Here is a 55,788-nt window from a genome sequence, read left to right as displayed (position 1 = left end):
TGCCAGCCCAAAAACATCCTTAGTCGCATTGTATTCGGCTAAGGCTGCCAAAACATCAATGGCGATATTTTGCCTAATTTCATCACGTTCGGCCTGCGCCGCCATTAATTCAAATTTGGCCGTTTTGCCGGAGGACAGGAATTTTCCACTCCAGTCTATTGTTTGACTAACACCGAGAACCTGGGTTTTTTCTTCGCCCTCAACATCTTCCACTTCATATTCTACTTCCGGATTATGTTGCCAGCGCGAGGCTGCTTTTTGTCCTGCCTGGGCAGCGGCGACCCTCGCCTCTGCTTCCTGTACGGAAGGGCTTGCCTGCCATATGTAGTTAATGAAATTTTCAATACCCGGCTTTTTCGAGGCTAGTTCCTGCGCTTGCGCTATGCCGAACATAAAAGGCATAACCAAAGCTGTTATAGCCAGAATTTTTAGGTGTTGTATCATTGTATTTCTCCTTGGTTTTCAGATTGAGCGGCGCTCTGATTTTGCTGTTCGCGCGCCTGCCTTTTCTCAAAGATTTCACGCCGCACTTCATGTTTGCATTCAAGGCGTTTTTTAACTGATGGATAGCGGGATTTAGGGCAGCGCTGTTGCTCGATGCTGGCAAAGCGCGGCATATCCTCAACCGCAATTGTTTCTGCGTTTTGGTCGGCCTTCGCCACTCCCGAAACCCCTAAAAGGGCTATAAAAGTAAATGTCAGTAAGCTTTTCATTGATTCGTTCCTTTCGTTTGATAAAAAAGCGACATGCAGGCAAAAGCCGGGCTTTTGCCTGAAACATACAGGAGTGTTGTGTTTGGAGATTAGATTAGACGTATTACGCCCAAGCCAAGATACACTTCACCCCTGAAATTAAATCCGGGGTGGGCGTTTTAGGCCATAAACGAAATCGGAAAGGTAGATTGATTCTGCGCCAAAACCCTGCCTGTCTTTTGTTGCGGCCTGTAAGGAAAAGCCGTCACTAAGGCCATTGGCTGCATGGTGGTGATGGTGCATACCGCAGCCACCACAAGCCATATCACAGCAGCCCGGATAAGCACTGTTATCAGGCCCGCTATCCATATCAGCAGAAATTTGGGTTTGCGTATCTAGGGAAGTGGTATGTGCATGCGCTAAGTCAGCCGTTATAGAAACGACCAAGGCAAAAACAGAGAATATCATCAAAAACTTGCGCATCGTCATTAAGCTAACATTGCCCTTCAAATTATTCAATAAGAAGGATACTAAAAAGCAAAAAAATGGAAATTTTTCTATAAAAGTGCTCCAACAACTTTCAAGGTTCTTTTCACATATCCCTTAAGCTCATTGTCATTAATAGCTTCCGTGGCGGCATTAGGATTTTCGCCGTGATGATAACGGCGCGAATACCCATTCAATTCTTCCAACTCATCACAAACATCCTTAAGGGGGAATTCGTCGTCGTATCCCCTGATTTTCCCAACAATGGTGCCAAGCGCATCGTTATCCGCAAACCTAGTGGGATACAGATTCCGGCAATATCCCTCCAAAACAGGGCGTATTTTTTGGACAACATCCCTTTGGTTGCCGTCATTGGCGCTTGTGTAATATTTGCTCAATGTATCAATGTCGGCCCGGTAACGCGCTTGTACAGCCTTTTCAATATCCCATTCGGCAATGCCGGTGTTTTTCTCCGATATGCGGAAAAGCTGAAAAGTCTTGCGTTCATCCGTAGGCAAATCGTCCCAAACAAGCTTTAAGAAATGCTGGTCATGCGATAACACAATAACTTGCGCGCATTCCCTTCCGCATTTTTTGATGCGTTGTGCCGTATGGCCTTTTCTGAAATCGTCCTGGCTGTTAAAGGGGTCGTCAAAAACCACAATCTTGTTTGCTTTATCCGGGTCATGTTCCAATTGCGCCAAGAAGAACGACAACGCAAGCGCGCTACGATCACCCGAACTAAGGGTGTTTTTGAAACTCGGCTGGTCAATTGGCGTATCCGAATTGCCAAGATCAACCGGCGTTTGATTGATAAGGATTTGATAGCTTGTGCTTGGCGCGCCGCCCCTGTAACCGTGTGACGTTTCGGTAATTTGAAAACCGGCGTTAAAGCAATCAAGATACTCATTGATCGTTTTTTCGTATTTCTTGATTATGCTTTGTGTGTATTCATCCAGCTTTTCTTTGGCCGCGGTCTTCCGGTCTTCCAAGTCTTTCTTTTCCATTAAAAGCTTGCGGTATGCGGTGCATTCCGCGTCTATTTGTTGGTCACAGCGCCTTTGGGCGGCTTTCAACTTTGCCAATTCCGTTTCCACTTGCCGCACTTCGCGGCCTTGCGCTTGCTCTTTCTTTGCGCGGATTAGGGCGTTTGCCGTATCTACAGCTTGATTGTATTGCACGATTGCCGCCTGAAACTGGCGCAGAATTTCAAAATCTGAAAGCAAGGAAGCGTCCGGATTGATTTGCTCAAGGGGTGCTTGCGCTTTTCGTTCCAAATGAGTGAGGGCGCTTTGCCGCAAGCGCGCCAAAACGACGATAAGGTCGTAGGATTCCTGCAAGGCCGGGGCGGTTATATCGCAGTATTGCGACCAAAATTCCACGGCGGCGGCGTTCTTATGCTGAACCCGGTCAATTTGAGCCAAGCCCAAATCGCCAAAACTATCCGAGATCTCATCACTAAGGGCCTTGATTTCATCTTTAAGGGCATTGTAAGCGGCGCTAAAGAACCCTTTATAGGCTTCGATAAGATCAACGCCGGTCAAGTCCTGGCCGCAAAAGGGGCAATTATCATCATGGATATAAGAGCAACCTTCCGAAAGCCATGTTTTACCGCGCGCCTGCATATTGTGAGTTTCGATATGGGCGGTTATCTGTCTTTCCGCATCGGCTTCAACGCCGTCAATGGTTTTCGTCAAAATCGGCAAAAACTCATCCGGGACGGCCGGAAGGCTCATTTGTTCCAATTCGGAGCCACGCTGCAATTGCGCGGATTGTTTGACGGCCTGTAAATCTCTTTCCTTATCCGCAACCTTGCTATCAATGGAATCGTCTTCTTTAGGCAAGGTTATAAAATAATCCGCATCCATAACGCCGTCCGGAATTCTGGATTCCAGAAAGGCTTTCTTATCTTTGATTTCACCGTTTTTGATCTTGATAGCCGCGTCAATGGCGTTGACTTCAAGGGCCAGATCAACGCCCGCCTTGCCTATGATGACATTATACAAGTTTCTTCTATGGTCTATTTCAACGCAATCGCCGGAAAAAACATTTTCGGCCACAAAGGTTGAATCGAAAATAGCAATATCGGAAACTTGCTGGTTCCATTGTCCGTTCCTGAAGACGGCATTACCGCCGTTAAGCCGGATTTGAACCTCGGGCGGGTTTTCTTCGCCACCTATGGTTTGCCGCCCCATAATATAGGCGGGCATGCCGGTTTGAAGTGAGCGCAATATAGCGCAAAGGGTTGTCTTGCCCCGGCCATTTTCGGCAAACACTAGGCTGTTTTTGCCAAAGCTTACGTCACCGGCAGCCTTACAATTTTGAAACCGGCCCACGCCCTTTATTGATATGAGCTTCTCAAGCATCCCCGCATCCTTTTAAAAATTTTCTGATTGCCATTAACAATATTATTAAAATGGACAAAAATAAAGCCGCTATGAAGCGGCTTTATTTAAAACTGGTTGCGGGGAGTGGATTTGAACCACTGACCTTTAGGTTATGAGCCTAACGAGCTACCAGACTGCTCCACCCCGCGTCAAAAAAATCAATTCATATATAACATAAAAGCGTATGACAATCCCGTATGACATTTCACTGCTACTTACTGCTACAAATAGCACTTTTTAACTTTTTACGCTCTTAAAAACTCCTATACTTTTCAACCTCTTAATCCGTCCATTTTTTCAACTCGTTAGGTTATGAGCCTGACGAGCTACCGGGCTGCTCCATCCCGCGATACAAAAAAACAAAAGACCGCAAGGCCCTTCAAAGAATGGATGGTGATATATAGCGCCCCGCCCGGTTAAAAGCAAGTCACATCAATTGACTTTTTACAAAATAAGCATAAATTGGCGAAAACACTCACCGGCGGTGCCCATAAGGAGCTGAGATTATACGCCCGGGACCTGATCCAGATTGTACTGGCGTAGGAAGCGTGAGACGAAAGATGAGCCAACAACCACAAAACATAGCCATTATCGGCGCCGGCATTACTGGACTCTGCTCCGCCTATACCATGCTTGAGGATGGCCATGGCGTAACACTCTATGACCCCGCAGGCTTCCCGGCCGATAACGCCAGCTTCATGGCTGGCGGCATGCTCGCGCCTTTGGCCGAAATCGAACATATGCCCCATGAATGGATCGAAGCGGGCTTAGGCAGCATCGCCCTGTGGGCCAAATTTGCAGAAAAGCATGGCGATGGCCTAGGTTTTGACTTTCGCCAAAACGGCAGCCTCCTGCTCGCCCATGAGGAAGATCGCTATATCTTACAGCGCTTTGCCGCCCACCTGCCCGCCGGTAAGGGTGAATATACCGCTACTAGTGAGCTCGAACCAGCACTGGCTGAAAAATTCCCGCAAGGGCTATATCTGGCTGAAGAAGCCCACATTAATCCTGCCCCGGCCATGCACGCCTTGTGTGATTATCTCAAAGCCGCAGGCGTAACCTTCATTCAGGAAAAAGCCGACCCCACGGCCATAAGCGCACAATACGACCATGTCCTTGACTGCCGCGGCATGGGCGCGGCATGGGAAGACAAAAACCTGCGCGGCGTTAAAGGCGAAATCGTCATCGTCCACAATACCGAACTGGCCTTAAACCGCCCGGTCCGCCTGATGCATCCGTGCTATCCGCTCTATATCGTCCCGCGCCCTGACCACATCTTCATGATCGGCGCCACCATCATCGAAAGTTCTGACAATACACAGGTCAGCATCCGCTCCGGCCTAGAGCTCCTCAGCGCCCTGTACAGTCTGCACCCGTCTTTCAGCGAAGCCGAAATCATTGAAGTTAAGGCCGGCATTCGCCCATCCTACCCCGACAATTTGCCGCGCATAGAAATATCAAAAAATGACAACATCATCCGCTGTAACGGCCTGTTTCGCCATGGCTTTATGCTTTCTCCAATAATAGGACGGTGCGTAGCGGATCATATTGCGGGCGGACAAAATAATTTCCTCAACCTGCTAAAGAAAGACCGCGATGAACATCATCATCAACGGGCGGCCTAAAAACTTCACCGCCCCGCTCAACCTCTATGACGTGCTCGCACAAGAAGAAGTCATCGGCATGATGATCGCCGTGGCGCGTAACGGCACCTTCGTGCCCAAAGGCGATTATGCGCACACTATCCTCAAAGATGGCGACGACATCGAAATCGTCGCCCCGATGCAGGGAGGGTAGAAATGAAGAAAATATTTTTGTTACTAGCTATTTTACTTTCTGTTTCAGCATGTCTCAAAGAAACAAGAATTGACGCTTCAAGTGAAGAAAAGCTACAAAAAAGCATTGCAGAAATTATGAAAGAACTCGAACCAGACCAACAGAAGAATTTCTCACAATCTTTGAAAATTATTATGTTTGGTGATGTTGAAAATATTATGGACTTGGCCTCTATAGGACAAAACACCGCAATTTTCAAAGGCATTTTCCAAGCAAAAGTTGATGGAAAAACTGCTCAAGAAATTGTAGAAATGGCAAACAAAATAAGTTTTTCCCGTGAAAACACAAAACCAATCGCTGAAAGAGCTGGCGTACCCATTACGGCGGATGATTTTTTAAACGCGCAAAGAGATGGACAAAAAAGAGCTGGTAACCCTATTTTAGCAGATGATTTTTTAAATACTAAAAGAGATGAATAAAAAAAAACTCGTCATTAACGAAACCATCCTCAAATCCCGCCTGTTTTTGGGCACGGCTGGTTACCCGTCACCACAGGCCTTAGGCGAAAGCATTGAGGCGGCACAGCCCGGCCTGATCACCGTGTCTTTGCGCCGCGAAAGCAAAGCCGGTAAAGGTCAGGATTTCTGGAACATCCTTAAAAATTTCGACGTACCGATCCTGCCCAATACCGCCGGATGCCACAGCCCCGAAGAAGCCATCACCACAGCCGAAATGGCCCGCGAGGTTTTTGAAACCAGCCGTATCAAACTTGAAATCATTGGCGACCAATACACCCTGCAACCCGACCCCTTCGGCCTGTTAGAAGCCACCGAAGCCCTCCTGAAAAAAGGCTTCGAAGTCTACCCCTATATGACCGACGATCTGGTTTTGGCCCAGCGCCTTGCCGATCTGGGCTGTAAAATCCTCATGCCCTGGGGCGCGCCGATCGGCTCTGGCCGCGGCCTCAACAACCCTTATGCGCTGAAACAACTGCGCGAGCGTTTTCCCAATATCACCCTCGTTGTCGATGCCGGCATCGGCGCGCCATCACATGCGGCTCAGGTCATGGAAATGGGCTATGACGCCGTTTTACTCAACACCGCTGTCGCCAAAGCCGGACACCCCGCCGAAATGGCCCGCGCCTTCGCCCAAAGTATCGAGGCTGGCCGCGCCGCCTATCTGGCGGGGATCATCGCCCCGCAGGAAAACGCCACCCCTTCAACCCCGCTGATCGATAAACCCTTCTGGCACCAACAATAGATACCCACGGGTAAACCCGTGGTTCTATGGGGCTGCGCCGCGCTTTGCGCATTACAATTCCTCGCGGAATTGACCTGAATCCCGGTGTCCTTGACTTCCTGCGCAACGGCAAGAACGCGGACGGTAGCCCGGTCTATGGGGTGCCTAACACTGGGTGCCAGTGTTCCTAATTCCCTCCTGTAAGTGCCTGATAAAAAAGATGGATATTTCGCGCGGATTCTTTATGCTTGTCCGTGATCTGTTGTACGGGCAGGTCTGGGCTTAAGAACCCAAATCCAAAGTGGCAGGTACATTTCGCGTGTCGAAAGTTGGAAAGAGGGTTATATAGCGGGCTATTTAGAAGGTGCAAAATTGCTTATTGGTACATGGCCTGAAAACAAGGAAACACTTTGTCAAAGCAGCTTAAGTGCGCTCAATTAACCCTGCACAGAAACCCGTAAGCTATCAGCCTCTTTCACACCTTCTGTTTCCAGTAAAGTATGGGTTACTTGATTTAGATTGCTGAGGCTTGGATTGCCAGAAGGGCTCAGCATGCGCATAAGGCTTTCTTTTGGTATGCCCGTGCGTTTTGACAGTTTAGGAAAGCCAATCGTCGCGTTGATATAATCTCTGATATAGGATTTACCCACTTGAACATCTTCCGCATCGCCCGCAATAAGCATAGCGATGCCGCGCATAAGCATGCCACGACGAAAACCAGCGTCGCGTTTTGCCCTCTCCATAATTGTTTCTTTAAAATCGCGTGTAATAGCCATTTTTCACCTTACCCATTTCTATTTTTATGCTAACATATATGTTATTATTTGGCAAGTCAAATGTGTTAAAACGCTTATTTTTCAGACTTATAAGCACCCCAAAGCTTTTTAGCTTTAGCAATATCCTTGTCTTGCTTACTTTTTGTGCCGCCGACCAAAAGCACAATAAGCTCTTTACCATCCATAGCGTAATAAATGCGAATAGCGGGACTACCAAAAATCCGCCGCTCCATCACGCCTTCACCGACTGATTTATGATCGCCAAAGTTCCCTAATTCCATTCGGTAAAGGGCTTCCGTAACACGGAGCGCGTGTTTTGCCGGAACTCTTGAAAGCCATTTTGAGAAATGATCTTTGTACTCGACTATTTTAGCCATTGGTCAACCGTTTATGTTGAACTCGTGCCATTCGCGCGCGACTTTCTCGAAGGTATTCTCTGCATTTTCAAGGATTTCAGCTTTCCGCTTCTTGCGTTCTAAGGAAGGATCATGGCCTTCAGCAAGGAGTTTTCTGGCCTTGTCCCGTTTCTCCCGCGCCTCAGCTAGAGATACCTCAGGATAAGCGCCAAATGCGATTCTCTTTTCTTTGCCATTGTAACGGTATTTCAAGCGCCAGAGCTTGTTTCCTGCCGTTGTGACCTCAAGGTAAAGCCCTTGGCCGTCGAACATCTTAACGGCTTTGTTGGTCGGTTTGGCATTTTTGCATGCTGTATTGGTCAGTTTCATGTGGGGGCAAGCTCATTTCTGCTTTGGGGGCATGCACCCTAGCTTGCCCCCATTTTGTCCGATTGCACGCAATCTCTTGCGAACAGAAATGATTATACATGAAAGCTGAAACCGTTGCAAACGCTAGCGTTTTCGGTCATCAGTGAACATCTATGAATGTCGGTGAAGAGTAAAATTGGCGTCCCGTACGGGAGGGGGTGCCAATTTTTTGAACCCCTTGTAAACCGCAGTTTTCCAAGTTTCGCTATTGTTAAAATTAACCAAAATGTACAAATCTCTGTACAAAAATCAACTAATTTAAGCAATTTGGTAAAAATGGAATTCGAACTGGTGTTGCATTTTTTAGCATGCAAGTTTTCAGAAGCCATAATAGTGTCCAACTTAGAAAATAGGTGCTATGAAATGGATTGTAGAGAGAAGATGAAATGGTTCCAGATTTTGAAAATAGAATATAGGCATCTTCTAAAGTACTTGATGCTGTTGCGCGATAATAAGGTTTCCCCCGATATTCGAAAAAAATCTCCGGAGCACGTTGTTCAAAAAAGTTTGAGCACCCTTCAAAATAAGGATCGGTTATTTTTCCTTCATGTTCTTGAGCATGTAAGTAGGCATGATTAATACGCTCAGCCTCATAATGCGCCCTTACTAACTCAAGGCAAAGTTGAAAGAACTCGGTTTTATTTGCCTCACTATCTATATTTTCAAATTTTAGAATTTCTTGGGCTATACTTTCCTGCTCATCATCGTAATCATGAGAGGCTTTGAGGCTATCATAATGGCTTAATAGCTTTTCGCTTTCGCCTTTCATGTGTTTGATAACACCGGGGCTAAAGCCTTCAACGGGGTCATTGCGAACCAATGATGTATGAAAATAGTACTCTTCTGATGCATCTAAAAGCCGCTTTTCGAAGTGATTGCGGACGATTTCTTTGATTTTTTCTTCTGATAAATGCATTGCCACCTGCGTAATTTGCCCAAAAAAGGATAGCGCGGCATTGCTCATTCTCCAACACTTTGAACGAGCTTGTTTGAAGTCCTCGGTTTTTAGAGACTTTTTGTATTCTCTGTAGGGAAAATACAGTGCCAGTTTTGCAGGAATAGCTATCCGGAAATAGAAGTGCTTGCCATGCTCATATAGGTAGCTTTGACCATGTACTTTTTTCAAAGGGATAATCCTTCTCTGTACAAAGCGCTGTACAAAAAAGCGATGCCCAAAAAAATACGGGTTTTTAAGTAACTGAATTATAAGGGATTAAAGGCAAAATGGCGTCCGTACGGACTTCTAAATAGCTTATCAAACAATTGATTTAAATATCAATATTTGTTCGGGTTTATGCATATACCCCTTAATATACCCCTTATTACTGTTTTTACTACGTGCTTATTCGTTCATTTTGCTTCCAATCAATAAGGGTTGTATAGCATTTTATAGTGAAATATATTAAAGTTCTATTTTCTTTAAAAACCAATAACTTGATAGAATTATGGCCTCAGATAATAGCTCTAATTTTGACCAAAGCCTGCACACCTTCCAGTCTTCTGTATTTCAGAAGGTAATTACTGATGCTATAAATTTTTTGATTTCATCACCAGTAGAGCCATTGCCTCCTAACCACTCTTTTCCTGGAGCTGGCGTTTATCTGTTGTATTATAAAGGCTCTTTTGAGCCATATTCGCCGATAGCTGAGGCTAATACTAAGAAGATGAATATGCCTATTTATGCTGGAAAGGCTGTTCCCAGTGGCTGGAGGCAATCCCGATCTGTTACAAACACGTCGCCCGCGCTTTATAATAGATTGAAAAAGCACGCCAGAAGTATACAAGCCGTAATCAACGCATCAAAAGTACTCTTACATCAACATGCTAACCTCATATTGCCTTAATCGCCTGAGTTGATGTAGTCTTTAATCTTACAACCGCCTAAAAAATTCCTAACTAAGTCTTTCAAGCTAACATGCTGCTAAGGACTTCAGAAAGAATAACAAATGAGTACAACTGATAAATCCGTAAAGTTTTTTCCCAAGCATCTCGAAGATCAACCATCTGATACAGATAAATTTGGCGGAGGTGAAAAAATCGCACAAGCGATCAAAGAAATAATAGACAACACTCCTTGTGACAATGATCTTTACAGAAGAAAACCTATCGGTCTTTTAGGGGGGTGGGGTAGTGGTAAATCCTCAGTTATTAAGAACTTAAGTAGATTATATACGCCTGAAAAAGCTCAAGCTGGTAAAGCTAAAAAATCACCAGAATTGAAAACGTATATTTTTGAATTTGATGCTTGGGTTTACGAAAATGATCCTATTCGACGCTCTTTCTTGGAAGCTTTTGTTAAATTTTTGGCTGGAGAAACAACCCCTAACGGAGATGTAATCACTACTGAAGAAGAATGGCAAGATGATCTAGATCGTGTCAAAGGCCAGAGTGAAGATCATATAACAACAAGTACACCTGTATTAACTGAAAGCGGAAAAACGCTCGGAATTTCTTTAATGCTCTTTCCTATCGGGCTAGCAATGTTGGCTAATCGTATAGATGCTGCTTGGTACTATTATTTATTATTGGCGTTCTTAGGTATCCCTTTTTGGGTTGGGTATTGGGCCAATAAATTTCATACTGATAAAGAAAACGTACTTTCTCTATTTTTTAACAAAACAACTGACAAAGTTGTAAACCATATTGTTAAAACTCCAGACCCTACAGCCATAGAGTTTCAAGATATTTTTTCAAAAATTTTGAACAAATGTCTTTCAAATGAAAACACCCGTCTAATAGTAGTAATCGATAACTTAGATCGCCTGCCAGAAGACAAGGCGCTGGCTCTTTGGGCTACCATGAGAAGCTTTTTTGTTGATAGAGAGGGAGATAGCGCTGCTTTCGATAATTTGTGGTTAATCGTACCTTTAGACCCCGTATCGCTCAAAGTTCTCTTCGATGGCGAGAACATTGATCAGCCTTCTGTGGATGCGAAAATAAAGTCTTATCTCGAAAAAACTTTTGAAATTACTTTTCGAGTTGCGCCTCCCGTTCTTTCTGACTGGGAAAAGTTTTTAATCGAAAAAGGACAAGAGGCTTTTTACGATCCATCAATAGCCTCAAAGAATGATTGGAAGACCTCTTAATTCTTCAATCAAGGCTATCGATTGCTTAGAAAGAGGCACAAGATGATCGTTTTTCATCTTCATGCGTTTTCCCGGAATAACCCATAGGGCGTGTTCCATGTCGAATTCACCCCATTCCGCTTTAATGAGCTCATTTGTGCGTACAAAGGTCAGCATCATTAACTCAAGGGCGATTTGCGATTGCCGATGCATTCGTGATCTATGCTTATCTATTGCTCTTAAAAGATCGGGTAAGTCTTTCGGGTCTATGGCGGCATATGATTTTGTAGTCGGTGTTTTTATAAACCCCTTCAAATCTTCAGCCACGTTCTTTTCTGCGTAGCCGTTAATGATGGCGTATTGAAAAATATGCTTGCTCATTTGGATTACGCGCTTTGCAAGTTCATTAGCGCCACGCTCTTGAATGGTCTTGGACAAATCAATGAGCATTTGGTGAGTGACTGATTTAATTGGTACATAACCAATCACTGGAAACACGTCTTTTTGTAGGCGACGCTTTGTTGTTGCGTAATTGGTTTCTGACCACTCCGTCTTTTTATATTCCAGCCAGTCTCTAGCTATTTTTTCAAAAGTGTTGCCCTGTTCATATTTCTTGTGCGCTGTGGCTTCCCTTTTAAGCTGAACGGGGTCTTCGCCTTCTGCAACCAATTTATGAGCCACTCGGTGTTTTTCACGCGCTTCTGCAAGAGTTATTTCCGGATATACCCCCAAAGACATGAGTTTTTCTTTGCCAAGATGGCGATATTTGTAACGCCAGTACTTGCTTCCATTCTTATGAAGCTCCAGAAACAAGCCCTTTCCATCAAAAAGCTTTGCTCCGTCTTTTTCACGAGTTGCAGTGTCTATTTTCTTGGCTGTTAGCTTCATCTCAGGGGGTATACTTTTTCATCTAAAGTTTTATACCCCTTCCTGCACCCCCAAATTTTATAGAAGTTGTCGGAAGATACCGGAAGGCTCTAGACAGATTGTACGCCGTAGGCCCTGTAAAATCAATGATTTTTGGAATTTCTCGGATGTTGTCGGAAGAAGTCATGGCGTCCCGTACGGGATTCGAACCCGTGTTGCCGCCGTGAAAGGGCGGTGTCCTAGGCCTCTAGACGAACGGGACGCACTAGAAAATCTGAATAGACTGCGTGCTTTATAATGGAGAAAAGCCATAAAAATCAAGCCTTTCTTTTCATGCAAATGAAGATTTTTAGCTATTTTTAGAAACCTGGCCGGTTTCCAAGCGCTTGGCGAAGAAATACCAGCCCCATCCACGCGGGGCTTGCGTCCCCTATCTGGCGGCAAGTGAGGCTTGATCGCTTCCCATTGGGTGTCTGAAAGATAAAAATGACGCATAGTTTGGCTCCTTTCTCAAATCACCAAACCGTTGAATCATAAAATTACCTGTGTGTTTAGACCCTAGCATCATGAGCTGTTTAAAATACAATCATGGTGTGTAATACTATTAAATAGTTAGTGAGCCGATTCGTCAAAATATCATTTTGAGTTGTGATCGTAGCTGCTATTTGATTTTTATCTAAAGGGGGATTAATCATGACTTTTTTGAAGTGGACAATGACGGTCATTTTTCTGTGTTTTGCTGTTCTCGGACTACCGGCTTATGCGGAAACCGAGGCGGAAGAAATGCCTGCGCATGTGGCGCAGTTTTCCGGCCCACAATTGCTAGAGGAACTCAAAAAAGGCGGATACACCGTTTACTTCCGTCATGCCAAAACTGATCGGAAGCAAGTTGATACGGAAAATTCCGATCTGGAATATTGCGAGACGCAGAGAAATCTTTCTGATGATGGCCGCAAGCAGGCCGCAGCGATTGGTAAAGCTCTTAAAGAAGCGGGAATTCCTGTCGGCAATGTGTCTTCAAGCCCTTATTGCCGGTGCAAGGATACGGCCTCTTTAGCTCTGGGGAATGGCTACGAGGTTCTCGATGACCTGCAATTTGCAATCAATGCGCCGCCGGAAAAGAGAAAACAACGGGAGGAAACACTTAAAAATCTTCTGGGAAGTGCACCTGAAGATGGAACAAATAATTTTATGGTTTCCCATACCGGCAATCTCAAGGAAGCCATGAAAATCTGGCCCAAACCGGAAGGTGTGATGGTTGTCTTTAAACCTCAAGGAGATAGTCACGCCGAATATATGGGCATGATCAAGCCGGACGAATGGCCGGGAATGGAGGCCGGCAACAACGCCGATGAAGAATAGATGAAATTTCTCTCAGGACTTCGGATCAGGACGAAGTTCCTGATTATCCCGGTGTTGGCTTCCCTGTTTATAGGGATGCTTATTCTGCTTTTTTTCAACGTTTTCTGGGAAAGCCGGGAACAGATGAAGTATTTTTTCGAAACGCATCTGCAACGCACGGAAGAGATCAACCACGCCTATCTCGATTTTTCTAAGCATTATGTCGATACGTTCGAATTCATGGTGCAGGGGCATAAAGGGGAAGACGAGGAAACTGTCTATGAACTTTCCCAAGGATATGTGGATGGTGTTCATAGGCTGGTGAAAGATTTTGACACTTTGGCGGAGAACGCTGGAAGTGATGAAAATACAGTCTACTATAATGAACTTAAACACCGAATACGGGCTTACCGCGATGTTATTATTGCCGCGATTCAGCATGCTTCGATTGATCTGGATATGGCTTATGAAATTTTGCTCAAAGCGAATGCTCACTATAACGCCATCAACGAAAATTTTGACAAGCTTCTAGGAAAATCCTTCAAGGACAGCTCATCCTTCTTTACAAAACTGGAAAATACATTTGAAGAAAGCCTTATTCAGTCTGTTGTAATCGGTCTGTTTTTTCTTCTTTTGACGTTCATAATTATCCTGTTGCTGTCTCGCAGTATTACGAAGCCGATTTTAAACCTCACGGGGAATATCAGACAAATTACGGCAGAAAAAGATTATGATCTCAGGGTGCTGAAAGAAACAAATGACGAGTTGGGCGAACTAGCGGATTCTTTCAACCTGATGCTGGGAACGGTCACAGATGCGCAAAACAGCCTTCAGAAGGAAAAGGCATTTCTCAGCGCCGTTCTGGATAACATGATGCAGGGCGTGATTACAATCGATAAAACCGGTGTTATAAAAACGTTTAACCGCTGGGCGGAAAAAACATTTGGATATAAGGCGGAGGAATCCGTCGGTCGCAATGTAAAAACTTTGATGCCAGAGCCCTATCGCAGCGCACACGATGGATATCTTGAAAACTATCTGAAAACAAGGGAGGCAAAGGTCATAGGCATTGGCCGTGAAGTGGAAGGCCAGACAAAAAGCGGCGCAAAATTCCCCATGTCTTTGAGCGTTACGGAACTTGAAATTGATGATGAGCGGATTTTTGTGGGCCTGGCCGCCGATATTTCGGAGCAAAAAGATAGGGAAAGAAATCTTAAACACGCCAAAAGAATGGCGGATCAGGCCAACAAGGCTAAAAGTGAGTTCCTAGCAAATATGAGCCATGAATTGCGCACGCCGCTTAACAGCATCATGGGCATGACCCGTATGTTTACCGAGGACGCTGATCTGAGTGAGGACAACAGATCAATGGCGCAGACCGTTCTGAAATCCGCCACCAACCTGCTGGAAATCGTGAACGATATTCTGGATATTTCCAAGATCGAAGCGGGCAGCATGGTGCTTGAGAAAACCGGATTTGATCTCAAAGACATGGTCGCCAATGTCATGGAAGCCATGGCCCCGGTTGCCAGCACAAAAGGCATTGCCCTGTCTTACAGCTTTTCCGGTGAGGATATTCCTTATCTGGTTGGCGATTCCTTTCGTCTGAGTCGGGTCTTGACAAACCTGATCAGCAACGCTGTTAAATATACGGATATGGGTGAAGTTGATATCACGATTGACAGCAAAACGCTTGGCAACAACAGGATTGAGATTGATTGCAAAATTAAAGATACCGGTATCGGAATAGCTGAGGATAAGCTGAAGGTCATTTTTGAGAAATTCACGCAAGCCGATGAAACGATTACCCGTAAATATGGCGGCACCGGTCTGGGGTTGGCTATTACGAAAGAGCTTGTCAAAATAATGGGCGGGGAGATCGACGTTGAAAGTGAAGTCGGAAAAGGGTCTGTTTTCTGGTTTAAAATTCCGTTCAAAATTACGGACAGTATTGATCAGGACAAACAAGATCGAGTGCGTCAGAAAAGGCGAAAAAGAAAAGAAGAGCGAGTACTTTTGTCTGCGGAAAAAGCCCGTCTTCTTGTCGCGGAAGATCATCTGCTTAATCAGGAATTTATCCAAAGGCTGCTCAAGCGAATGGGAATTACGCACTTCGATGTCGTGGAGAACGGCGCTCTGGCGCTGGAAACGTATGAAAAGAATTCATCATATGACATGATTCTGATGGACTGCCACATGCCGGAACTCAACGGCTATGATGCAACGCGAGCGATCAGAAAACTCGAAGAGGGCACAGACAAGCGCATTCCCATTATCGCGTTGACAGCGGACGCCATGAAAGGCACGCGGGAAAAATGCCTTGAAAGCGGCATGGACGAATATATCACCAAACCGATTGATTCTAATGAATTCAAGGAGATTCTGGCGCAATGGATCGCACTCCCGGATAAAAAGGGCAGCCAAGGTTCTGGGGGAAATAAAGACAATGAAAAGATCGGAGATGAGGAGGAGAAAACAGAAACTCCTGTTAATATGGAGTTTTTAGAGGAATATGCGGATACGCCGGAGGAAATAAAGGAGTTCATACAGGTTTATATTGAGCAAAGTGATGAAAGCCTTGACGCTCTCGAAAAACATTGCGTAGAAGGCGAGAGTAGGGACTGGATGGAGACGGCCCATAAGCTGAAAGGCGGGGCAGGAATGGTCGGTGCACAAGTTTTGCGTGATCTTTGTGCGGAGGCGCAGAATATGCTGGACGCAACGAAGGAAGCCCGAGAAGACATATTAAAGCAGATTAAAGACGAGTATCAGAAAGTAAAACAATATTTGGAAAAGGCCACTGTTTAAATGTATTAGTTGAGACTTGATCTGACGATTATGAATAATACCCTCTAATGCTGCGGCTTTTTATCCGGCGCAACCATTTTCGGACGGCGATGGCGCTCAACATGACGCTCATGACCGCCTCCAACCATTTGCGCCATCCGGTCAGCCATCTTGCGGCGCTCTTCCACCGACAATTGCGCGGCCAGCGTTTTAATTGTTTCAACCTTATGCGCCTTCATCTCGCCGCCGATCTCGAGCATCTTCGCCGCCGCCTTATCATAGGCCTCTTCATCAAAGTCATCCGCCGACAAAATCTTTACCAGATCGACACGCGCTTTACGGGCCTTGTCCCCCAGCGGCTTAATTTCCCGAAACGCGCTCTGGAAAGTCCGTCCGACCAGATTACGGCTCTCCGGCGAAAGCTGTTCTTTAACCTCATGCCACGGATGTGCGCTCCAGCGCTTATAGACATGTCCGCCAACCATGCCGCCCAACAACAAATTCAAAACAACAGAACCAACCAGTACGATTTTTATTTTTTTGTCCATGTCTTTACACCCACTCCGCCACCACGAAAGTGTCATCAATCGCCATAAACTCGGCCAGATCACCAACACTCAAACCGCTAAACAGACTAACGCTATCGGCCTGAACGCCAAGCTCAACACCCACCACAAACACCACCAGTCCGGCCAAAGCATAGGCCATTTGCGGCATACTCAAACGCACCCGCATTGCCGCCAGCGCCATCTGCGGCCATGCGCGCCAACCTGCAATGCCCGAAGGAGTCGAAACCGCCTGAGAGCGCCGCGCCGCCGCAACAATCCGCGCACTGAGATATTCCGGCACCTCCGGCTGCTTTCGTATTTTTAATAAGTGATCCAAATCATCAAACATCATTATTCTATCCTGTTTTTTTCTCCGCCGGTTTTTCCAAAAGCCCGGCAATCAACGGGTCGTCCTTCAGGGCCGTTTTCGCCCGCATCAACAATGATTCCAGCGCTTTCACACCAATGCCCAAAATCTCCGCCGCTTCTTTATTACTAAACCCCTCATAAAAACAAAGGTTAAGCGCGGCCTTCTGCCGCTCCGGCAAACTCTGAATCGCGGTCTCCAGAGCGGCCTCACGATCATTTTGCACCAAAACCTCATCAGCCAGTGGCCTCTGATCCGCCATAAAATCCAAAACATCCGGCCCCGCTTGTGTTTTTTTGCGCCGCGCTCGGTCAATTGCCAAATTCGTTACAACACGGTAAAACCAGGTCGTAAATTTCGCGCCTTTCCCCGCGTCATAACTCTGCGGTTTCTCCCAAAGCTTTAAAAACGCGTCCTGCACAATCTCCTCAGCTTCTTCCGCATTGGCGCACATCCGATATGCCGCACTATAAAACAAGCCGGAATGCCGCTCCACAAGTTGCGCAAAAGCCTGATGGTCACCTTCACAAACGCGCGCCACCAGGCTTTCATCGCTATCATCCATCTGATCTGCGTTCTTTGCCATGAAACAGTCTTATGCTCCGCCAAAACCGCAGATGCAAATAATTTATTCGTCGGAAGTCTCAGGTGCGCCTTCACGCTTTTCCATACGTTTCTCCATACGTTCTTCGCGCTTTTCCATACGTTCTTCGCGCTTTTCCATACGTTCTTCGCGTTTTTCTTTCCATTTTTCTTTCATTTCAGCGTGATGAGCCTGCGCTTCCTCTTTCGAGATTTTGCCATCACCATCACCATCCATATCATCAAAACGCTGCTTGGCATGATCTAGAAATTCCTCTTGCGAAACAAAGCCATCGCCATTGGTGTCATGCTTCTGAAACATAGCGCCACCCTTACCGTCACCGGAACCATCGCGCGGCCCGCCATGTGGTTCTGCCAGAGCCGGAGCCACAGAAAAAGCCAGCGTAACAACACTCATCATCAAAAGTTTTTTCATCGTCTTTCGTCCTTATGTTATTGTTGTAATAATCTTTGTACGCAGAAAAACCCTAAACCCTTTGTCTTTATATCAGGATCATTTTAATGAGCAAGACAGTCTCACCGCGCGGAAAATCCTTATCAAAATCCACCCAAACCATAATGGACCAGAAACTCTGGGCAAAAATCCTCAGTGGAATGATCGCCGGCATCGCCGTCGGACTGATCCTTTCCCCACAAGGAATGGGATTGTGGGAAAAAGACTGGGCCTATGCCGCCGGAGAATGGCTGGCCCTGCCCGGCATAATTTTCCTTGGCCTGACACAGATGGTCATCATCCCGCTCATTATCTGCTCAATCATTCTTGGAATATCAGAAAGCGGCGATTTAGAATTCTTGAAAAAACTGGGCCTGCGCATAATCCCTTATTTTATACTCACAACAGCAATTTCCATCATCATCGGCCTTGCTATTGTAAATACCGTCAAACCCGGCCTGATGATCGACCAGAACATTGCCCAAAACACTATTGAATCCGGCGCTACCAACGACCGAACCCCGGGTCAAACCTTCGAAAACCTTACTATCCCTGAGCGCATCGCCAATATCATCCCCGCAAACCCGGCCAAAGCACAAGTAGAGCGCAATATGCTGCAAATCGTCATCGCCGCAATCTTGGTCGGCATCGCCTTAATAACTATACCGTCCAAAACGGGCAAACCATTCCGTGAACTTTGCATCGCCGGGCAGGTCATATCCATGAGGATTATCTCATGGGCCATGGCCATTGCGCCCATCGCCGTCTTCGGCCTGATCAGCAACATCACCATCCGGCTGGGCTTTGATTCCCTTATCAGCGTCGGCGCTTATGCCTTTAGCGTTTTGGCCGGATTAGCCTGTATCCTGCTCGTCTATATGCTCATCGTTGGAATTTTCACGCGCACATCCCCGCTGACTTTTCTGAAAAACATCCGCGAAGTCCAGCTTCTGGCCTTTTCCACATCGTCTTCCGCCGTCACTATGCCTTTTTCCATCCAGGCCGCAGAAGAAAAACTGCGAGTCCGTCCGGAAATTTCCCGTTTCATCATCCCGCTCGGCGCCACCATCAATATGGATGGCACTGCGCTCTATCAGGCTGTAGCCGCAATCTTCCTGTGTCAGGTTTTCGGTATAGATCTCACCTTCAATGAAACGCTCATGCTGATTATCACCACGCTCGGCGCCTCCATCGGAACGCCCGCTACGCCCGGTGTTGGCCTTGTTGTATTGGCCACAATTTTAACCGGTATCGGCGTCCCCCCCGAAGGCATCGCCCTGATCATAGGCGTAGACCGCCTCCTCGACATGTGCCGTACCGCAGTAAATGTCACCGGCGACCTTACGGCTTCGAAAGTCATGGATAAGTGGATAAAAACTTAAAGAAGAGCAATATCCAAAAAGATCCGGTGCATACCTGCCGCATTCTTACCCAGCTTAGCACTGCTTAGCACCTTTGCCGGAGCACGAAGTTTCACTACAACGACACTGCCTCCCGCCTTCGCGGCTTTCGCAGCATAAGCCTGCAAAATCTTGTTATTTTTATAAACATGCTCCTGTGCAGCCGTCCAACCAGCACCCGGCAAACTTATAACCAACAGCTTCTGAGCATTATCGAGATTAAATTTAAAATCCGCCGGCCCATCAAGATCAAACACAAGACGCGTCTTCCCGGGATGCTCGCCTAGACGCACCCCTTTCACACTGACCAGTGCGCCGGAATTACCGGCCACAGAAGCAATATCATCCCGCGCAAACATATTTTTCAGCCCCTTAAACTCATTTTGCACAAAGCCAATATCACGCTCCATTTTTACAACACGCTCACTCGAATCTTTATCCAATTGCGCCTGCCTGACCTCATCCGCATTTTTTACATACATATTATGTTGAACCATCTTGTCTGGTTCAACCAGTGCCCTGGCCCGCGCATGCTGTTCTTCCGGAGAAAGCGAATCAATCTGCTCAATCTGCTTGTAACGCCCCTCCTCACTACGCACCGTTTCGGAAGAAGCAGGCCCAAATTCAGGAAAAAAAGAACATCCAGCCAAAACCAACGGCAGGCAAAAAACACACAAGGAAAATTTACGAAGTAACACCATGGCAGATTAACGCTTTCTTAAGTTTTACAGCTAATAATTAAGCACAAAGATAAGAAAAAGATAAAGAGGGTATTATGTTCAAGCAAGGTGAAATTCGTCAGAATTTATTAGGCTGCCTCGAAACAGCATTATTTATGCCCGCAGGCGTAACCCGTTTTTGCCCCAGCCGCAAAAGCATGATGAAATCATTCCTGATTCCACTGATCTTGCTACCTCTGACATTAATCACAATGCTCAGCGCACATCCGTCCGGGCCTTTAAACGCCTCATCAATGCAAATCCTGGCCGTCATCTACAGCCTGCGCCTCTTTGTCTATCTCAGCGCATTTTTGGCCTTTGTCTACACCATGGCCCGCACAATGGACAGACTTGACGATTTTTACCGTTTTGCCAACGCCAACAACTGGCTGGCCATACCCGCAGCCCTTCTGATGATGCCCCTAGTTATACTCTTCCTAAACGGCCACTATGAATGGGCTGAAATCTACCCGATGATGGTTTTCATCACGCTCTATTCCTATGCCTACACAGCCTTCATGGCAACGCATGTCATGCGCATCCCAATGGAATTGGCATGCTTCATCGCGATTGCCGGCATGGCCATCCATCAGATGTCTTTGGATGTTCTGAAATGGGCCGCACTCGGTTTTATTCAATTAATTGCTTAAGGTCTATTCATCAACATCACGCACAGGGAATATTTTAGAGATGAGCGCAGGATATGTCTCCAAATCTTTCGAAGCAGCCATATGGGCCAGAATGCCGATTATCCACACAACAGTCAGCATGACCAGCGGCACACCGATGTTAAGACTGACTATACCGACAAAACCACTCAGCACCATTATGCCCAAAATCATCGAAACGGATTGCCCCGGCGTAAACCCGGCCTGAATAAAGTGATGATGAAAATGCCCCCTGTCCGGTGAAAAAGGGTGCCGCCCTTCACGCACTCGCCGATAGAATTGGGCGCATTCATCCCAGATCGGCAAAGCCAAAACCCAAGCCACCCCCATCGGCTCAATCACCCGCGCCGTAGGCATAGACAGCTTTATAGCATACCATGCAATAATCAGCCCCAGACACAGACTGCCCGCATCACCAAGAAACACGCAAGCCTTGCGCCGCAAAGGGCTACGCATATTATAAACTAAAAACCCCGCCAATGCGCCCAGGAGAAGCAATATTTGCGGTGTGTGAACACTAAATCCCGCCAGTGCAAACCAACCCAAAATCACAAAAGAAACCCCGCCAGCCAGCCCGTCCAGCCCGTCCATCAGATTAATCGCGTTAATCACCAGCATAACGCAGGCCAGCGAAAATGGAATCGCCATAAAACCCAGCCCAAAATCACCCAGTCCGAAAAGATTGCCCAACTGGTGAATCACCACCCCGCCGGGAACCACCACCAGCAGAGCCACCAAGCCCTGCACCATAAACTTTATTCCGGCACGAATATGAAACCGGTCATCCAGCACCCCGGTTATCAACAACAAAACCAACCCCGCATAAAGAGGCCAGGAAGCAGAAAAGCCTGTTCCAAGCAGCATATTCACAACAATAAACACCGGAACAATGACCAGCCCGCCAACCAGCGGCATCTCGCCCTCATGGTCTTTACGCCCCCCCGGCGTATCGACAAGCCCGCTGCGCTTTGCCACTTTCCGCGCCAGCGGAATAAGAACAACAACGGCCAAAAAACTGATCAAAAAAGAAAAAATCATGTGCAACGTGGTATCAGATAAAGCGCTCTGGGGAAAGAGCCTCAACACTATCTGTGCCCAGACAATATGGCCGCCCCAAAATCATGTCGGCGATAACATGCGCGGCCATAATCGAACTCACAATCCCATGCGAGCCATGCGCGGTAGAAACATACATATCACGTCGCCCTGAAACGCGCCCAACAACCGGGAAATGATCCCGTGAAGTTACGCGCACCGCAGCGCGATGATCCACCACTTCCAAACCAGACTCCAACCCCGGAATATTCTGCGCCAGCTTATCAAGATTTTCCGCGTCATCCTGCTCCAGCACCTGTGAATGATCGAGCCAACGCTGAAACGTCGAGCCCAGCACATGCACACCCTCACGCGCCGGCATCATATAACCGCCATAACACAAATGGCACTTGAGCTTTTCACTTTGCGGCGTTGCGCGAACCTGTGTAATTTGCCCACGCACTTTGCCCAACGGCAAATCCGGCAAAAACTTGAAAACGCCCGGCCCGGACGCCAGAACAACCGCATCTGAATCCAAACTGTCCGGATCATCAACAGGCGCATTCAAATGATAATCCACATCATTCATATATGCCGCACACAGCTTTTTCAGGGAAACACTCCCTGATTGCGGTAAGTGCAGCGCATCAAACGCAAGCTGAATACCCGCGATTTCAGAAGCCTCATCCGCATCGACGAGGCGCATGTGACCTTCGTCCCAGTTCCAGTTTTGCACCATCTGGCTATAACGCCGCTCTTTCTTATCATCATTCATCAAATGCAACGCGCCCGACGGCATCCAGCCAACATCATCGAATGTAGCAAAAGTGCGCAGCGCCATTGAATACGCCGAGATGTAAAAATCGCTTTGCGGTGTGCGCAGCGCATTCAGGCGGGGGTTATAAAGCCCGAAAGGATTACCCGAAGCCCCGGAAGCCAACGTCGCCTCTGTCTCATACACTACAGGATGCAACCCCGCATTTTTTAAGGTGTAAGCCAGCGCACACCCGGCAATCCCACCGCCGACAATCGCAATCTTCATATCTCGGTCCCCCGGTCACTCAAGGAATCACCGTGTTTAAAAACCCCAATCGTCATATCGCGCTTACGCCCGAACCCGGGAACCTTTTCAACTGCAAAACCAACAGCTTCCAACCCACGGCGCACCCTGCCCGCAGCCGTAAAGGTCGCCATACGGCTACCATTATAGCTAAGCCGCGCCATATTCTGAAATACCACATCGGTCCACATATCCGGATTGGAAGACGGTTTAAATCCATCGAGAAACCACGCATCAACCTTCGTATCAATTCTTGAAATCGCAGCATTTACATCGTCAAACACCAACGTCAAATTGACACGCCCGCTCAAAGACAAACGATGAAACCCCGGCATAAGTGGCGGATATAACCGAATCATCTTTCTAAGATGGGCGCCAAAAAACGGATCCCAGGGATGCAAATGCAAATGGATTTCCTCTCCGTCCAATGGAAATTTTTCAAATGAAATGAAATCAAGCCGTTGATCAGACGTTGACGTTTCCTCAAACCGCTTCCACGCTGCCAGAAAATTAAGCCCCGTTCCAAAACCGGTCTCGGCAATCACAAAGCGATCACGCCCCTGCCAGCCACGCGGCAAATGATTACCATCCAGAAAAACATACTCCGTTTCCGCCAGCCCGTCATCGGCAGAAAAATACACATCATCAAATTCTTTTGATCGCGGCGCCCCTTTGGGGCTTGCACCAAACATAGCGGCCTCTATAGTTATTGATCTTATAAGAATTTACGCGAGTGTAACACAATGTCCAAAAATCCGCTTCTAGAAATTTCAAATCTGCCGAACCACGCCCCCGCCTTTGGCGCCATCAAAAACGAACATTACATGCCCGCCGTAAAGGCCGCCATCGAAGAAGCCCGCGCCGTCTATGAGTCGATTAAAAAGAACCCCGAAGAACCAAACTTTAAAAACACAGTCGAAGCTATGGAAACAGCGGGAGAAACTCTGAGCCAGGTCACAAGCATTTTCTACAACCAGCTCTCATCCACAGGAGGTGATGAGCTTCACGAACTGGCTGAAAAAATTGGCCCCATCACCTCAAATTTCTCCAGCGATATTATCCTGGATGCGGCGCTCTTTGCGCGCCTCAAAGCCGTACATGATAAAATAGAGGAGCTGGACCTGACCGTAGAACAGCACACCCTTCTTGAAGAAGACTATAAAAACTTCGTCCGCGGCGGCGCGCTGCTCCCCGAAGATAAAAAACAGCGCCTGCGCGAAATTAATGAGGCGCTCTCCACCCTCGGCCCGGCTTTTATGAACAACGCCAATAAATCCGCCGAAAAATTCGAAATGGTCATTAAAGACAAAGCCGATCTGGCCGGTCTGCCCGAAAGCGCTATTGAAGCCGCCGCCCTGTCTGCTAAAGAAAAAAACATGAACGGACAATGGCGTTTCACACTGGATTACCCCAGCTATGCCCCGTTCATTCAATATGCCGACAACCGCGAGCTTCGCGAAAAAATGTGGCGTGCTTTCGGCAGCCGCGCCTACGGTGATGAATTTGATAACTGCGAAAACATCAAAAAAATTATCACCCTGAAAGACGAACGTGCGAGGCTGCTCGGTTATAAAACACATGCCCACTATGTTTTGGAACGCCGTATGGCCGAAAACCCCTCAAGCGTTTTAGGCTTCCTCAAAAAACTTAAAAGTACCTATAAACCGGCAGCCAAAAAAGATCTTGCTCAGCTCCAGAAATTCGCCAAAAAACACGGCCTCGAAAGTGAGCTTAAACCTTGGGATGTAGGCTATTATGCTGAAAAGCTAAAACAAAAACTCTTCGATTTTTCTTCCGAAGACCTCCGACCCTACTTCCCACTGGATAAAGTCCTGGCCGGATGTTTTGAACATTTCTCACAGCTATTTAACATCGAGTTCCGCGAAGCAAAAGACTATGAAACATGGCACAAAGACGTCAAAACCTTTGAACTTTATAACAAAACCTCCGGGGCCTTCATCGGCACACTTTTCGGCGACTTCTTCCCCCGCACAGGTAAAAAGAACGGCGCATGGATGACCGCCTATCGCAGCCAGGGCCTGTTCCATGGCAAGATCGAACGCCCGGTCATTGGCATCGTCTGCAACTTCACAAAGCCTACCGAAGACAAACCCTCGCTCATTACCCACGGCGAAGTCACAACCTTGTTCCATGAAATGGGCCACGCCATTCACGGATTGCTTTCAAACATCACCTATCGCTCCTTATCAGGCACCTCAGTCCTCTGGGATTTTGTCGAACTCCCCTCCCAGCTTCAGGAAAACTGGTGCTATGAGAAGAAAACCCTCGACCATTTCGCCGCCCATTACGAAACCGGTGAAAAAATACCGGTCAACCTTATCGAAAAAGTACGCAAGGCCAAAAACTTCATGGTCGGCTGGGGCGGTTTGCGCCAAATCGGCCTCGGAATGCTGGACATGACCTGGCACACCGCCGACCCGTCAACAATCGACGATGTCGCCGCATTCGAAGATAAAGCGCTTAAAGATACAACGCTCTTCCCACGCCTCGCCGGACCGACCTCAACCAGCTTCAGCCATATCTTCGCAGGCGGCTATTCCGCCGGATATTACAGCTATAAATGGGCCGAGGTTCTCGACGCCGATACGTTCGAACTGTTTCTTGAAAAGGGCCTGTATGACCGCAAAACCGCCAAAGCCTATCAGGAAAAAATCCTGTCCAAGGGCGGTTCCCAGCATCCGGCAATCCTGTATCGGAATTTCCGTGGCCGCGACGCAGACCCCGACGCCCTGCTCCGCCGCGAAGACTTGCTAAAAGATAAGGCAGCGTAAATAAAAGCCGTGTGCCGTTGCGAAAATGGTTTTGGACGATTTTTCTGATGGCGACGTCAAATGACGGACAAGGCTGATTTTAGCTTTGAAGGCGGGGTTGGTAGCGGTGGGGTGATTTGAACACCCGACACAAGGATTATGATTCCTCTGCTCTAACCCCTGAGCTACACCGCCGTAACCTAAATGGCCAAGAAGACCGATTTGTTACTCCAATGATACCCGTAAAGGGTAGGGTTATGTTTTTTATACTTTCCAAGGCTTGTCATTTCAAGCCGTTTGGAGCGCGCCTCATTTGAGACATATGGATTTGTTCCACTGCTTTAACCGGCTGAGATACTTCGCCATAAGCGCTGTTGACGCTGCAAGGTTGGTTTATCGCGTTTTCATTTGAAATTGTCAAGAGAGGCGTATTTAAAATTGCCGCGTGGCCTGAAAAAGGTGCGGGGTTACAGAGAGTTGTTTTTTATTGCGGCACTATTGGGGTGAAATTGTGCGGGCCACCGAAATTAAACATACCGGCTTCTTTGACTTCAAGGCCGAATTTATCGGGTCTGCTCATGATATCTTGAAATGCAGCTTCTATGGCCGGATGTCGTCCTTCCGGTCCTCTGTCATCGAGTTCTTCCATCATGGTTGCTGTAATGCGTTGTGGGCTTGTATATGCTGTGTTGTTGTCGGCAAAGAGTTTTTGTCTTTCATAGAGGCGCAAGAATGTTTCCTCGATATGATCCAAGGGAAGTGCCTTAGTGTTGAATTGATCCGTTACATCTTTAGGGTAGTCTGCTTTGGGACTATATTTATTTTTCTGGAATTTTTCCGCAGGCATAATTCCTTGTTCGATTATGCGCGTATTTGTCCGTCCTAAAGCTGTATATTTTGTATCGCCCATGTCAAATGCCCTCTTGAGCGTATCTCGCTCTTTTTGACATAATAACATTTCAGATGTTAAAAATTGATTAAGGTAAATTACGGATTATGGCTGTGAGCAATGTTTTTAGTTGAGTTTTTGATGGTGGTTATTTTTAGGAGGATGGTCCCGGGAGTTCCATTCTGTTGTCAGCGGCGGTGCTGTCGTGGCTGCCGAACCATCCATCTTCAATGCGGTATTTTGCTTGATTGGCCTCGACTTCGGCGATGGCTGCATTTACTTCGTCGCTTATTTCTTCGGGGATGAGCCCTTTCTTAGCCATTGTTATGACATCGTCAAAATTATTAGCGTTGATCCCCCATGATGAAATTTCACTGATGACCCCGCCATCGCGTTCAAGAGCTTCGTTAATGTCATTATATTGGTTCATGAAGGTGCAAACCGGGTCGGCACATTTGGTGAATTCTGCCTTTGGGCCTTCGACTTTAATCTTTGAACCAACAGAAGGTTCGCGGCCTATTTCTTTATAGATTTCGGCCAGTCGGTTTCGTGTGTCTTTGCTAACGCCTGCGCTGTTATAGCTTGCTAATGTGATGTCCCCTGGTTCCGCCATGTGTCAAGCCTTTTCTGGTTAAGTTACGGCTTTATTATACATAATTTATTCTTAAGGGGTGGTTAACGTGGCAGGAAAGGCGACTTTGTGGCGGGAGATATAGAATTGTCTGAAAATGCTGGCTTAAGCAGCGTTTTGCGCGGATTTTTTGCTTGTTTTTGTGATCCAGCCGCCGCCGAGGACGCGATCGCCCGCATAGCATACGGCGGCTTGCCCCGGTGAAATGCCGTACTGTGGCTGGTCTAGTCTGATTTCATTTTTTTCCGTGTTTAAAACGGCGGGTGTAGGCTGCATGACAGAGCGGAACTTCACTGTGACAGGGAGGAATGCGCAGCCTTTTTTTGCCTTCAGGTTTTTGGTGTCATACAGCCAGTTGCAATCTTCTAGATACAGAATATCGCGGGCCAGGGCTTCTTTCGGGCCGACGATGACGGTGTTGGTCGCAGGGTCGATCTGCACGACATATAAGGGTTCGTTGTTCTCGCTGACGCCGCCGCCGATGCCGAGGCCTTTGCGCTGGCCGATGGTGTAGTGGATGATCCCCTCGTGCGTGCCGACGGTGCGGCCATCGATATGGACGATGTCGCCGGGCTGTTCCGCTTCGGGGCGGATTTTTTTGACTACACGCGCATAGTCGCCATGTGGGACGAAGCAGATGTCCTGAGAGTCGGGTTTGTCGGCAGTGATCAGGCCGAGGCGGTCGGCCTCCCGACGGGTTTTGTCTTTGCTCCAGCCGCCCAAGGGAAAGCGCAGGAAGTCGAGTTGTTCCTGCGTGGTGGCGAAGAGGAAATAGCTCTGGTCCTTGCCGTGGTCGTGGGCGCGGTGGAGGGTGGCGCGGCCATCGTCGTTGATTACGCGTTTGATGTAGTGGCCGGTGGCCATGCAATCTGCGCCGAGGTCTTTGGCCACTTGCAGCAGATCGTGGAATTTGACGCTCTGGTTGCATTTGACGCAAGGGATCGGGGTTTGGCCGCGCATATAGCTATCAGCGAAATCCTCGATGACGCTTTCGCGGAAATTGCTTTCGTAATTCAGAACATAGTGAGGGAAGCCGCAAATACCTGCGACTTTTTTGGCGTCGTAGATATCCTGTCCGGCGCAGCAGGTTTTCGATTTGGCGACCGCTTCGCCCCCATGGTCATTGGAGTCATAGAGTTGGAGCGTAACGCCGACGACATCATAGCCTTGCTCATACAAGAGCGCGGCGGCGACGGAGGAGTCGACGCCGCCGGACATGGCCACGACTACGCGCGTGTCCTTGGGGGCTTTGTTTATGCCTAGGCTATTCATAACGGGGGTTATATAAGCGTTTGCCGTGAAAAAGTCCAGATTTCCGAGTTTTTGTTGACATATTATAAAATCAAATATAGTGAGTGTGCCATGTTTTCATATATTAGACGCCAGATATTACAAAAACGGCTTGGTTTTGCTTTTAAGCAAAAAGAGTTGCCGATTATCGATCAAAATCCTGAATTCTTCTTTTCGGGGGATTATTTGCGTCATGCGCGTGAAACGAAAGAGCGCATTGAGAAAATAATTCTTGAAAAAGGGTTTGAGGGCAATTTTGATCTTGTGCTGGTTGATGAATTTAATCATTGCGCGCGTAAGATTAAGCCAATTTACGGCAGGGAGACTACAGTTTTGCAGGATTTTATGGCTAGTCAGAAGGATAGCTACCAAACGCTGCGGGATTTTTTTACTGAAGCTAAAGATGTTCTTGTTTACGAGGCTTCGAGTTTGCGTGATTTTGCGTATTCTCAGCTTACAGTGGCATCAAAGAAGGCTCTTCGGGAAGAGCTTGGGAAAATATCGTCATCAGATTTTTTTGAGGCTACGCCTTTGTTTCAAGCCTTTCATTTTTGGAAAGCTGCTATGGAATCAAATTATTTGAATAAAGATAGAGGCAATTGTGATTTTTGGGGAGACTCTTTGCGTGTGTCGTGCATGCGCGGCGAAGGTGATTTGATGGTTCGCTTTTATGAATCTGTTTATAATCTCGATGTGTACGGGAATGAGCCTCCTGAAGGACATCGCCGCCGGGATGAAGAGCTTTTGAAGGGCGTGCTGGGCGGTTTTGATTGGGACGCCGCCGTTCCCTCTCATTAGGTTTCAAGTTGCAGCCTCAATATCCGCGGCGAAGCGTAGTTCGCGCAAGGGACGGACGATGGAGGTAGATTTTTCGTAGAGCGGGTGGCGTTTATAGGCGTTCAGTGTTTCAAGATCGGGGAATTCACCATAGACGACAATATCGATGTCGTTGCCGAGCTGATCGGCTTTTTGATTGCGGGTGATCTCTATTTTTGCGCCGGGAATTTGCGTGAGGTTCATCAGCCCGCTTTCGATTGTATCGAGGTCATCCTTGTTCTTGGCGGAAAACATTACAATATGCCGGATCATGAAAATGCCTCTTCTTTTGTGCCTGGCAAGGTGACGACCAGGCCGTCGAGATCCTCAGTGAGTTTTACCTGACATCCAAGCCGAGAAGTGTCACGTACATCGAAGGCCATGTCGAGCATGTCTTCTTCTTCCTCGCATTGTTCGTTGCCCGCGGCGGTTACGCGATCGATCCAGTCAGAGTGGATATAGACATGGCAGGTGGCGCAGGCCATTGATCCGCCGCAGGCACCCTCTATACCTTTGATCTTATGTTCGACGGCAACCTGCATGATCGACCAGTTGTTTTCAGCTTCTATAATCTGGTGCGAACCGTCTTTATGCAGGAATGTAATTTTAGGCACGGTCTTGAGCTTTCTTTTGGATGCGGGAGGTGATGTTTTGCCAGACTTTGATAAAGCGATCAATATCGTTTTGGGTTGTGTTCCATCCGGTCGAGATGCGTATGGCGCTTGTGGTTTCTTCATCGCTTACGCCCATGGCTTTGAGAACGTGGCTGGGCTGAACGCGGCCCGATGAGCAGGCTGAGCCGTTGGATACGGCGACGCCTTCGAGGTCGAGCGCTATGAGCAATGTTTCGGAGGATACGCCGGGCTGGGAGAACAGCGTGGTGTTCGCAACGCGCGGGGCATTTTTGCCGTAGATTTTTATGTTTTTTAACGTCGTTTCAAGTTTGGTTTGCAGGGCGCGTGTTTTGTTCTGATAATCCTGAATTCCGTCTTGGGCTAACTCTGCTGCTATCCCAAATCCGGCAATTCCGGCGACATTTTCGGTGCCGGCTCTTGCGGATTTTTCTTGCCCGCCGCCATGCAGCAGGGTTGGTGTTATTCCGCAAATGCCGAGTGCGAGGGCCCCGATACCTTGAGGGCCGCCGATTTTATGGGCTGAGAGGGTAAAAAAATCGATACCAAGGGCGGCCATATCGATGGGGATACGCCCGGCGGCCTGCACAGCATCGCAGTGAAATAGCGCGCCGTGTTTGTGGGCCAGCGCTGCGGCTTCTTTGACGGGCTGGATAATGCCGGTTTCATTATTGGCCAGCATCACCGAAACTAATGCGGTTTTTTCGGCTTTGAGTAGTATCTCGAAGGTTTCCAGATCCAGCACGCCTTCCGGAGTAGTCGGGATGCGGTCACTTTTCGGGACAGTTTCCAAAACGGACGGATGTTCAATGGCTGATACGAGAACCCGTTCTTTTGTGAAATGGCGCAGGACTGTGTTATTGCCCTCTGTCGCGCCGGAATTGAAAATGATTTGAGCAGGCGGGACACCGACGAGGGCGGCAATTTTCTCGCGGGCACACTCGACAATTTTACGTCCTTCGCGGCCAAAGCTATGTACAGCAGAAGCGTTGTGCGGCGCGCTTAAGCATTCATTTATAATGGCGATGACTTCTGGCCGCGTTGGCGCGGTGGCGTTGTAATCTAAATAGGTTTTTTTATCCATGGACGCTATTTAAGCGATTTTCCCTATGGTTTCAAATAGTTTACGAGCATGTGGGTGATGTTCAAGTTGATTGTGCAGTACGTCATGTAATGTAATTTCACACAGAGTTGCCGATAAAATTCTACCAATATGCTCCCATAGGGCATGGGTATGTTCACAAGGATTTGTTTTGCCGGTTTTCGTTTTTTTGCGTTTTGCCGGTGCGTTGTCTTCGCTGGCGCGCAGAATATCGGTAATCATGATTTCATCGGCACTCTTGTTTAAAAGATACCCACCGCCGGGGCCGCGATAGCTTTTGACAAGGCCGTGGCGTCGTAGTCCGGAGACGAGTTGTTCAAGGTAGGATAGTGAAATTCCGGCATTGGCTGCAATTTTTGTTAATGGAAGCGGATTTTTAGAGTCTGTACGGGTAAGTTCAACCATTGCTATGAGGGCGTATTCTCCGCGTGAATTTAATGTGAGTGTTGAGGGCATTCGTTTTTACGGTTTTAAATTTTCGTTTATATTAATAATGTCTAATGCTTTATAGGTTCTTTGGCGTTTTTGCACTATGAAATTTTCTTTTTTGTCGTATGTTTTTGTGAATTTTGTGAAAAAGGGCGGCTGTTTTTTTACATAGTACATATTTTGAGCTACTTGGACTGAAAATGATTCGATTTGTAGCGGGTATTATCCACAAACAGAATCAATAGGTTGTAATGTTTTTATAGACAGTGCAGGATGTTTTTCCTATATAGGGGCAGCTTTAAAATATAGCAGGATCGGGGCGAGGCTTTTATTTCCTTCGTTCCGGTTTTTAAAAATCAAACCCGAAAACAGTTAGGGATACTAAATGCCAGAAGTTATTTTCAATGGTCCGGCGGGCCGTCTTGAAGGTCGCTATTCTCATTCAAAAATTAAAAACGCCCCGCTCGCTTTAATTTTACATCCGAGTCCAGAGCATGGCGGTACGATGAATAACAAAATCACTTATAATATGTTCCAAGGCTTTGCGGCGCGCGGATTTTCGTGTTTGCGGTTTAATTTCCGTGGTGTTGGGCGTTCGCAAGGACTGTTTGATCAAGGCGAGGGAGAGCTTAGCGATGCCGCTTCTGCGCTGGACTGGATGCAGGAGATTAATCCAAATGCGCCGTATGTTTGGGTTGGCGGGTTTTCTTTTGGTGCGTGGATCGGTATGCAGCTTTTAATGCGGCGCCCGGAAATTCAAGGTTTTATTTCTGTCGCTCCGCCTGCGAATACTGAGGATTTTAGTTTTCTTGCACCGTGCCCGACTTCCGGTCTGGTGGTGCATGGAGGCAAAGATGACGTAATCGAAGAATCCTTCGTGTCTGAGTTTGTTGAACGTTTGCATCAGCAAAAAGGTATTGATATCGATTACCGCGTGATTGATGAGGCTAATCATTTCTTCCACGGCTATAATGACGTGATTATTGATCATATGCATGATCATTTGAACAAGGCTGGTGCCGGGCGTCAGGTTCGGCTGGAAGATATGGTCACCGCTCTGGCGGGATAGTCATAGTCCTTTGTGATCACCAAATTTTTCTAAATAGAAAAGCCCTCAATCGTCGAGGGCTTTTTGTCTAGGCGGCTTTTGCGATGTTTTCTGCGGCGCTTTCAACTTCTTCAACGTGGCCGTCGACTTTGACTTTGCGCCATATAGCGGCGATTTTGCCTTCCTCATTGATCAGGAAGGTTGAGCGTTCAATGCCCATGTATTTTTTGCCGTACATATTTTTTTCTTTCCAGACGCCATAGCGTTCGCAAATGTCGGTGTTTTCATCGGAGACGAGCGGGAAATTCAAATTGTATTTTGCTTTGAATTTATCATGGCGTACTGGTGAGTCTTTGGAGATGCCGATGATGGTTGTGCCTAGTTTTTTGAAAGCTTGCAGGGCTTCGTTGAAGCCGCAACTTTCCTTGGTGCAACCGGGTGTGTCGTCTTTGGGATAGAAATATAGGACAATCTTTTGGCCTTTAAAATCCGATAGGGAAAGTTCACGATTGCCGTCTGCGGGGGCGGTGAAATTAGGGGCGGGGTCTCCAACTTTTAATTCTGTCATAGCGTTGTCCTTTCAAAAATCCATACTTACTTCAGTTTCTTTAACATGGGGGCTTTGCGGCTTAAGTCAAGCGTGGCATAAAATAGGATATGGATTTCAAGCTTTTCTGCAGACGTAGTGGTCTTATATTCGTTGAAATTTTGGCGGTTGGCGTTGTTTTAACGGTGGTGGCTGTATGCGTTTTAGGATGGCGGCTTTTGTCGGCGCCGCTGGATATGGAGTTTGCGCGGCCATATATTCAAGAAGCTTTGCGTGATGAGCAAAGCGGTATGTATGTCAGCATGGATAACATTGTGCTGTTTTGGCCGGATTTGCGCGAGCCGTTGCTGCTGGGCCTAAAGGGGGCGAGCGTGTATGGGCCGGAGGGGCGTGTTGTGGCTTCGATTGGCGAAGCAGCGCTGGGGCTGAATAAAGCGCATTTGCTGATGGGGCAGATACGGCCCGAAGGGTTGGTTCTTAAGCGTCCAAGTTTGAGTCTTATTCGAAATGCGGATAATAGCTTTGATATTGGCGTGGCAGATACAAAAATTTATGGTCCGGCGCAACCAAAGGAAGAAGATGGCGCGCAAGTTGATTATATTGAACAAATTCTAGGCGTTCTTGCCGGCGATCAGAACGGGCCAGTGGCGGATAGTTTGCTTTCGGAACTGAGAAGTTTTGAGATTGAAGAGGCCAGCTTGTTGGTTGATGACCGGGTGCTCGCGCTTTCGTGGGTTTTGCCGCGCGCTGATATTGTGATTGAACGGGTCGAGGGGGCTTTGCGGTCGAAGGGGATTGTGGATTTGCCTGCAGAGGCGGGCGCCGCGCCTCGGCTTAAATTTACGGCAGAGTTAGGACTTGCCTCTGAGGCGGTAGATCTGGATGCAATTTTAGAAAATTTTGATTTGTCACTGTTGGGGCAGAAAATTCCTGAGCTTGAGATTTTGAAAATGCAGGATGTGCCGCTCAATGCACAGTTTAAGGCGCGTATTGATAAAGGTATGAAGTTGCAGCGCGCTGATTTAACGGTGCTTTCTGAGGCCGGGGCGTTGAATATTGCAGAGCTTTCGGCACAGCCTGTGGTCTACAAAGATTTAGGCGTTTTGGCGCATTACACGGCGCAGAACGGTCAGGTTGATCTCAAGAAGGTGCAGGTTACGATCAGCGGGGTAAAGCTTGAGGGGAATGCCGATTTGACGTTGAGTGAGGCGGGCACTGTTAACGGTCCGGTGCGTCTTGAAATTGAACGTTTAGCGCAGAGTGCGATTGCACCTTTGTGGCCTGTGGCGCTGGCCGAGGATAACAGCAAGGAATGGATTGTTGATAAGCTCGGGGCAGGCATTTTTTCAAATATTTATGCGCAGGGCGATCTTGAGGTTCTACCGGGTGAGGGTAGAACGAGTGTTGATCTGAAGAAGCTTGTGGCGGGATTTGAGTTTGAAGGTATGAGTATTGATTATCGTGCGCCACTTAAGCCGGTTACTAACGCTAAAGGCAGAGCCAGATTCGATCTCGATAGCGAAACGATACGTATTGATATTGAATCTGCCAGAGTGATGGATTTGGCTGTTAGTGAAGCGGATGTTGAGTTAGTCAATATTATTGAGGCTGGAAAAGGGCAAGCCGATATTAACCTTAAGCTTCAAGGTCCTGCTAAATCAGTTTTTACCTACATTCGTGATGAGCCGATTGGGGTGAATAGTGAGATTGATGTTGCGAATGTTCGTGGTCAGGCTGATATGCGGGTTAATATTTCCTTGCCGACGAAAAAGGACATTAAGATTGCCGATGTCGATGTGAATGTTCGAGGAACGCTCAGCAATGCATTCTTGCCCAATGTGGTGCGCGGACTTCCCTTAAGTGAAGGGCCGTTTGATGTAAGCGTGAAAAACAATGCTTTGCGGGTGAGGGGCAAGGGACGGCTTGGCGATCAGCCGATTACGCTTGATTATCATGAGTATTTAAGTGCGGCAGGCAAGCCCTATGCCATGCAGGTTAAGGCTGCAGTGATGGCGACGCCGGAACTGCGTGATCAGTTCGGCATGGATCTGAGCAGCTTTTTAGAAGGATCGGCTTCGGTTGATGTGACCTATACAGAATATGCTGGGGGGGGCGCCGAGGCGCTTGTGGCGGCGGATTTGACTCCGGCGCGGGTCTTTGTCGATCCGTTTGATTATGAGAAGAAGCCTCAGGTGAAGGGAAGCGCAACGCTTAAAGCGGTTTTGAAGAATGGGGACTTAAAGGAAATTCTTGATCTGAAAGGGAGCGCGCCGGCTTTGAAACTGGAGTCTTCTCATTTACGGTTTCGTCAGAAGGGCGAAGAGACAGAATTGGCTGGAGGCAAGGTTTCACGTTTTACGTTGAATGAAACGGTGGCGCAGTTGGAATTTGAGGTTGAGCCTTCCGGAAAGACGAAAATTGTGCTGGATGGGCCCTTCCTTGATGCAAGGCCGTTTATGGACGATGAAAAAGAAGAGGGTAAACCTTATGAAGCGCCGCCGATGTTGATTTCGGTGGCGGCTGACCGGATGCGCACGGCGGATGAAGAAACAGTGCAATATGCCAAGCTGTATATCGATATTGACGAACAGGGCACAATTAACCAGATGGAAATGGATGGTATTGCGGGCGGCGGCGATATTTATTTGCGTTATAAGCCCGATGGCTCTGGCAAGAGGGTCTTTCGATTGGAAGCCGATGATGCGGGTGCGATACTTAAAGCATTTGATTTGTATAAAGGTGTGCGCGGCGGCAAGCTGGTGATTTACGGCGAGCCGATCCGCGGAGTGTTTGACCGGAATTTAATCGGTGTGGCGGAGATGAGCGATTTCAAGGTTATCGATGCTCCAGCATTGGCGCAGCTTCTCGGGGCGATGTCTTTGCCAGGGTTAATGGCCAGCCTGAACGGGCAGGAAGGCCTCAGCTTTACCAAGATGGAGGCGAATTTTGACTGGCGGTATAGACCGAACGGGTCGTTGCTGGTGTTTAAAGATGGCCGGACCTCGGGAAATTCATTGGGGCTGACCTTCGACGGGACGTTTGATAATGCCGCCCATACGATGGATGTGACCGGTACAATTATTCCGCTGTCCGGGATTAACAAGGTGATCGGCGATATTCCGCTGGTCGGGGACATTCTAACCGGCGGAACCGGCGCTCTGATCGCGGCGACCTATACGATGAAGGGATCAAGCGAGGATCCAAAAGTTTCGGTAAACCCGCTGTCAGTTCTGACGCCAGGAATTTTACGGCGCGTGCTGTTCGAGCAGAAATAAATTTTTTAGCTCGCTTTTACCAGTGCGTGTTTTTTCTTCGAAGTTGAGATTTTGATGGCATCGCCTTCGCTGATCATATCGGCGGTGAGGGTAAAGGCGGGATCGGTGACGGGCTGTCCGTTTACTTTCGCGCCGCCTTGACTGATGATGCGCCGGGCTTCGCCTTTCGATGTGGTGAGTCCGGCGGCGCAGGCGGCATCGATGAAGGTTACGCCTGCGGAGAGGTCGAGTTGAACGCAGGGTAAATCCGCGCCGATCGAGCCTTGTTCGAAGACTTTGGCAGCCGTGTCGGCGGCTTCGCGTGCGGCGGTTTCGCCGTGGCAGAGTTTGGTGACTTCGAAGGCCAGTACTTTTTTGACCTCGTTGATTTCTGCGCCCTGCACGGCTTCGAGGCGGGCGATTTCGTCCATCGGCAAGGTGGTGAAGAGCTTGAGGAAACGCCCGACATCGGCGTCTTCGGTATTGCGCCAGTATTGCCAGAAGTCGTATGCGGGGAGCTTGTCGGCGTTGAGCCAGACCGCGCCATCGGCGGTTTTGCCCATTTTTGCGCCGCTGGCGGTGGTAAGCAGCGGAGTGGTGAGGGCGAAAACTGGATCTGTAGCTGGTCCAGAGTAATTGCCAACGCTGAAACCTTTGCTTTTTTCTCTTGGCGAGGTTCGTCGCCATAATTCAACGCCATTGATAATGTTTCCCCACTGGTCGCTTCCGCCCATTTGCAAAATGGTGCCGAAGCGCTGGCGTAATTCGACAAAGTCGTAAGCCTGCAAGATCATGTAGTTAAACTCGAGGAAGGTCAGCGGTTGTTCTCGCTCAAGGCGGAGTTTGACGGACTCGAAGCCCATCATACGGTTGATTGTAAAGTGCGGGCCGTAATCGCGCAGGAAGTCGATATAGTTGAGCTGGTCAAGCCAGTCGGCGTTATTCACCATCAGCGCGTCGGTTCGGCCGCTGCCGTATCGGAGGTAGTTTCCGAAGATCAGCCCGATGCCGCCGATGTTTTTTTCGATATCGGTTTCAGTGAGCATCCGGCGGCTTTCATCCTTGCCCGAAGGGTCGCCGACCCTGGTGGTGCCGCCGCCCATCAGGGTGATCGGCTTGTGGCCGCATTGCTGGAACCAGTAAAGCATCATGATTTGGACGAGGGAACCGACATGCAAGGAGTCAGCGGTGGCGTCAAAGCCGATATATGCGCTTTGCACGCCTTTACTCAGCTTGGCATCAAGGCCGTTGAAATCAGAGCACTGGTGAATGAAGTCGCGCTCGGTTAAGATGTTTAAAAATTCTGATTTGTATTTCGTCATAACCCAAATTGTATAAGCATGAGTGAGCATAAAGTCTATAGGGCAATTGGCCTGATGTCCGGAACGGCGCTAGACGGGGAGATTGATGTCGCGCTAGTGGAAACCGACGGGCACGCTTTCGTTAAACCGCTGGGGTTTTATGCGCATCCTTATGATTTGAGCGTGCGGGATAATGTGCGGGCGTGTTTTGGTAAACGCGTGCCCGATGCGCAGACGCGTGAAGCGGAAGCTCTGGTGACGGATTTGCACATTGCGGCGGTGAAGGCAAGCGGTTTTGAGGCGGATGTGATTGGCTTTCACGGCCAGACCATTACCCATGCTCCGAAGGATAGTTTTACATGGCAGCTCGGTGACGGAGCATGGCTGGCGGTGGAGACGGGTATGGATGTGGTGAATGATTTTCGTTCAGCGGATATGAAAGCCGGGGGGCAGGGTGCGCCATTGACGCCGCTGTATCATGCGGCGATTATGGTAGGTCAGGATAAGCCGGTGGCAGTTTTGAATCTGGGTGGTGTGGCGAATGTGACGTATATTGCGGAAGATGGCGATTTATGTGCGTTTGACTGCGGGCCGGGGAATGCGTTGATGGATGATTTTATTAAGCACAGGCGAGGCGTTGCCTTTGATAAGGATGGTATGCTTGCCTCAAAAAGCTTGCCACATGTGGGTATTCTTGAGGGTTTTCTTGCCGATGACTATTTTAGTTTGCCGGGTCCCAAATCGTTGGACCGTAATAGTTGGAGTGTTGATATTGTTCGTGACTTGTCAGATGAAATGGGGATGGCGACGTTGTTTGCTATGAGCGTGGGGGCTATTGAAAAATCAGTGAAGGGGTTGCCAAATGTTCCCAAGGTTATTTATGTCGCTGGTGGCGGACGAAAAAATAAATATTTGATGGAGGTTTTATCCAAGCGTTTAGGTGGTTTTTGGAGGCCTAAAAGTAAAATGAAATCTATAGATGATGTTGGTTATGACGGTGATGCAATTGAGGCGGAGTGTTTTGGTTATCTGGCGGTACGCTCTTTGTTGGGTTTACCGCTGAGTTTGCCCGAAACGACGGGGATTGCACGGCCCGTATCCGGTGGTGTATTGCACAAAGCATGATCAAGAGCGCAAATCCTGAAAGTATTGCCGAGGCTGCCGAGATTTTGAAATCCGGCGGGCTGGTCGGTATGCCGACTGAGACTGTTTACGGTCTGGCGGCGGATGCGACCAATGGGCAGGCTGTGGCGAAGATTTTTGCGGCCAAAGGACGGCCGAGCTTTAATCCCTTGATCATTCATGTCACGGATCTGGAGCAGGCGGGGGAATTTGTTGTGGTTAATGACTGGGCGCGCGCGATGTCGCAAGCTTTCTGGCCGGGGCCGCTGACGTTGATTTTACCAAAGAAAGAGAATACGCAGATTTCCGAACTGGCGAGTACGGGGCTGGAAACGCTGGCGGTGCGCGTGCCTGCGCATAAGGTGGCACGGGCGTTGATAAAGGCGGCATGTGTACCCTTGGCGGCGCCGAGTGCGAATGCGTCGGGAACGCTTAGTCCGACAACGGCGGCGCATGTGTATGATTCGCTGGGGGATAAGGTGGATATTATTTTGGCGGCCGGGGCGTGCGCGGTGGGGCTGGAATCCACGGTGCTGGATTTGAGCGGTGAAGCGCCGCTAGTTTTGCGTCCGGGCGGGATCAGTGCGGAGGATATATCCAAAGTTCTTGGTGTTGAAGTTCGGTATGATGCAGGCGATTCTGTGGCGCCAAAGTCGCCGGGGCAATTACTGAAGCATTATGCGCCGAATTTGCCGGTGCGGTTAAATGCGATTGATTTGAAAGAGGACGAGGCGCTGCTCGCTTTTGGCAGAACAAAATTTATGATTGGGAGTGATTTTCCGGCGGAACTGGTTTGTAATTTGAGTGAAAATAAGGATTTGTATGAAGCGGCGGCGAATTTGTTTGCGATGCTGAAAGTGCTTGACGAGAGCGGAGCGAAGGGGATTGCTGTGATGGCCGTGCCGGAAGTCGGGATCGGTATTGCGATTAATGATCGCTTGCGGCGGGCGGCGCAAGCGTAATAGGATAGGCCAATGAAAAAGATACTTGTGACAGGGGCGACTGGTTTCATTGGGCATGCCTTTACCAAAGAATTGCTGGCGACTGGGCATAAAGTGCTCGGGGTTGATAATCTGAATGATTATTACGATGTTGCGCTGAAACATGCGCGATTGGCCGAACTTGAGGGGCAAAGCGGTTTTACCTTTCAGCAGCTTGATCTGGCGGATCGTGAGGCTATGACGGCGTTGTTTGAGGCGGAAAAGCCGCAGATTGTTGTCAATCTGGCGGCCCAAGCCGGTGTGCGTTATTCGCTCGATCATCCGCATGCCTATGTCGATTCGAATTTGCAGGGGTTTGTGAATGTGCTGGAGGGCTGCCGCCACAGCGGTGTGGAGCATTTGATTTTTGCTTCATCGTCTTCGGTTTACGGGGCGAATACGAAGGTGCCGTTCGCGGTTTCTGACAATGTCGATCATCCGATCAGTTTGTATGCGGCGACAAAGAAAGCAGGTGAGTTAATGGCGCATTCCTATGCGCATCTTTACGGCATCCCGTGTACGGGTTTGCGGTTTTTTACCGTGTACGGGCCGTGGGGGCGTCCGGATATGGCGTATTTTAAATTTACGAAGGCGATTTATGAGGGCAAGCCGATCGATGTTTATAATGACGGCGATATGATGCGCGATTTCACCTATATTGATGATATTACCGCAGCGATGATGAAGCTGCTTGATCATGTGCCTGAACAAGACGCAAGTTGGGATTCAAAAAAACCAGACCCATCATTTAGTAACGCGCCGTATCGTTTATATAATATTGGACATAATCATCCTGAGCAATTGATGGATATGATCCATATTTTGGAAGCAGAAACAGGACAACACGCCGAGAAGAATTTTATGCCGATGCAGCCCGGTGATGTTTATGCGACCTATGCCGATGTGAAGGGGCTGGAAGAGGTGATCGGTTTTAAACCGGAAACGTCTTTGGCCGAGGGGTTAAAGCGGTTTGTCGATTGGTATAAAAGTTATTACAGCATCGGCGATGAGGCCGCTGCGTCATTGCGAGCGTGAGCGAAGCAATCCATCTATTGTAATTGTTTCAGGGATGGATTGTTGCGTCGGTCTTACTCCTCGCAATGACATTAAATGGAGATTGAGCATGGAAAACATTAAATATTATTTATCCTGGGCTTTGTGGCCGGCATTGTTTGTCATTTGTATGAGCGTGGCGGGATACGGCTTTTCGCATGATGCGCCAGTGCTGTATTTCAATATTGCCTATGTGTTTTTGATTTTGTCGCTGTTTTTTCTGGAAAAATGGATGCCGTATGAGCGCGAATGGCTGAAACCCGATGGGCAGAATACGGCCTCGATCCTGCATACGATCAGCTCGAAAGGCAGTGTGCAGTTACTCTTCCTGTTTAGCGGGGTGATCGGGCTGGCCGATTATATAACGCCAGTGGCCGAGGCCGGGCCAGCGTACGGTATATGGCCGCGGAACTGGCCGCTTTGGACACAAGTGTTTTTAGGGATGACAACTGCGGAATTCGGTTTGTACTGGGCGCACCGTCTGGCGCATGAAATTTCGTGGATGTGGCGGTTTCATGCCGTTCATCACAGCGTCACCAAGCTGTGGTTTTTGAATACCGGCCGGTTCCATTTTGTTGACAGTCTGATCAGTATTGTGTTGGGGCTCTGGATTTTGCTGGCGCTGGGCGCGCCGATGGAGGTAGTAAAATGGCTGAGCGCAATTACCGCGTTTATTGGCATGCTGACCCATTGCAATGTCGAGATGCGGTTCGGGCTGCTGAACTATATTTTCAACACGCCAGGCCTGCATCGCTGGCATCATAGCCGGCTTTTGTATGAGGGGAACCGAAATTACGGCGAGAATTTGATGATCTGGGATCAGATTTTCGGAACGTTTTATAATCATTCATACCGGCCATCTGCCGATATCGGGATGGGGGATTATATGCCGGAAAAATTCACCTATCAGATCTTGTGGCCTTTTCTGACAAACAAGATGAAGCAGCGCTTGCAGACGGACTTTGAGCCGGTGCCGTTTGGCCGTGAAGGTGATGCGGACCACCCAGTGCCTGAATTTGCAAAGCGCAAATCATTGTTCATGCTGATCGTCGGATTGTTTCAGGCCCGTAATCCACGCGCCAGCGTTTAAATCTTTCATAAAGTCTTTGCTTAAGCTTAGGATTTCGTGCATTTTTTATGCATACGTAATTATGCGTTGAGGCCATACGTAAGAATGACAAAAACAGCCTTTATTACAGGAATTGCCGGACAAGACGGGGCATATTTGGCGCAATTTTTGCGCGAGAAAGGGTATAGTGTGCATGGTTTGGTGCGCTGGGACAGTTATAGCGATCCGATTGAGGGGCTTTCGCGGCTTGATGTTTTGGGGTTGGTGAGTGACGATGTCAGCTTGCATATGGGAGATGTGACGGATGCGAATAACCTTAATTTGCTGATTCGCGAAATTCGTCCGGATGAGATTTATAATCTGGCAGGGCTGTCGCAAGTTCAGGTGAGCTTTGAAACGCCGGCCTCGACTTTGCAGATTAATACTGCCGGGACGCTCAATATTCTGGATGCGGTACGGGTAAACGGGCTGGAGAATTATACGCGGGTTTATCAGGCGTCATCTTCGGAAATGTTTGGGAAGGCGCGCGCGCCGCAAAATGAAGATACGAAAATGGAGCCGTGCAGCCCTTATGGCGTGGCAAAGCTGGCGGCGTATCATTTGGGTAAGAGCTATCGCGAGTCCTACGGCATGTATGTGGCTAACGGTATCTTGTTTAATCATGAAAGTCCGTTGCGCGGGGAGGATTTTGTTACTCGCAAGATCACCAAGGCGGTTGCGGCAGTTGAGGCGGGGAGCAATGATGTGCTTCGGCTGGGTAATCTGGATTCCATTCGGGATTGGGGCGATGCACGCGATTTTGTTGCCGGGATGTGGGCGATTTTACAGCGCGGCGCTCCGGATGATTATGTATTGGCGACAGGGGAGGCGCATAGCGTACGTGAGTTTGCTCAGGCGGCTTTTGCGCATGTGGGTATATCGCTTGAATGGCGCGGCGCAGGCGTAGATGAAAAAGGCGTGGAGGTGAAAAGCGGGCGGGTTTTGATTGAGGTTGATCGTCAGTTATTCCGTCCTTCCGAAGTGCATCATTTACTGGGCGATGCGGCCAAGGCGCGCGACGTTTTGGGATGGACTCCTAAAACGACGTTTGAAGGGCTGGTTGCGGCGATGGTGAATGCGGACCGCGCAGCTTTACACCTTGATGGGGGCGCGGCATGGTCGATGGCTGGTTAGAGGCGCCGTATGATTTGAGCGGCAAACGGGTCTGGGTGGCTGGGCATGGCGGCATGGTCGATGGCTGGTTAGAGGCGCCGTATGATTTGAGCGGCAAACGGGTCTGGGTGGCTGGGCATGGCGGCATGGTTGGGGCTGCGCTCGTGGTGCGGTTGCGATCTGAGGATTGTGAGATTTTGACCGTCAGCCGGGAGGGGCTTGATTTACGTGATCAGGCGGCAACGCGGGCGTGGATTGTTCAGAATAAACCGGATGTTGTGATTATTGCGGCGGCGAAGGTTGGCGGGATTTTAGCGAATAGCACTTATCCGGCGGATTTTCTCTACGATAATATGATGATTGAGGCCAATATTATTCATGCGGCCCATGAGGCGGGCGTGGAGAAGTTGTTGTTTTTGGGTTCGTCATGTATTTATCCAAAAGAGGCGGCGCAGCCGATTGGTGAGGATGCGCTGCTTACGGGTGCGCTGGAGCCGACCAATGAAGCGTATGCGGTGGCTAAAATTGCAGGGATAAAGTTGTGCCAGGCTTATCGCGAGCAGTATGGGCGCGATTTTATCTCTGCTATGCCGTGTAACCTTTATGGGCCGGGCGATACGTTTGATGAACAGGGTTCGCATGTCATTCCGGCGTTGATGATGAAGGCGCATGCGGCTAAAGAGATCGGAGCGGATATTTTTGAGGTCTGGGGGAGTGGAACGCCTTTGCGCGAGTTTCTTTATGTTGATGATTTGGCTGATGGTCTTGTGTTTCTGCTCAAAAACTATTCTGGCACCATGCCGGTGAATATTGGTGTGGGAGAGGATATTAGCATCCGTGAGTTGGCAGTGATAATCTCTGAAACTGTTGGCTTTACGGGGCGTATTGCATTTGATAGCAGTAAGCCGGACGGGGCGCATCGCAAATTAATGGATTCGTCTTGCATTCGAAATGCAGGCTGGACGCCAAAAACTACTTTTCAGGAGGGGCTTTCTCGAACCTATCAATGGTATTGCGAGGAAAATAAAGGTATAAAGAAAAGAGCCTGAATCAGGCATTTTTGGTAATACTTTCTTTTAACTTTCCCGTTATAATGTTTGCATGAGTGATCGAATTTCATCTGAAACGCCTGAAGCAACATCTTCTTCATATGAAGTGCGGCAAGAGCGTCGTTTAACACGAGATCAGGATGCTTATTTCAATGCGCAGTTTGATGCGGTAGCGCTCTATGTCGAGCCGGGTAGCGCAAATTGTACGGTGCGCAAGGATGAAATGCTGGTTGCCACTGTTGGTTCAGGAGTGTTATTGGCGATTTATGACCCAGAGCTTAAAGTTGGGGCGATGGGGTATGTTATGTTGCCCGATGCCGTGCTTGAGCATTTTCCTTTTTTAGAGCAAGCGGATCGGGACCTTGTTTTAAAGGCTTTTGAACCGATTGAGAAGTGCATCGGTGAATTAAAGCGCCGGGGTGCGGCGAAAAACCGCATACGCATTCGACTTTTTGGAGGAAGCAGTGAGGGCGATGATCCGGAGGAGCGCGGACTCAAAAATACTGTTTTTGTGCAAGAGTATATTTTTCGTAAAGGTTTGCAGGTTTTGAATGCTGATATTGGCGGGCCCTTTATTCGCCGTGTTCATTTTTTTCCAGCTACGGGGCGTGCAGTTCGGCGCTTGTTGAAGCGAAAAGATGACTTTGATAACCTGCATCTTGCAGAATCTGATTTTAATAAAAAAATCACAATTGATACATAAGTTATAACTTTTGTTTGTTTAGTGTATTGTAATATAATGATTTTTTTAGTTTTTTCTTGACTTCCCCTCATTTTTTGCATAAATTATTCATCTCTTATAAGTATAAGGAATTTATTTGGGGATTTTGGCTATGGACCATGTTCATGCTACAGCGTTGCTTAAGAATCCTTTTTCTTCCAAAAACTGGGAGAAAAATATTCGTCAGGTCTCTGTTGAACCTTGTGATGTGCATGAGGATCCCTTGGGGTATCGTGCTGTTTTCTTTTTGAGGGAAGATGATGAGCGTGCAGAGACATGTGAAATGTTTGTTGTCGGGGCTTCTTATCTGGCGCAGCGCGAGTATAATTTGACCAAGGCCGGTTATGTTGCGCCGATGACGCAAAAGGCTATAGGTCTGATTGAAGGAAAAATCGGTACACGTTTACCGGTCGAATTGGCCTGATTAGTTCAAAAAGTTGGCGTTTATCTAAAGAAATTATCTAATTGGGGATGTAAAATATCTCCCAATCGGGCATACTTGTTTGTGCCTGAAGGCCTTTTAGGCTTCTTTCCCCCTGCAAGTTTGGTTTGTATCATGGATGCACATTCTTTTTCCCAATCCTCCAATCATTTGTTGATGATTGAACCTGCCGATTTTTACGCCAATCCTGAGACGATGGAAACCAACGCGTATCAGGTTGATGATCATGAGCCGGTTGAAGTGACTAGCGCGCGGGCTTTGCGTGAGTTTCGGGAGTTGCATGACAAGCTGGTGGAAAGCGGTGTGAAAATTACGACAGCCAAGGCGTTGCCGCAATGTCCGGACATGGTGTTTCCGAACTGGTTTTTTTCATTTCCTGATGGGCGTTTGATGTTGTGTCCAATGCTCAATAAAAACCGTCAGGATGAACGTAGTGAAGACATTATTGCCCTGCTGACAAAGATTTATCCGGATGTAATTGACTGGACAGAATATGAAGAATTTGGTCTGGCGCTGGAAAGTACAGCCAGCATTGTTTCTGACCGGGTGAACAGACGCGCTTATGCGGCGTTGTCGGCGCGAACTGATGAGGGGTTGGCACGTAAATGGGCAGATCATATAGGCTATGAAATCGATTTCTTTGAAACGCATAGCCACACAGGTATACCGGTGTATCACACGGATTGTGTGATGTGGATTGGCAGCACGCTGGCTGGTATTTGTAGCGAATGTATTGTTGAAGAAGACCGGAGGCGCATTGTGTCGTCTTTGCTCGACACACATCAGGTGATTGAGTTTAGTAATGATCAACTACGTACGTTTTGTGGGAATGCGCTGGAGGTCGTTGGGCATGGGGGACAAAAGATGCTGGTGCTTTCGGAAAAAGCTTTGCAAGCGCTTGAAGAGGACCAGCTGGAAAAATGTCATCAACATTTTTCCAGGTTGATTTATAGTCCACTGCCGACGCTAGAGCGTTATGGTGGCGGGTCTGCGCGCTGTATGCTGGCGGAGCTTCTCTAATCCCCGATTTTGCGCATGGTCAGGAAGACGACATCGTGGCCGTATTCGATCTGACCGGACATCTGGATTTTATCGCCTTTGCGCGCCAGTTTGAGGGTAGTTTTATAGGTGACGGGGTTACGCGATGGTGATCCATCAGGGGCGGTGAGCAGAAAATCAATTGCGGCTTCGGATGGATCGGCCAAGGATATCATTTTTACTTCGTTGTCATTTAAAATCTCAAATGTGCTGGTCCATTTGCACCCAGCATCATCGGTGCGTTGTGTTTGGCTGTTTTTAATACGCGTTTCGCCGTCGCTGCGCTTTTCCAGCGGGCCTTTATAGCTGGTTGTGCTGGTGATTCTGTACTGGCCATCCAGTGGGTGATTGTCAGACATTGAATTTTCTCCTTGGAGTTCTAGCTTAGCTTATAGGTGTGTTCTTTGGAATAGGGTGTGATTTTTTGTTTGACATTATTCATAACGCTTGCTACAAGGTGCCTCAATTACATAATAAATGTATTTAATTATATAAATTATTCACCTGAAAGCGTGTGTGGCTGTATGTTGGTGAGCATAAAGTTAATAAGCTTATGGCCGGTTTGTGAAATTTCGCAAAAGTTGGCCATCCACAGTATTATCACGCGCTTGAGCGGTGCTTTTGGCCTTTTACTTCGGGTCAATCCTCCCCCAATGTGCCGCGATGCGTGATAATCGAAGCCAGTGTTTAGTTCCGCACTGGTGGGCAGAGTAACTAGGAACCCCACACACGCCTGAAGTCTGGGGGCTTGTCCCCCAGACTTCTTTTTTCTTCGCGCTTTTCATTCTGGCGTTGTTGCTTCGCCAGAATAGCTGCTCTTCCGATAACCAAAACAATTCACTCATGATAAAATCTTCTTTCACCGCAAGTGAATCTCATAAATCCTTTATCTTGTGAATCCATCATCAATAGGGTCTGAGCCTAATTGTTCTGGACATTTTTCATTTTCTTGTAAAACGTGGATTTGGCCATACCAAGGACTTTGGCGGCTTGAGTAATGTTGTGATCGAAATGATCAAGAGCAATCTGCATGGCTTCCTGTTCTATTTCATTGATGCTTTTAAAATCGCCATCATCCGAGATGATGCGGATATTTCTGGAGGTTTTGCTGCTTGCAGATGGCGTTTCCGTTTCCGATACCAGTCCGCTCAAATTTTCAACATTAAGCACGTTTCCATCGCTCACGACCATGGCGCGGTTAATCACGTTTTCAAGCTGTCGGACATTGCCGGGCCAGTCATAATTTATAAGTTGTTTTTCTGTAGCCTCCGATATGTCTTTGGGAATAGCGCCTTCATTGACGCAAAAGCGCTCAATAAAATGCCCGGCCAGAACCGGTATATCCTGCTTGCGTTCCCGTAAGGGGGGCAGCGCAATTTGCAGGACATTCAGGCGGAAAAACAAATCCTCCCTGAAGTTTCTAGAGGCGCTTCCCTTGCCCGAACCGGCCTTGAAAGATCAAAAACCGGGTGCCGTCAGGGTTCTGCTGGTGGAAGATGATCCAGTGACACGCTGGATGGTGCGCAGCGCGCTTAAAAAAGAATGCGAATTTGTAACCGCCCAGAGCGCCAATAACGCCTTCGGTCTTTATGCCAGTTACCAGCCCGACGTGGTGTTTCTGGATATCGATCTGCCAGACGGCAATGGCCACGATGTTCTCAAATGGATTATGCGTAACGATCCCGGCGCATGCGTGGTTACCCACGGGTAAACCCGTGGTTCTATGGGGCTGCGCCGCGCTTTGCGCATTACAATTCCTCGCGGAATTGACCTGAATCCCGGTGTCCTTGACGTTCTACATAACGGCGAATAACGTGCTCATCAACGCCTACGCTGCTTACGAAGTAGAGAGGTGGTCCCAAGAATTCGGACAGTGAGTTAAGCTACGATCTATGACCGAAGGAGGGTCATGGATTATGAGCAAGACAAGGAAGAACTACCCGGCGAAGTTTAAAGCGCAGGTTGCGCTGGCGGCGTTGCGGGAGGACGCGCCGATCACGGAGCTGTCATCCCGTTACGGGGTGCATGCGACGGTCATTCACCGTTGGAAGAAGGAGGCTCTGGCTGCGCTGGAGGCGGGTTTTGCGGGCAAGCTGGAATCGCGAGCGGACGCGCATAACGCCGAGGTCAGGGACTTGCACGCCAAGATCGGACAGCTGACAGTGGAACGTGATTTTTTAGCCGATGCCTCCGCCCGGTTGCGGTCCGGGGGCGGCAGGAAATGGTAGACCCGTCCAATGACAATATCGGCATCGCGGCGCAGTGCCGGTTGCTGGGGATCAGCCGCTCTGGCTGGTATTACGAGCGGCGCGGGGAGAGCGCGGACAATTTGGCGCTGATGCGGCTGATTGACGCGCAATTCCTGCAAACCCCGTTTTACGGGTCCCGTCAGATGGCCCGGCATCTGCGCCGTCAGGGGTACGAGGTAGGCCGCACCCGCGTGCGGCGTCTGATGCGCCTGATGGGAATCGAGGCGGTCTATCAAAGGCCGCGCACTTCGATGCCGCATCCCGGCCACCGGATTTATCCCTACCGGCTCAAGGGGCTCACGATCACCCGCCCGAACCATGTATGGTGCGCGGATATCACGTACATCCCTGTCAAACGCGGGTTTTTGTATCTGGTAGCGATCATGGACTGGGCCAGCCGGAAGGTGCTGGCCTGGCGGCTGTCGAACACGATGGAAACGCGCTTTTGCGTGGAGGCGCTGGAGGAAGCCATCGCCCGCTACGGGCCGCCGGAGATCTTCAATACCGATCAGGGCAGCCAGTTCACGGCGGACGCGTGGACGGGCGTCCTGAAAGAAAACGGGATCGCGATCTCGATGGACGGCAAGGGCCGCTGGATGGACAATGTGTTCATCGAGCGGCTGTGGCGGAGTCTGAAATATGAATGCGTGTATCTGAACGCGTTCGAGAGCGGCCTGCAAGCCAGGCGGGATATCGGGCGCTGGCTGGCGTTTTACAACGCGCAGAGGCCGCATTCGGTATTTGATGGACAACCCCCGGACGACGTTTATGATGAACGAAATTTTGTTTCTCCGGCCTCGGGCTTGCCGCCTCCGCCTAACGGCTCCGGCGGCCGCGCCCTTCACCCGGAGAAACAAAACCACAGGCAGGCGGCATGACAATAACCAACCGATCGTAGCTTAACTTCGCCGCAAAGCTGGCCGAAGAACCGAGACCACCTCTTAGCCCGGCGACCACACAATATTTTCCTTCCAGTAAACTTTGGCAAGAAAATCAAACCGCTTGTGCAAGGCGCTCGCCGATTGGCTTTTCATCGTGCCCATAACAGACGCTATTGCGTATTTCGGGGGTATCACCATGACCATATGCAGGTGATCCTGACCAAAGCCAATCGTCTCTATCGTGACGCCGGGCATACTTCGACACAGCTTGAGAAGAACCCTGTGCACGTATGCACAGACACCAGGCTTCAGGACCCTCCGGCGGTATTTGCAGACCCAAACCACGTGATATTCGAGGCGGTAAGCGCTGTGCCCAGTCGTAATAACTTCCATAACGGAAACAACATACCGCCTCCGGGCTCATTCATCCACGGGTAAACCCGTGGTGTTCTGTCCTACGGACCGCATAAAAACCGCAATGTCGTGGAACGAATGTTTGGACGCCTCAAAGACTGGCGGCGCGTGGCAACAAGATACGATAAACTCGCCAGAAACTTCTTCGCCGCTCTATGCCTTGCTTCCCTCTTATGTTTCTGGATTTAAGCTATGAGTCCGGACCCTAGTCAAGTCTTTAAAAAAAAGATGTATTAGTCTAACCTTTAACGCCTTACGCAGCCTTATCCTGCTTGGCACGCTCAATACCTTCCAAAATCAGTTTATGCGCCTCATCAACACCGGCCCATCCGAGCGTCTTCGACCACTTGCCGCTCTCCAGATCCTTGTAGTGCATAAAAAAATGCTCGATCTGCTCACGGTTAATCGGACGCAAATCCGTATACTCTATTACATCTGCGTGATACGGGTGCAAGGATGGCCCCGGCACAGCGATGATCTTCTCATCCTGCCCGCCGTCATCTTCCATCATCAGCACACCAACCGGACGCAAAGGCATCACAGCGCCGGGCATCACCGGTGTCCGGCCAATCGCAAGAATATCGACCGGATCTCCATCACCGGACAATGTATGCGGAATAAACCCGTAGTTACCGGGATAGTGCATCGCCGTGTGCAAAAAGCGATCAACAAACATGGCGCCAGATGCCTTGTCCAACTCATACTTAACAGGAACGCCTCCAAGCGGGTTCTCGATAACAGCGTTCACAACATTCGGCGCATCGTCGCCAATAGAGATTTTGGAAATATCCATAGCAATCCTTTCATTTCAATAATGCAAGCAGTCTTACCCATCAACCACTTGAAGAGCAAGTCCTTTATCAAAATTAAAATAGCGGATTTATGCGGGAATTTTATAACGTGCGCCTAGCCCTTCCAAAAACGCGCCAAACGCCTCCACAGCCGCGCAAACACGCGGCGCATTCTTGCGAATAAAGGCTTCATCAAGTGCTTCCCCGGCGTAAAAAGCCGCCAAAACCTCTGCACCGTCATAATCACAACCTGACAAGCGCAAAGTGAGCACCTCAGGCTCAGCCCCGAAGGCCGTCCCCGGCAAAGACGCCAGCCCGCAACCTCTCATCAGTGCATCCGCAAGCTCTTTCGACGTATAAATCCCGGCTCCGGCCATCCCGGCGCGGTGCGCCTCAAAATCCGGATAGTTGTAAAAGGCCCCCTGCGGCTCTGGCGCATAAACACCCAGATCACGTAAACCCGCAGCGATATACCTGTTCATCAATCCGTGAATATCCGTGCAGGCCCGTATATGCGCTTCAATATCCCCATGCCCCTTATAGGCTTCGATAACCGCCTGCTGAATCGGCGACGGCACACACGACCATGTCTCGCTGGCAATATTGCACATCAGATCATACAGCCCGTCCACAGCTTTCGGGATAAACCCGATACCAACCCGCCAACCACCCAGCGAAAGATGCTTGGATAGGCCTGATGTGATCGCCGTATGGCTCGGCGCATATTTTGCAATCGTGCGGTACACACCGTCAAAAGCGACAAAACCGTAGATTTCATCGGAGATGATAAAGATGTCCTCTTCTACGCACACCTTGGCAATGGCCTCCAATTCTTTCTCGGCAATTGTCAGCCCCGTTGGATTGGAAGGATAATTCAGTATAATCTTGGAAGGGTTCTGCCCTTGATCCCGCGCAGATTTTATCACACGCCGCAATTCTTCCGGATCGATATGAAAGCCTGAATCATCTTGCGTTGTCGGAACTTTTATGACCTCGGTACGCAGCATCCGCGCCTGCGGCTTGTAACTTACCCAGCTTGGCACCGGCATCAGCAAGTCCCCCTCAATCGCCATTTGCAGGGCGTAGAGAATAAGCTTGCTGCCCGGCGCAACGATGACATCGTACCGATCCGTATCCAGTCCGATTTTATTTTTATAGTAGGCGGCGACCGTATCGCGCAACTCTTCTAGCCCGCCGGTCGGAAGATATTCCTTACGGTGCACACCAGCCCTCAAAGCCTCCTGAAGACGCTCTGGCACCGGAAACGGCGACTGCCCAAAGCCCATATGCAACACCTGCCGACCTTCGGCACGGCATCTCGCCACCATCTCATTCGCCGCCAATGTCGGAGACAACTCGAACTCGGTGGAAGTTTCAACCAGTCTAATCACAACGATAGCCTTCCTAAAAGATTATAACGTCACAAGACACCACGGAAAAACAACGCAACACACAGCGCTCGCTATGTCAAGCCTGCGGCGCTCTTAAGCTACTTTTTCCCGAACTCGAGAAGCAGGAATTTCATCCACCCTCTTACGACCGAAAGGACCGATAATCTTCTCAGAATGTTCCTGCTGCACAAATTCCCTGTAAGAAAGCGGGCGACTGCCACCCTCAATATGGTCGGGAACAAACATAACGCCCCCGCTTGCTGTTGAACATGCTTCCATTGCCTGATCTCCTTTCATGGCGATTCGTAAAATACACGCTCAGAGTATATTTTTTTGCACTATCTTACAAATTATAGTCGTGCAGTGCACAAAAACTGTGCACTGCAGCATAAAAAAGACATTTTATTTCAAAAGCAGGATTTTTTAAAAAACCTCAACGGCGCTGACGGTTTTTCATCTGACGCGTTTCTTCGTCATCATCTTCATTCACGATTAAATTGCTACCAGCCTTAGAAGAAGCGCTAAAGAAAGTCGGATCAGGAATACCACGCCAGCATTTTGGGATACGAAGGAAATCAGGTGTTAAAATATAAATGTAATACTTCCCTTTAATATTCACGCCATTGCAACGATCCAGTACCCCCGCACCGGGAATATAATTATAATCACGAAAGTAAGCTCCGTCATATACACCACCCGGCCCATTGGGCGGATCGGAACGACGCCCTTCAAGCAAACGATAACTTGAGGTAAATTTATTATTCTTACTTACAAAAATAGGAAAACCATCAGCAGCATAGCCGACATGGCTTAAATCCTTGCTCACCAACCCGGAAGGGATAGCGCCATACATGTAAGCGCCCGGCCCCTCATCAATAAAACCGCCATACGCATCAAACTTCCGCTTGAGCTTAAGCCAGTTCTGATTATCATTCCAATAACCATCAACAGCCGTCTTGATCGGTACACCGTCAAGAGCAACACCAAAAATCATACCCGGCGCCCAAGGCGTCACTCTGGGTGTATTTTTCGGCTTTACAGGCACACGAAATGCATAAGGCGTCGAAACAATGCCCAACGCCCGCGCCTGATCTTTTGCATGATGCGGAACGCCAAAACCGCTGATATAACGATAACCGTCGCGCACATCCACTTGCACGGACGATGTTTTCCGAGCTGCAGGCTGCTGCGCCTGACCCGTCTCCTGAGCAAAAGCCCCTTCAGACAAACAAAAAGCGCCCCCTAAAAAAATAAGGGACGCGATTATAGAATTTAAAACGGCGCGCTTCATAAACTCACCTGGCATCAATTTAAAGTGCCTTTTAATTAATTTAAGCCGCCTTCAGATTACCAGCGGCTTCCTTGCCACGGTTTTCTTGCAATTCATACTCGACCTTTTGGCCTTCATCAAGTGTTCTAAGACCTGCAGCTTCAACAGCAGAAATGTGAACAAACACATCCTTGCCGCCATTATCAGGGACAATAAAGCCGTAGCCCTTCTCAGGATTAAACCATTTTACGGTTCCGGTTGCCATATTGCGATACTCCTTCGCGTTTTTTTTAAGTTTTCAAAAATAGCTCCTTGGGGTATTCGGTATTCGAGCTATTTTTAGTCAAAGCGCGAAGTCATCCAAAGATAATGGCATTAAACGCTGTTTATCCACAAAGAGCAAGGAAAAAACGGCTCACCCCTTAGTACGCATAAAATCAAGCTGCCAAGTCAAGAACGGACGCCAACTCCCCAGAAACAACGACATCACCATTGTTATTCTTTTGCTTTTGCTTCTGGCGCACTTCAGAATTGAAATCATACCCGTAATTTACCTTTACCACGATCTCTCCGTCACCATAGACATCATCTTTTCCGCCCATCAACTCCGGAATATTTCTAACCTGTATCCACCTGACAGATGCGCCATTGTCAAAAAGATGCAAATTGCGCGCATTATCTTTAACTCCCGCATCACATACATAACGATAAACCATCTGCATTTGTTGCTGTTCAGACAAATCCCGTAAATCAGGAACATCATCCTGGCCTTCAGCCCACCTGCTAAAAGCCCAGGCCGGTGAAAGCGTAACCGCCGCTTTGAGTGACGGAACATTGTCCGAAAGATGCGCAAGTCCCCGGTTAATCAGCATACCAGCAACCCCCTTCACACCGCCCAGATTGGTCACACTGTAAAAAGTCACAAGATTCGGCGCCTCAATGTCCTGAACTGGGGCTGTCAAAATCTCGTGAACATTACCGCGTAAAGACGAGCCGGGAATAGAGCTATCCGCAGCCGTTTCAACCTTCACAAAATCGCCATAAATAGCCGTCAAAACCTGCCGGTCTTCACCATCCTCGGCCCCCGGCTTCACCAGCGCAAATGTTTGCTTGGTTTTCCCGGCCCCGCCGGCACGAAAATGTAAAATCTCTTCGGCAGTAGAAGCATTAGTCGCATGAACCTGATCATTACCAGCCAATTGCTTCAAAATATCCTGATCATCCGACGTCACATTAACCAACGAAAGACTGCAATCAAGAACCGCCCGGGCACAGTCGAAATCACAGATCAAGCGCTCTGATGATAAAAAACCTTTCCGAGCTTGCGTATACAGTTGGTTATACTGCCTAATAACACTATCTAAAGCAGACCCGCGAACAGCCACAACCTCAAAACCATCTCTTAAATTCATCATGCCATTTTCTCGATTATCACTATAAAAAATTATGAAAAATCTTTTAGCGCACATAAAAACAATTGTCAAGCATGCGCCATCCCGGCCAATACACAAAAGCTTTTTAAGTTTGCATAATCAAAGAAAATTCTGCTACCCTCTGCCAATAACCAATGACAAAGGTACAAAAATGCTAACAGGCCCGGAAAAATCGAGAGTAAAAAAATTTACAGCCGGTATGGACGAAAGCACCGCCAACGCGATGCTCAACCTGTTCATACTCACAAAACCCGGCTGTGACGCCGCCGCCAGCGATTTAATGATGGCTGCCCACGGCCACTACCCAAGAGTTTGCACAGGCACCATCAGCGCATATCGCCCCTATGGCCTTGTAGGAACAGACGGCTCAATCCCCGCCCCTGTCAAACTGGCCATCCGAAAAGCCATTGCCCAAAACTATCTGGTTATGCATGGACCAAACATCCCGACCCCGAAACCTAATCTAGCAGAACTTAATTACCGCTAAACTCTGATACACCGACCAAGTTCAGACTGAAAGTTAAAATGCAAAAAATAACCCGACGTAAGTTTTCTGCCTCTGTATTTTTTATTCTTCTGCTGGTTATTACTGGCACATCACCTGCCGGGGCTGTACGCAACTGCATCAACACAGGCGTACCGTTTTTGATTAACGGGCAAGATTCGGACTACGATGTCGAAATCATACTGGCAAATTACAGTGACGATTATGCTTATACACCGCAATTTGGCAAAAAAAATGAAGCCCATTGGCAATTGATCGATAACAACACCATCCGGGTCTATTTCCATCCAAGAACCTGCTACGATAAAGGATGTCAATATTACCTCTATGTCGGCATCCATCACCCTATGGGCCTTCAGAGCGGAAAATCCTGTTCCCGATATGATCGCCTCATAAGCGTAAAGAACAAGCAGGTCAATTTTGAAGGATCATTCAGACTCGTCTACGGAACGGAAAGAAACCGTAGATCATTCTATATTACACCCGTATATGGCTATGGAAATGC

General features: G+C 48.4%; 62 protein-coding genes, 3 tRNA genes, 1 pseudogene and 1 riboswitch (1 of these 67 only partly in view). Of the genes and pseudogenes, 28 read left to right on the top strand and 38 right to left on the bottom strand.

Features of this window, described 5'->3' with window-relative positions; translation table 11 throughout:
* The 5 genes from H6859_00330 to H6859_00310 all read right to left on the bottom strand — a co-directional run.
* On the bottom strand, positions 1-444 hold the beginning of the coding sequence (locus H6859_00330) for a TolC family protein (GenBank protein ID USO05689.1). Its footprint begins 819 nt before the window's first position; only the first 444 of its 1,263 coding nucleotides appear in the window; the start codon lies at positions 442-444; its stop codon lies off the left edge, out of view.
* Positions 441-713, bottom strand: a complete 273-nt coding sequence (locus tag H6859_00325; GenBank protein USO05688.1) for a hypothetical protein — start codon at positions 711-713, stop codon at positions 441-443. Before H6859_00325 ends, H6859_00330 begins: the two co-directional genes overlap by 4 nt.
* A gap of 138 nt (positions 714-851) precedes the next feature.
* Positions 852-1,175, bottom strand: a complete 324-nt coding sequence (locus tag H6859_00320) for a hypothetical protein (protein ID USO05687.1) — start codon at positions 1,173-1,175, stop codon at positions 852-854.
* 74 nt (positions 1,176-1,249) lie between these two features.
* Positions 1,250-3,544, bottom strand: a complete 2,295-nt coding sequence (locus H6859_00315) for an AAA family ATPase (protein ID USO05686.1) — start codon at positions 3,542-3,544, stop codon at positions 1,250-1,252.
* Positions 3,545-3,637: 93 nt separating this feature from the next.
* Positions 3,638-3,714, bottom strand: a tRNA-Met gene (locus tag H6859_00310).
* Between the two features lie 321 nt (positions 3,715-4,035).
* Positions 4,036-4,129, top strand: a riboswitch (TPP riboswitch).
* Between H6859_00310 and H6859_00305 the strand changes: the two genes are divergently transcribed.
* The 4 genes from H6859_00305 to H6859_00290 all read left to right on the top strand — a co-directional run bounded on the left by H6859_00305 (position 4,126) and on the right by H6859_00290 (position 6,601).
* Complete coding sequence (locus H6859_00305) at positions 4,126-5,190, top strand: FAD-dependent oxidoreductase (protein ID USO05685.1); 1,065 nt, start codon at positions 4,126-4,128, stop codon at positions 5,188-5,190. Its footprint overlaps the riboswitch before it by 4 nt.
* Positions 5,162-5,362 (top strand): sulfur carrier protein ThiS, encoded by a 201-nt coding sequence (thiS, locus tag H6859_00300; protein ID USO05684.1) that lies wholly within the window; start codon positions 5,162-5,164, stop codon positions 5,360-5,362. Before H6859_00305 ends, thiS begins: the two co-directional genes overlap by 29 nt.
* A gap of 2 nt (positions 5,363-5,364) precedes the next feature.
* Positions 5,365-5,820, top strand: coding sequence for a hypothetical protein (locus H6859_00295; protein ID USO05683.1), 456 nt, complete (start codon positions 5,365-5,367; stop codon positions 5,818-5,820).
* Entirely contained in the window at positions 5,813-6,601 is a 789-nt protein-coding gene (locus H6859_00290; GenBank protein ID USO05682.1) for a thiazole synthase, read from the top strand. Before H6859_00295 ends, H6859_00290 begins: the two co-directional genes overlap by 8 nt.
* A 416-nt stretch (positions 6,602-7,017) precedes the next feature.
* Here the strand turns inward: H6859_00290 and H6859_00285 are convergent, their stop codons facing one another.
* From H6859_00285 to H6859_00270, 4 genes are all read right to left on the bottom strand, one after another.
* Complete coding sequence (locus H6859_00285) at positions 7,018-7,356, bottom strand: transcriptional regulator (GenBank protein ID USO05681.1); 339 nt, start codon at positions 7,354-7,356, stop codon at positions 7,018-7,020.
* A 74-nt stretch (positions 7,357-7,430) separates the two neighbouring features.
* Positions 7,431-7,733: a type II toxin-antitoxin system RelE/ParE family toxin gene (locus H6859_00280; protein USO05680.1), complete on the bottom strand. Its 303-nt coding sequence runs from the start codon at positions 7,731-7,733 to the stop codon at positions 7,431-7,433.
* Between the two features lie 3 nt (positions 7,734-7,736).
* Positions 7,737-8,081, bottom strand: coding sequence for a DUF4102 domain-containing protein (locus H6859_00275; protein ID USO05679.1), 345 nt, complete (start codon positions 8,079-8,081; stop codon positions 7,737-7,739).
* Positions 8,082-8,373: 292 nt separating this feature from the next.
* Positions 8,374-9,246 (bottom strand): hypothetical protein, encoded by an 873-nt coding sequence (locus tag H6859_00270; protein USO05678.1) that lies wholly within the window; start codon positions 9,244-9,246, stop codon positions 8,374-8,376.
* 319 nt (positions 9,247-9,565) lie between these two features.
* Between H6859_00270 and H6859_00265 the strand changes: the two genes are divergently transcribed.
* Both H6859_00265 and H6859_00260 read left to right on the top strand, forming a co-directional pair.
* Positions 9,566-9,964 carry an Eco29kI family restriction endonuclease gene (locus tag H6859_00265; protein USO05677.1) on the top strand — a complete coding sequence of 133 codons (399 nt, stop codon included), beginning with the start codon at positions 9,566-9,568 and terminating at the stop codon, positions 9,962-9,964.
* A gap of 102 nt (positions 9,965-10,066) precedes the next feature.
* Positions 10,067-11,206, top strand: a complete 1,140-nt coding sequence (locus tag H6859_00260) for a hypothetical protein (GenBank protein ID USO05676.1) — start codon at positions 10,067-10,069, stop codon at positions 11,204-11,206.
* On the opposite strand, the gene H6859_00255 is transcribed toward H6859_00260, so the two are convergent.
* Both H6859_00255 and H6859_00250 read right to left on the bottom strand, forming a co-directional pair.
* On the bottom strand, positions 11,180-12,073 hold the full coding sequence (locus tag H6859_00255; GenBank protein USO05675.1) for an integrase arm-type DNA-binding domain-containing protein: 894 nt from the start codon (positions 12,071-12,073) through the stop codon (positions 11,180-11,182). The genes H6859_00260 and H6859_00255 overlap by 27 nt on opposite strands.
* Before the next feature lie 165 nt (positions 12,074-12,238).
* Positions 12,239-12,314, bottom strand: a tRNA-Glu gene (locus tag H6859_00250).
* Positions 12,315-12,745: 431 nt separating this feature from the next.
* On the opposite strand from H6859_00250, the gene H6859_00245 reads away from it, so the two are divergent.
* Together H6859_00245 and H6859_00240 are read left to right on the top strand one after the other, a co-directional pair.
* Positions 12,746-13,414 (top strand): histidine phosphatase family protein, encoded by a 669-nt coding sequence (locus tag H6859_00245; GenBank protein USO05674.1) that lies wholly within the window; start codon positions 12,746-12,748, stop codon positions 13,412-13,414.
* Between the two features lie 123 nt (positions 13,415-13,537).
* Positions 13,538-16,201, top strand: coding sequence for a PAS domain S-box protein (locus H6859_00240; protein USO05673.1), 2,664 nt, complete (start codon positions 13,538-13,540; stop codon positions 16,199-16,201).
* A 44-nt stretch (positions 16,202-16,245) separates the two neighbouring features.
* Here the strand turns inward: H6859_00240 and H6859_00235 are convergent, their stop codons facing one another.
* Genes H6859_00235 through H6859_00220 form a run of 4 tightly spaced genes read right to left on the bottom strand, consistent with a single transcriptional unit; the run spans position 16,246 to position 18,113 of the window.
* Positions 16,246-16,728: a periplasmic heavy metal sensor gene (locus H6859_00235; GenBank protein USO05672.1), complete on the bottom strand. Its 483-nt coding sequence runs from the start codon at positions 16,726-16,728 to the stop codon at positions 16,246-16,248.
* Between the two features lie 4 nt (positions 16,729-16,732).
* Positions 16,733-17,080, bottom strand: coding sequence for a hypothetical protein (locus tag H6859_00230; protein ID USO05671.1), 348 nt, complete (start codon positions 17,078-17,080; stop codon positions 16,733-16,735).
* Between the two features lie 4 nt (positions 17,081-17,084).
* Positions 17,085-17,681 carry a sigma-70 family RNA polymerase sigma factor gene (locus H6859_00225; protein USO05670.1) on the bottom strand — a complete coding sequence of 199 codons (597 nt, stop codon included), beginning with the start codon at positions 17,679-17,681 and terminating at the stop codon, positions 17,085-17,087.
* Between the two features lie 42 nt (positions 17,682-17,723).
* Entirely contained in the window at positions 17,724-18,113 is a 390-nt protein-coding gene (locus H6859_00220) for an EF-hand domain-containing protein (GenBank protein USO05669.1), read from the bottom strand.
* 86 nt (positions 18,114-18,199) lie between these two features.
* Here H6859_00220 and H6859_00215 point away from each other — a divergent pair, with 86 nt between their 5' ends.
* Positions 18,200-19,513 (top strand): dicarboxylate/amino acid:cation symporter, encoded by a 1,314-nt coding sequence (locus tag H6859_00215; GenBank protein USO05668.1) that lies wholly within the window; start codon positions 18,200-18,202, stop codon positions 19,511-19,513.
* Here H6859_00215 and H6859_00210 read toward each other — a convergent pair.
* Positions 19,510-20,232, bottom strand: coding sequence for a hypothetical protein (locus tag H6859_00210; protein USO05667.1), 723 nt, complete (start codon positions 20,230-20,232; stop codon positions 19,510-19,512). The two genes, H6859_00215 and H6859_00210, sit on opposite strands and share 4 nt — an antisense overlap.
* A 74-nt stretch (positions 20,233-20,306) precedes the next feature.
* Between H6859_00210 and H6859_00205 the strand changes: the two genes are divergently transcribed.
* Positions 20,307-20,900, top strand: a complete 594-nt coding sequence (locus H6859_00205; GenBank protein USO05666.1) for a hypothetical protein — start codon at positions 20,307-20,309, stop codon at positions 20,898-20,900.
* Positions 20,901-20,903: 3 nt separating this feature from the next.
* Here the strand turns inward: H6859_00205 and H6859_00200 are convergent, their stop codons facing one another.
* From H6859_00200 to mnmD, 3 genes are read right to left on the bottom strand one after another with little or no spacing between them, the layout of a single operon-like run.
* A complete protein-coding gene (locus tag H6859_00200) occupies positions 20,904-21,956 on the bottom strand; it encodes an undecaprenyl/decaprenyl-phosphate alpha-N-acetylglucosaminyl 1-phosphate transferase (GenBank protein USO05665.1) in 1,053 nt (350 codons plus the stop codon).
* Between the two features lie 13 nt (positions 21,957-21,969).
* Positions 21,970-22,995 (bottom strand): FAD-dependent 5-carboxymethylaminomethyl-2-thiouridine(34) oxidoreductase MnmC, encoded by a 1,026-nt coding sequence (mnmC, locus tag H6859_00195; protein USO05664.1) that lies wholly within the window; start codon positions 22,993-22,995, stop codon positions 21,970-21,972.
* Positions 22,992-23,705: a tRNA (5-methylaminomethyl-2-thiouridine)(34)-methyltransferase MnmD gene (gene mnmD / locus H6859_00190; protein USO05663.1), complete on the bottom strand. Its 714-nt coding sequence runs from the start codon at positions 23,703-23,705 to the stop codon at positions 22,992-22,994. The genes mnmC and mnmD overlap by 4 nt, the downstream gene beginning before the upstream one ends.
* A 51-nt stretch (positions 23,706-23,756) precedes the next feature.
* On the opposite strand from mnmD, the gene H6859_00185 reads away from it, so the two are divergent.
* The gene (locus tag H6859_00185) at positions 23,757-25,805 is read left to right on the top strand and encodes a M3 family metallopeptidase (GenBank protein ID USO05662.1); all 2,049 of its coding nucleotides are present in this window, start codon (positions 23,757-23,759) and stop codon (positions 25,803-25,805) included.
* Between the two features lie 98 nt (positions 25,806-25,903).
* Here the strand turns inward: H6859_00185 and H6859_00180 are convergent.
* The 4 genes from H6859_00180 to mnmA form a co-directional block, all read right to left on the bottom strand.
* Positions 25,904-25,979, bottom strand: a tRNA-Met gene (locus H6859_00180).
* A gap of 289 nt (positions 25,980-26,268) precedes the next feature.
* Entirely contained in the window at positions 26,269-26,694 is a 426-nt protein-coding gene (locus H6859_00175) for a hypothetical protein (protein ID USO05661.1), read from the bottom strand.
* 133 nt (positions 26,695-26,827) lie between these two features.
* Positions 26,828-27,286 (bottom strand): hypothetical protein, encoded by a 459-nt coding sequence (locus H6859_00170; protein USO05660.1) that lies wholly within the window; start codon positions 27,284-27,286, stop codon positions 26,828-26,830.
* Positions 27,287-27,409: 123 nt separating this feature from the next.
* Entirely contained in the window at positions 27,410-28,576 is a 1,167-nt protein-coding gene (gene mnmA, locus H6859_00165) for a tRNA 2-thiouridine(34) synthase MnmA (GenBank protein ID USO05659.1), read from the bottom strand.
* Between the two features lie 90 nt (positions 28,577-28,666).
* On the opposite strand from mnmA, the gene H6859_00160 reads away from it, so the two are divergent.
* Entirely contained in the window at positions 28,667-29,392 is a 726-nt protein-coding gene (locus H6859_00160) for a hypothetical protein (protein ID USO05658.1), read from the top strand.
* A gap of 3 nt (positions 29,393-29,395) precedes the next feature.
* Here the strand turns inward: H6859_00160 and H6859_00155 are convergent, their stop codons facing one another.
* The 4 genes from H6859_00155 to H6859_00140 are packed head-to-tail and all read right to left on the bottom strand — an operon-like array spanning position 29,396 to position 31,549.
* A complete protein-coding gene (locus H6859_00155) occupies positions 29,396-29,683 on the bottom strand; it encodes a Dabb family protein (protein USO05657.1) in 288 nt (95 codons plus the stop codon).
* Positions 29,680-30,024: a 2Fe-2S iron-sulfur cluster binding domain-containing protein gene (locus H6859_00150; protein USO05656.1), complete on the bottom strand. Its 345-nt coding sequence runs from the start codon at positions 30,022-30,024 to the stop codon at positions 29,680-29,682. The genes H6859_00155 and H6859_00150 overlap by 4 nt, the downstream gene beginning before the upstream one ends.
* On the bottom strand, positions 30,017-31,126 hold the full coding sequence (locus H6859_00145; protein ID USO05655.1) for a cysteine desulfurase: 1,110 nt from the start codon (positions 31,124-31,126) through the stop codon (positions 30,017-30,019). Before H6859_00145 ends, H6859_00150 begins: the two co-directional genes overlap by 8 nt.
* A gap of 9 nt (positions 31,127-31,135) precedes the next feature.
* Positions 31,136-31,549: an Rrf2 family transcriptional regulator gene (locus H6859_00140; protein ID USO05654.1), complete on the bottom strand. Its 414-nt coding sequence runs from the start codon at positions 31,547-31,549 to the stop codon at positions 31,136-31,138.
* A gap of 409 nt (positions 31,550-31,958) precedes the next feature.
* On the opposite strand from H6859_00140, the gene H6859_00135 reads away from it, so the two are divergent.
* A complete protein-coding gene (locus H6859_00135) occupies positions 31,959-32,642 on the top strand; it encodes an alpha/beta hydrolase (GenBank protein ID USO05653.1) in 684 nt (227 codons plus the stop codon).
* A 67-nt stretch (positions 32,643-32,709) separates the two neighbouring features.
* Here the strand turns inward: H6859_00135 and bcp are convergent, their stop codons facing one another.
* Positions 32,710-33,189, bottom strand: a complete 480-nt coding sequence (gene bcp, locus H6859_00130) for a thioredoxin-dependent thiol peroxidase (protein USO05652.1) — start codon at positions 33,187-33,189, stop codon at positions 32,710-32,712.
* A gap of 89 nt (positions 33,190-33,278) precedes the next feature.
* On the opposite strand from bcp, the gene H6859_00125 reads away from it, so the two are divergent.
* Positions 33,279-36,443, top strand: a complete 3,165-nt coding sequence (locus H6859_00125) for a hypothetical protein (GenBank protein ID USO05651.1) — start codon at positions 33,279-33,281, stop codon at positions 36,441-36,443.
* A 5-nt stretch (positions 36,444-36,448) separates the two neighbouring features.
* On the opposite strand, the gene H6859_00120 is transcribed toward H6859_00125, so the two are convergent.
* On the bottom strand, positions 36,449-37,744 hold the full coding sequence (locus H6859_00120; protein USO05650.1) for a tyrosine--tRNA ligase: 1,296 nt from the start codon (positions 37,742-37,744) through the stop codon (positions 36,449-36,451).
* A gap of 18 nt (positions 37,745-37,762) precedes the next feature.
* On the opposite strand from H6859_00120, the gene H6859_00115 reads away from it, so the two are divergent.
* From H6859_00115 to H6859_00075, 9 genes are all read left to right on the top strand, one after another.
* Positions 37,763-38,848, top strand: coding sequence for an anhydro-N-acetylmuramic acid kinase (locus tag H6859_00115; protein ID USO05649.1), 1,086 nt, complete (start codon positions 37,763-37,765; stop codon positions 38,846-38,848).
* On the top strand, positions 38,845-39,807 hold the full coding sequence (locus H6859_00110) for a threonylcarbamoyl-AMP synthase (GenBank protein ID USO05648.1): 963 nt from the start codon (positions 38,845-38,847) through the stop codon (positions 39,805-39,807). The genes H6859_00115 and H6859_00110 overlap by 4 nt, the downstream gene beginning before the upstream one ends.
* A 12-nt stretch (positions 39,808-39,819) precedes the next feature.
* On the top strand, positions 39,820-40,860 hold the full coding sequence (locus H6859_00105; GenBank protein USO05647.1) for an NAD-dependent epimerase: 1,041 nt from the start codon (positions 39,820-39,822) through the stop codon (positions 40,858-40,860).
* A gap of 88 nt (positions 40,861-40,948) precedes the next feature.
* Complete coding sequence (locus tag H6859_00100; GenBank protein ID USO05646.1) at positions 40,949-41,968, top strand: sterol desaturase family protein; 1,020 nt, start codon at positions 40,949-40,951, stop codon at positions 41,966-41,968.
* A gap of 84 nt (positions 41,969-42,052) precedes the next feature.
* Complete coding sequence (gene gmd, locus H6859_00095) at positions 42,053-43,120, top strand: GDP-mannose 4,6-dehydratase (GenBank protein USO05645.1); 1,068 nt, start codon at positions 42,053-42,055, stop codon at positions 43,118-43,120.
* An 86-nt stretch (positions 43,121-43,206) separates the two neighbouring features.
* Positions 43,207-44,148, top strand: a complete 942-nt coding sequence (locus H6859_00090; protein USO06643.1) for a GDP-L-fucose synthase — start codon at positions 43,207-43,209, stop codon at positions 44,146-44,148.
* A gap of 52 nt (positions 44,149-44,200) precedes the next feature.
* Positions 44,201-44,851 carry a chemotaxis protein CheD gene (locus H6859_00085; GenBank protein ID USO05644.1) on the top strand — a complete coding sequence of 217 codons (651 nt, stop codon included), beginning with the start codon at positions 44,201-44,203 and terminating at the stop codon, positions 44,849-44,851.
* Between the two features lie 130 nt (positions 44,852-44,981).
* Complete coding sequence (locus tag H6859_00080) at positions 44,982-45,293, top strand: hypothetical protein (protein USO05643.1); 312 nt, start codon at positions 44,982-44,984, stop codon at positions 45,291-45,293.
* Positions 45,294-45,425: 132 nt separating this feature from the next.
* Positions 45,426-46,331: a hypothetical protein gene (locus H6859_00075; protein ID USO05642.1), complete on the top strand. Its 906-nt coding sequence runs from the start codon at positions 45,426-45,428 to the stop codon at positions 46,329-46,331.
* On the opposite strand, the gene H6859_00070 is transcribed toward H6859_00075, so the two are convergent.
* Together H6859_00070 and H6859_00065 are read right to left on the bottom strand one after the other, a co-directional pair.
* Entirely contained in the window at positions 46,328-46,642 is a 315-nt protein-coding gene (locus tag H6859_00070) for a hypothetical protein (GenBank protein USO06642.1), read from the bottom strand. The two genes, H6859_00075 and H6859_00070, sit on opposite strands and share 4 nt — an antisense overlap.
* Before the next feature lie 628 nt (positions 46,643-47,270).
* Complete coding sequence (locus tag H6859_00065) at positions 47,271-47,753, bottom strand: sigma-54-dependent Fis family transcriptional regulator (GenBank protein ID USO05641.1); 483 nt, start codon at positions 47,751-47,753, stop codon at positions 47,271-47,273.
* Between the two features lie 31 nt (positions 47,754-47,784).
* On the opposite strand from H6859_00065, the gene H6859_00060 reads away from it, so the two are divergent.
* Positions 47,785-48,060 (top strand): response regulator, encoded by a 276-nt coding sequence (locus H6859_00060; protein USO05640.1) that lies wholly within the window; start codon positions 47,785-47,787, stop codon positions 48,058-48,060.
* Between the two features lie 205 nt (positions 48,061-48,265).
* A pseudogene (locus H6859_00055) lies at positions 48,266-49,371 on the top strand (IS3 family transposase).
* 168 nt (positions 49,372-49,539) lie between these two features.
* Here the strand turns inward: H6859_00055 and tnpA are convergent.
* A complete protein-coding gene (gene tnpA, locus H6859_00050; GenBank protein USO05639.1) occupies positions 49,540-49,872 on the bottom strand; it encodes an IS200/IS605 family transposase in 333 nt (110 codons plus the stop codon).
* 90 nt (positions 49,873-49,962) lie between these two features.
* Here tnpA and H6859_00045 point away from each other — a divergent pair, with 90 nt between their 5' ends.
* Positions 49,963-50,082, top strand: a complete 120-nt coding sequence (locus H6859_00045; protein USO05638.1) for a transposase — start codon at positions 49,963-49,965, stop codon at positions 50,080-50,082.
* A gap of 64 nt (positions 50,083-50,146) precedes the next feature.
* Here H6859_00045 and ppa read toward each other — a convergent pair whose 3' ends face one another.
* From ppa to H6859_00015, 6 genes are all read right to left on the bottom strand, one after another.
* The gene (gene ppa, locus H6859_00040; GenBank protein ID USO05637.1) at positions 50,147-50,686 is read right to left on the bottom strand and encodes an inorganic diphosphatase; all 540 of its coding nucleotides are present in this window, start codon (positions 50,684-50,686) and stop codon (positions 50,147-50,149) included.
* Between the two features lie 87 nt (positions 50,687-50,773).
* Positions 50,774-52,075, bottom strand: coding sequence for an aminotransferase class I/II-fold pyridoxal phosphate-dependent enzyme (locus H6859_00035; protein USO05636.1), 1,302 nt, complete (start codon positions 52,073-52,075; stop codon positions 50,774-50,776).
* Between the two features lie 93 nt (positions 52,076-52,168).
* Positions 52,169-52,354, bottom strand: a complete 186-nt coding sequence (locus H6859_00030; protein USO05635.1) for a hypothetical protein — start codon at positions 52,352-52,354, stop codon at positions 52,169-52,171.
* A 154-nt stretch (positions 52,355-52,508) separates the two neighbouring features.
* On the bottom strand, positions 52,509-53,303 hold the full coding sequence (locus H6859_00025; GenBank protein ID USO05634.1) for a YHYH protein: 795 nt from the start codon (positions 53,301-53,303) through the stop codon (positions 52,509-52,511).
* A gap of 103 nt (positions 53,304-53,406) precedes the next feature.
* Positions 53,407-53,610, bottom strand: a complete 204-nt coding sequence (locus tag H6859_00020; protein USO05633.1) for a cold-shock protein — start codon at positions 53,608-53,610, stop codon at positions 53,407-53,409.
* A gap of 172 nt (positions 53,611-53,782) precedes the next feature.
* The gene (locus H6859_00015; protein ID USO05632.1) at positions 53,783-54,760 is read right to left on the bottom strand and encodes a malonyl-CoA decarboxylase family protein; all 978 of its coding nucleotides are present in this window, start codon (positions 54,758-54,760) and stop codon (positions 53,783-53,785) included.
* Positions 54,761-54,929: 169 nt separating this feature from the next.
* Here H6859_00015 and H6859_00010 point away from each other — a divergent pair, with 169 nt between their 5' ends.
* Both H6859_00010 and H6859_00005 read left to right on the top strand, forming a co-directional pair.
* Positions 54,930-55,265: a hypothetical protein gene (locus tag H6859_00010; protein USO05631.1), complete on the top strand. Its 336-nt coding sequence runs from the start codon at positions 54,930-54,932 to the stop codon at positions 55,263-55,265.
* Positions 55,266-55,303: 38 nt separating this feature from the next.
* Positions 55,304-55,788: hypothetical protein (locus tag H6859_00005; protein USO05630.1), on the top strand; the 485-nt coding region annotated here is incomplete at its 3' end.

The sequence above is a fragment of the Rhodospirillales bacterium genome, assembly GCA_023898785.1.
Classification (GTDB): Bacteria; Pseudomonadota; Alphaproteobacteria; order Micavibrionales; family Micavibrionaceae; genus TMED27.
This window is presented reverse-complemented; position numbering and strand designations above follow the sequence as displayed.

Excerpts from the sequence above, each read along its gene's own strand:
- H6859_00325 (USO05688.1), bottom strand. The coding sequence starts at position 713 with ATGAAAAGCTTACTGACATTTACTTTTATAGCCCTTTTAGGGGTTTCG.
- H6859_00320 (USO05687.1), bottom strand. The coding sequence starts at position 1,175 with ATGCGCAAGTTTTTGATGATATTCTCTGTTTTTGCCTTGGTCGTTTCT.
- H6859_00315 (USO05686.1), bottom strand. The coding sequence starts at position 3,544 with ATGCTTGAGAAGCTCATATCAATAAAGGGCGTGGGCCGGTTTCAAAAT.
- H6859_00305 (USO05685.1), top strand. The coding sequence starts at position 4,126 with ATGAGCCAACAACCACAAAACATAGCCATTATCGGCGCCGGCATTACT.
- thiS (USO05684.1), top strand. The coding sequence starts at position 5,162 with ATGAACATCATCATCAACGGGCGGCCTAAAAACTTCACCGCCCCGCTC.
- H6859_00295 (USO05683.1), top strand. The coding sequence starts at position 5,365 with ATGAAGAAAATATTTTTGTTACTAGCTATTTTACTTTCTGTTTCAGCA.
- H6859_00290 (USO05682.1), top strand. The coding sequence starts at position 5,813 with ATGAATAAAAAAAAACTCGTCATTAACGAAACCATCCTCAAATCCCGC.
- H6859_00285 (USO05681.1), bottom strand. The coding sequence starts at position 7,356 with ATGGCTATTACACGCGATTTTAAAGAAACAATTATGGAGAGGGCAAAA.
- H6859_00280 (USO05680.1), bottom strand. The coding sequence starts at position 7,733 with ATGGCTAAAATAGTCGAGTACAAAGATCATTTCTCAAAATGGCTTTCA.
- H6859_00275 (USO05679.1), bottom strand. The coding sequence starts at position 8,081 with ATGAAACTGACCAATACAGCATGCAAAAATGCCAAACCGACCAACAAA.
- H6859_00265 (USO05677.1), top strand. The coding sequence starts at position 9,566 with ATGGCCTCAGATAATAGCTCTAATTTTGACCAAAGCCTGCACACCTTC.
- H6859_00260 (USO05676.1), top strand. The coding sequence starts at position 10,067 with ATGAGTACAACTGATAAATCCGTAAAGTTTTTTCCCAAGCATCTCGAA.
- H6859_00255 (USO05675.1), bottom strand. The coding sequence starts at position 12,073 with ATGAAGCTAACAGCCAAGAAAATAGACACTGCAACTCGTGAAAAAGAC.
- H6859_00245 (USO05674.1), top strand. The coding sequence starts at position 12,746 with ATGACTTTTTTGAAGTGGACAATGACGGTCATTTTTCTGTGTTTTGCT.
- H6859_00240 (USO05673.1), top strand. The coding sequence starts at position 13,538 with ATGAAGTATTTTTTCGAAACGCATCTGCAACGCACGGAAGAGATCAAC.
- H6859_00235 (USO05672.1), bottom strand. The coding sequence starts at position 16,728 with ATGGACAAAAAAATAAAAATCGTACTGGTTGGTTCTGTTGTTTTGAAT.
- H6859_00230 (USO05671.1), bottom strand. The coding sequence starts at position 17,080 with ATGATGTTTGATGATTTGGATCACTTATTAAAAATACGAAAGCAGCCG.
- H6859_00225 (USO05670.1), bottom strand. The coding sequence starts at position 17,681 with ATGGCAAAGAACGCAGATCAGATGGATGATAGCGATGAAAGCCTGGTG.
- H6859_00220 (USO05669.1), bottom strand. The coding sequence starts at position 18,113 with ATGAAAAAACTTTTGATGATGAGTGTTGTTACGCTGGCTTTTTCTGTG.
- H6859_00215 (USO05668.1), top strand. The coding sequence starts at position 18,200 with ATGAGCAAGACAGTCTCACCGCGCGGAAAATCCTTATCAAAATCCACC.
- H6859_00210 (USO05667.1), bottom strand. The coding sequence starts at position 20,232 with ATGGTGTTACTTCGTAAATTTTCCTTGTGTGTTTTTTGCCTGCCGTTG.
- H6859_00205 (USO05666.1), top strand. The coding sequence starts at position 20,307 with ATGTTCAAGCAAGGTGAAATTCGTCAGAATTTATTAGGCTGCCTCGAA.
- H6859_00200 (USO05665.1), bottom strand. The coding sequence starts at position 21,956 with ATGATTTTTTCTTTTTTGATCAGTTTTTTGGCCGTTGTTGTTCTTATT.
- mnmC (USO05664.1), bottom strand. The coding sequence starts at position 22,995 with ATGAAGATTGCGATTGTCGGCGGTGGGATTGCCGGGTGTGCGCTGGCT.
- mnmD (USO05663.1), bottom strand. The coding sequence starts at position 23,705 with ATGTTTGGTGCAAGCCCCAAAGGGGCGCCGCGATCAAAAGAATTTGAT.
- H6859_00185 (USO05662.1), top strand. The coding sequence starts at position 23,757 with ATGTCCAAAAATCCGCTTCTAGAAATTTCAAATCTGCCGAACCACGCC.
- H6859_00175 (USO05661.1), bottom strand. The coding sequence starts at position 26,694 with ATGGGCGATACAAAATATACAGCTTTAGGACGGACAAATACGCGCATA.
- H6859_00170 (USO05660.1), bottom strand. The coding sequence starts at position 27,286 with ATGGCGGAACCAGGGGACATCACATTAGCAAGCTATAACAGCGCAGGC.
- mnmA (USO05659.1), bottom strand. The coding sequence starts at position 28,576 with ATGAATAGCCTAGGCATAAACAAAGCCCCCAAGGACACGCGCGTAGTC.
- H6859_00160 (USO05658.1), top strand. The coding sequence starts at position 28,667 with ATGTTTTCATATATTAGACGCCAGATATTACAAAAACGGCTTGGTTTT.
- H6859_00155 (USO05657.1), bottom strand. The coding sequence starts at position 29,683 with ATGATCCGGCATATTGTAATGTTTTCCGCCAAGAACAAGGATGACCTC.
- H6859_00145 (USO05655.1), bottom strand. The coding sequence starts at position 31,126 with ATGGATAAAAAAACCTATTTAGATTACAACGCCACCGCGCCAACGCGG.
- H6859_00140 (USO05654.1), bottom strand. The coding sequence starts at position 31,549 with ATGGTTGAACTTACCCGTACAGACTCTAAAAATCCGCTTCCATTAACA.
- H6859_00135 (USO05653.1), top strand. The coding sequence starts at position 31,959 with ATGCCAGAAGTTATTTTCAATGGTCCGGCGGGCCGTCTTGAAGGTCGC.
- bcp (USO05652.1), bottom strand. The coding sequence starts at position 33,189 with ATGACAGAATTAAAAGTTGGAGACCCCGCCCCTAATTTCACCGCCCCC.
- H6859_00125 (USO05651.1), top strand. The coding sequence starts at position 33,279 with ATGGATTTCAAGCTTTTCTGCAGACGTAGTGGTCTTATATTCGTTGAA.
- H6859_00120 (USO05650.1), bottom strand. The coding sequence starts at position 37,744 with ATGACGAAATACAAATCAGAATTTTTAAACATCTTAACCGAGCGCGAC.
- H6859_00115 (USO05649.1), top strand. The coding sequence starts at position 37,763 with ATGAGTGAGCATAAAGTCTATAGGGCAATTGGCCTGATGTCCGGAACG.
- H6859_00110 (USO05648.1), top strand. The coding sequence starts at position 38,845 with ATGATCAAGAGCGCAAATCCTGAAAGTATTGCCGAGGCTGCCGAGATT.
- H6859_00105 (USO05647.1), top strand. The coding sequence starts at position 39,820 with ATGAAAAAGATACTTGTGACAGGGGCGACTGGTTTCATTGGGCATGCC.
- H6859_00100 (USO05646.1), top strand. The coding sequence starts at position 40,949 with ATGGAAAACATTAAATATTATTTATCCTGGGCTTTGTGGCCGGCATTG.
- gmd (USO05645.1), top strand. The coding sequence starts at position 42,053 with ATGACAAAAACAGCCTTTATTACAGGAATTGCCGGACAAGACGGGGCA.
- H6859_00085 (USO05644.1), top strand. The coding sequence starts at position 44,201 with ATGAGTGATCGAATTTCATCTGAAACGCCTGAAGCAACATCTTCTTCA.
- H6859_00080 (USO05643.1), top strand. The coding sequence starts at position 44,982 with ATGGACCATGTTCATGCTACAGCGTTGCTTAAGAATCCTTTTTCTTCC.
- H6859_00075 (USO05642.1), top strand. The coding sequence starts at position 45,426 with ATGGATGCACATTCTTTTTCCCAATCCTCCAATCATTTGTTGATGATT.
- tnpA (USO05639.1), bottom strand. The coding sequence starts at position 49,872 with ATGGAAGTTATTACGACTGGGCACAGCGCTTACCGCCTCGAATATCAC.
- ppa (USO05637.1), bottom strand. The coding sequence starts at position 50,686 with ATGGATATTTCCAAAATCTCTATTGGCGACGATGCGCCGAATGTTGTG.
- H6859_00030 (USO05635.1), bottom strand. The coding sequence starts at position 52,354 with ATGGAAGCATGTTCAACAGCAAGCGGGGGCGTTATGTTTGTTCCCGAC.
- H6859_00020 (USO05633.1), bottom strand. The coding sequence starts at position 53,610 with ATGGCAACCGGAACCGTAAAATGGTTTAATCCTGAGAAGGGCTACGGC.
- H6859_00015 (USO05632.1), bottom strand. The coding sequence starts at position 54,760 with ATGATGAATTTAAGAGATGGTTTTGAGGTTGTGGCTGTTCGCGGGTCT.
- H6859_00010 (USO05631.1), top strand. The coding sequence starts at position 54,930 with ATGCTAACAGGCCCGGAAAAATCGAGAGTAAAAAAATTTACAGCCGGT.